54 protein-coding genes and 1 pseudogene (2 of these 55 cut by a window edge) are annotated in these 57,671 nt (G+C 56.6%); 43 read left to right on the top strand and 12 right to left on the bottom strand.

Features of this window, described 5'->3' with window-relative positions:
• The 10 genes from hutU to AB1644_13470 all read left to right on the top strand — a co-directional run.
• A protein-coding gene (gene hutU, locus AB1644_13515; protein MEW6052066.1) for a urocanate hydratase crosses the window boundary here: on the top strand, nucleotides 1–1,062 show its 3' portion. Its footprint begins 591 nt before the window's first position; only the last 1,062 of its 1,653 coding nucleotides appear in the window; its start codon lies off the left edge, out of view; the stop codon is at nucleotides 1,060–1,062.
• A 14-nt stretch (nucleotides 1,063–1,076) separates the two neighbouring features.
• Entirely contained in the window at nucleotides 1,077–2,345 is a 1,269-nt protein-coding gene (gene hutI / locus AB1644_13510; protein MEW6052065.1) for an imidazolonepropionase, read from the top strand.
• A 39-nt stretch (nucleotides 2,346–2,384) separates the two neighbouring features.
• On the top strand, nucleotides 2,385–2,870 hold the full coding sequence (locus tag AB1644_13505; GenBank protein MEW6052064.1) for an LptE family protein: 486 nt from the start codon (nucleotides 2,385–2,387) through the stop codon (nucleotides 2,868–2,870).
• Between the two features lie 69 nt (nucleotides 2,871–2,939).
• Nucleotides 2,940–3,896 carry a PorV/PorQ family protein gene (locus AB1644_13500; GenBank protein ID MEW6052063.1) on the top strand — a complete coding sequence of 319 codons (957 nt, stop codon included), beginning with the start codon at nucleotides 2,940–2,942 and terminating at the stop codon, nucleotides 3,894–3,896.
• A gap of 1 nt (nucleotide 3,897) precedes the next feature.
• Nucleotides 3,898–4,374: a hypothetical protein gene (locus AB1644_13495; GenBank protein MEW6052062.1), complete on the top strand. Its 477-nt coding sequence runs from the start codon at nucleotides 3,898–3,900 to the stop codon at nucleotides 4,372–4,374.
• Nucleotides 4,374–4,787, top strand: a complete 414-nt coding sequence (locus AB1644_13490) for a rhodanese-like domain-containing protein (protein MEW6052061.1) — start codon at nucleotides 4,374–4,376, stop codon at nucleotides 4,785–4,787. Before AB1644_13495 ends, AB1644_13490 begins: the two co-directional genes overlap by 1 nt.
• A gap of 62 nt (nucleotides 4,788–4,849) precedes the next feature.
• Entirely contained in the window at nucleotides 4,850–6,793 is a 1,944-nt protein-coding gene (locus AB1644_13485) for a hypothetical protein (GenBank protein MEW6052060.1), read from the top strand.
• A 3-nt stretch (nucleotides 6,794–6,796) separates the two neighbouring features.
• Nucleotides 6,797–7,735: a HEAT repeat domain-containing protein gene (locus AB1644_13480; GenBank protein MEW6052059.1), complete on the top strand. Its 939-nt coding sequence runs from the start codon at nucleotides 6,797–6,799 to the stop codon at nucleotides 7,733–7,735.
• Nucleotides 7,722–8,942 carry a ribonuclease H-like domain-containing protein gene (locus AB1644_13475; GenBank protein ID MEW6052058.1) on the top strand — a complete coding sequence of 407 codons (1,221 nt, stop codon included), beginning with the start codon at nucleotides 7,722–7,724 and terminating at the stop codon, nucleotides 8,940–8,942. Before AB1644_13480 ends, AB1644_13475 begins: the two co-directional genes overlap by 14 nt.
• Before the next feature lie 76 nt (nucleotides 8,943–9,018).
• The gene (locus AB1644_13470) at nucleotides 9,019–10,356 is read left to right on the top strand and encodes an HDOD domain-containing protein (GenBank protein ID MEW6052057.1); all 1,338 of its coding nucleotides are present in this window, start codon (nucleotides 9,019–9,021) and stop codon (nucleotides 10,354–10,356) included.
• 12 nt (nucleotides 10,357–10,368) lie between these two features.
• Here the strand turns inward: AB1644_13470 and AB1644_13465 are convergent, their stop codons facing one another.
• Nucleotides 10,369–12,288 carry a DUF4097 family beta strand repeat-containing protein gene (locus AB1644_13465; GenBank protein MEW6052056.1) on the bottom strand — a complete coding sequence of 640 codons (1,920 nt, stop codon included), beginning with the start codon at nucleotides 12,286–12,288 and terminating at the stop codon, nucleotides 10,369–10,371.
• Between the two features lie 357 nt (nucleotides 12,289–12,645).
• Complete coding sequence (locus AB1644_13460) at nucleotides 12,646–13,428, bottom strand: type II CAAX endopeptidase family protein (protein ID MEW6052055.1); 783 nt, start codon at nucleotides 13,426–13,428, stop codon at nucleotides 12,646–12,648.
• Between the two features lie 298 nt (nucleotides 13,429–13,726).
• On the opposite strand from AB1644_13460, the gene AB1644_13455 reads away from it, so the two are divergent.
• From AB1644_13455 to AB1644_13385, 15 genes are all read left to right on the top strand, one after another.
• The gene (locus AB1644_13455) at nucleotides 13,727–14,272 is read left to right on the top strand and encodes a sigma factor-like helix-turn-helix DNA-binding protein (GenBank protein MEW6052054.1); all 546 of its coding nucleotides are present in this window, start codon (nucleotides 13,727–13,729) and stop codon (nucleotides 14,270–14,272) included.
• Between the two features lie 300 nt (nucleotides 14,273–14,572).
• Nucleotides 14,573–14,830, top strand: coding sequence for a hypothetical protein (locus tag AB1644_13450; protein ID MEW6052053.1), 258 nt, complete (start codon nucleotides 14,573–14,575; stop codon nucleotides 14,828–14,830).
• Nucleotides 14,831–15,331: 501 nt separating this feature from the next.
• The gene (locus tag AB1644_13445) at nucleotides 15,332–16,723 is read left to right on the top strand and encodes a bifunctional UDP-3-O-[3-hydroxymyristoyl] N-acetylglucosamine deacetylase/3-hydroxyacyl-ACP dehydratase (protein MEW6052052.1); all 1,392 of its coding nucleotides are present in this window, start codon (nucleotides 15,332–15,334) and stop codon (nucleotides 16,721–16,723) included.
• Nucleotides 16,720–17,493, top strand: coding sequence for an acyl-ACP--UDP-N-acetylglucosamine O-acyltransferase (gene lpxA / locus AB1644_13440; GenBank protein MEW6052051.1), 774 nt, complete (start codon nucleotides 16,720–16,722; stop codon nucleotides 17,491–17,493). Before AB1644_13445 ends, lpxA begins: the two co-directional genes overlap by 4 nt.
• Before the next feature lie 35 nt (nucleotides 17,494–17,528).
• Nucleotides 17,529–18,029, top strand: coding sequence for a hypothetical protein (locus tag AB1644_13435; protein MEW6052050.1), 501 nt, complete (start codon nucleotides 17,529–17,531; stop codon nucleotides 18,027–18,029).
• 96 nt (nucleotides 18,030–18,125) lie between these two features.
• Complete coding sequence (locus tag AB1644_13430) at nucleotides 18,126–19,127, top strand: Gfo/Idh/MocA family oxidoreductase (GenBank protein ID MEW6052049.1); 1,002 nt, start codon at nucleotides 18,126–18,128, stop codon at nucleotides 19,125–19,127.
• Nucleotides 19,128–20,234: a lipid-A-disaccharide synthase gene (gene lpxB / locus AB1644_13425; GenBank protein MEW6052048.1), complete on the top strand. Its 1,107-nt coding sequence runs from the start codon at nucleotides 19,128–19,130 to the stop codon at nucleotides 20,232–20,234.
• Entirely contained in the window at nucleotides 20,231–21,493 is a 1,263-nt protein-coding gene (locus AB1644_13420) for a glycosyltransferase N-terminal domain-containing protein (GenBank protein MEW6052047.1), read from the top strand. Before lpxB ends, AB1644_13420 begins: the two co-directional genes overlap by 4 nt.
• Complete coding sequence (gene lpxK, locus AB1644_13415; protein MEW6052046.1) at nucleotides 21,486–22,571, top strand: tetraacyldisaccharide 4'-kinase; 1,086 nt, start codon at nucleotides 21,486–21,488, stop codon at nucleotides 22,569–22,571. The genes AB1644_13420 and lpxK overlap by 8 nt, the downstream gene beginning before the upstream one ends.
• Nucleotides 22,571–24,178 carry an L-aspartate oxidase gene (gene nadB / locus AB1644_13410; protein MEW6052045.1) on the top strand — a complete coding sequence of 536 codons (1,608 nt, stop codon included), beginning with the start codon at nucleotides 22,571–22,573 and terminating at the stop codon, nucleotides 24,176–24,178. Before lpxK ends, nadB begins: the two co-directional genes overlap by 1 nt.
• A complete protein-coding gene (guaA, locus tag AB1644_13405) occupies nucleotides 24,178–25,719 on the top strand; it encodes a glutamine-hydrolyzing GMP synthase (protein MEW6052044.1) in 1,542 nt (513 codons plus the stop codon). Before nadB ends, guaA begins: the two co-directional genes overlap by 1 nt.
• A gap of 514 nt (nucleotides 25,720–26,233) precedes the next feature.
• Nucleotides 26,234–26,848, top strand: coding sequence for a YdeI/OmpD-associated family protein (locus tag AB1644_13400; protein ID MEW6052043.1), 615 nt, complete (start codon nucleotides 26,234–26,236; stop codon nucleotides 26,846–26,848).
• A 119-nt stretch (nucleotides 26,849–26,967) separates the two neighbouring features.
• Nucleotides 26,968–27,960 (top strand): polyprenyl synthetase family protein, encoded by a 993-nt coding sequence (locus AB1644_13395; GenBank protein ID MEW6052042.1) that lies wholly within the window; start codon nucleotides 26,968–26,970, stop codon nucleotides 27,958–27,960.
• A gap of 88 nt (nucleotides 27,961–28,048) precedes the next feature.
• Nucleotides 28,049–30,220, top strand: coding sequence for a hypothetical protein (locus tag AB1644_13390; GenBank protein ID MEW6052041.1), 2,172 nt, complete (start codon nucleotides 28,049–28,051; stop codon nucleotides 30,218–30,220).
• Nucleotides 30,221–30,326: 106 nt separating this feature from the next.
• The gene (locus AB1644_13385) at nucleotides 30,327–31,466 is read left to right on the top strand and encodes a saccharopine dehydrogenase C-terminal domain-containing protein (GenBank protein MEW6052040.1); all 1,140 of its coding nucleotides are present in this window, start codon (nucleotides 30,327–30,329) and stop codon (nucleotides 31,464–31,466) included.
• 21 nt (nucleotides 31,467–31,487) lie between these two features.
• On the opposite strand, the gene AB1644_13380 is transcribed toward AB1644_13385, so the two are convergent.
• From AB1644_13380 to AB1644_13350, 7 genes are all read right to left on the bottom strand, one after another.
• On the bottom strand, nucleotides 31,488–32,231 hold the full coding sequence (locus AB1644_13380) for a prepilin-type N-terminal cleavage/methylation domain-containing protein (GenBank protein MEW6052039.1): 744 nt from the start codon (nucleotides 32,229–32,231) through the stop codon (nucleotides 31,488–31,490).
• A complete protein-coding gene (locus tag AB1644_13375) occupies nucleotides 32,222–33,373 on the bottom strand; it encodes a prepilin-type N-terminal cleavage/methylation domain-containing protein (protein MEW6052038.1) in 1,152 nt (383 codons plus the stop codon). The genes AB1644_13380 and AB1644_13375 overlap by 10 nt, the downstream gene beginning before the upstream one ends.
• An 11-nt stretch (nucleotides 33,374–33,384) precedes the next feature.
• Nucleotides 33,385–34,620 carry a prepilin-type N-terminal cleavage/methylation domain-containing protein gene (locus AB1644_13370; GenBank protein MEW6052037.1) on the bottom strand — a complete coding sequence of 412 codons (1,236 nt, stop codon included), beginning with the start codon at nucleotides 34,618–34,620 and terminating at the stop codon, nucleotides 33,385–33,387.
• Between the two features lie 2 nt (nucleotides 34,621–34,622).
• Nucleotides 34,623–35,390, bottom strand: coding sequence for a type II secretion system protein (locus AB1644_13365; GenBank protein ID MEW6052036.1), 768 nt, complete (start codon nucleotides 35,388–35,390; stop codon nucleotides 34,623–34,625).
• Nucleotides 35,391–35,514: 124 nt separating this feature from the next.
• Entirely contained in the window at nucleotides 35,515–35,835 is a 321-nt protein-coding gene (locus AB1644_13360; GenBank protein MEW6052035.1) for a 2Fe-2S iron-sulfur cluster-binding protein, read from the bottom strand.
• Between the two features lie 56 nt (nucleotides 35,836–35,891).
• A complete protein-coding gene (locus AB1644_13355; GenBank protein ID MEW6052034.1) occupies nucleotides 35,892–36,158 on the bottom strand; it encodes a DUF2480 family protein in 267 nt (88 codons plus the stop codon).
• A gap of 48 nt (nucleotides 36,159–36,206) precedes the next feature.
• Entirely contained in the window at nucleotides 36,207–36,566 is a 360-nt protein-coding gene (locus tag AB1644_13350) for an iron-sulfur cluster assembly accessory protein (GenBank protein ID MEW6052033.1), read from the bottom strand.
• Nucleotides 36,567–36,911: 345 nt separating this feature from the next.
• On the opposite strand from AB1644_13350, the gene AB1644_13345 reads away from it, so the two are divergent.
• The 15 genes from AB1644_13345 to AB1644_13275 all read left to right on the top strand — a co-directional run bounded on the left by AB1644_13345 (nucleotide 36,912) and on the right by AB1644_13275 (nucleotide 50,410).
• Entirely contained in the window at nucleotides 36,912–37,322 is a 411-nt protein-coding gene (locus tag AB1644_13345; GenBank protein ID MEW6052032.1) for an Rrf2 family transcriptional regulator, read from the top strand.
• 251 nt (nucleotides 37,323–37,573) lie between these two features.
• Nucleotides 37,574–38,458 carry a pyridoxal 5'-phosphate synthase lyase subunit PdxS gene (gene pdxS / locus AB1644_13340; GenBank protein ID MEW6052031.1) on the top strand — a complete coding sequence of 295 codons (885 nt, stop codon included), beginning with the start codon at nucleotides 37,574–37,576 and terminating at the stop codon, nucleotides 38,456–38,458.
• Between the two features lie 162 nt (nucleotides 38,459–38,620).
• Nucleotides 38,621–39,118 (top strand): Panacea domain-containing protein, encoded by a 498-nt coding sequence (locus AB1644_13335; GenBank protein ID MEW6052030.1) that lies wholly within the window; start codon nucleotides 38,621–38,623, stop codon nucleotides 39,116–39,118.
• A 9-nt stretch (nucleotides 39,119–39,127) separates the two neighbouring features.
• Nucleotides 39,128–39,589, top strand: coding sequence for a hypothetical protein (locus AB1644_13330; protein ID MEW6052029.1), 462 nt, complete (start codon nucleotides 39,128–39,130; stop codon nucleotides 39,587–39,589).
• A 9-nt stretch (nucleotides 39,590–39,598) separates the two neighbouring features.
• Complete coding sequence (locus AB1644_13325; GenBank protein ID MEW6052028.1) at nucleotides 39,599–40,336, top strand: phage Gp37/Gp68 family protein; 738 nt, start codon at nucleotides 39,599–39,601, stop codon at nucleotides 40,334–40,336.
• Nucleotides 40,337–40,762: 426 nt separating this feature from the next.
• Nucleotides 40,763–41,335: a pyridoxal 5'-phosphate synthase glutaminase subunit PdxT gene (gene pdxT, locus AB1644_13320; GenBank protein MEW6052027.1), complete on the top strand. Its 573-nt coding sequence runs from the start codon at nucleotides 40,763–40,765 to the stop codon at nucleotides 41,333–41,335.
• Nucleotides 41,336–41,365: 30 nt separating this feature from the next.
• The gene (lipA, locus tag AB1644_13315; GenBank protein ID MEW6052026.1) at nucleotides 41,366–42,328 is read left to right on the top strand and encodes a lipoyl synthase; all 963 of its coding nucleotides are present in this window, start codon (nucleotides 41,366–41,368) and stop codon (nucleotides 42,326–42,328) included.
• Nucleotides 42,322–43,248 (top strand): 4-hydroxy-3-methylbut-2-enyl diphosphate reductase, encoded by a 927-nt coding sequence (gene ispH, locus AB1644_13310; GenBank protein ID MEW6052025.1) that lies wholly within the window; start codon nucleotides 42,322–42,324, stop codon nucleotides 43,246–43,248. Before lipA ends, ispH begins: the two co-directional genes overlap by 7 nt.
• A gap of 39 nt (nucleotides 43,249–43,287) precedes the next feature.
• Nucleotides 43,288–45,543, top strand: a complete 2,256-nt coding sequence (ccsA, locus tag AB1644_13305) for a cytochrome c biogenesis protein CcsA (GenBank protein MEW6052024.1) — start codon at nucleotides 43,288–43,290, stop codon at nucleotides 45,541–45,543.
• Nucleotides 45,544–45,637: 94 nt separating this feature from the next.
• Nucleotides 45,638–45,943 carry a Rieske (2Fe-2S) protein gene (locus AB1644_13300; GenBank protein MEW6052023.1) on the top strand — a complete coding sequence of 102 codons (306 nt, stop codon included), beginning with the start codon at nucleotides 45,638–45,640 and terminating at the stop codon, nucleotides 45,941–45,943.
• A gap of 14 nt (nucleotides 45,944–45,957) precedes the next feature.
• The gene (locus AB1644_13295; GenBank protein ID MEW6052022.1) at nucleotides 45,958–46,575 is read left to right on the top strand and encodes an O-methyltransferase; all 618 of its coding nucleotides are present in this window, start codon (nucleotides 45,958–45,960) and stop codon (nucleotides 46,573–46,575) included.
• Nucleotides 46,576–47,017: 442 nt separating this feature from the next.
• Complete coding sequence (locus tag AB1644_13290) at nucleotides 47,018–47,452, top strand: ArsC/Spx/MgsR family protein (protein ID MEW6052021.1); 435 nt, start codon at nucleotides 47,018–47,020, stop codon at nucleotides 47,450–47,452.
• Between the two features lie 80 nt (nucleotides 47,453–47,532).
• Nucleotides 47,533–49,209 (top strand): electron transfer flavoprotein-ubiquinone oxidoreductase, encoded by a 1,677-nt coding sequence (locus AB1644_13285; GenBank protein ID MEW6052020.1) that lies wholly within the window; start codon nucleotides 47,533–47,535, stop codon nucleotides 49,207–49,209.
• 113 nt (nucleotides 49,210–49,322) lie between these two features.
• On the top strand, nucleotides 49,323–50,120 hold the full coding sequence (locus AB1644_13280; GenBank protein MEW6052019.1) for a carbon-nitrogen hydrolase family protein: 798 nt from the start codon (nucleotides 49,323–49,325) through the stop codon (nucleotides 50,118–50,120).
• Nucleotides 50,121–50,170: 50 nt separating this feature from the next.
• Complete coding sequence (locus AB1644_13275) at nucleotides 50,171–50,410, top strand: hypothetical protein (GenBank protein ID MEW6052018.1); 240 nt, start codon at nucleotides 50,171–50,173, stop codon at nucleotides 50,408–50,410.
• 40 nt (nucleotides 50,411–50,450) lie between these two features.
• Here the strand turns inward: AB1644_13275 and AB1644_13270 are convergent, their stop codons facing one another.
• Entirely contained in the window at nucleotides 50,451–52,298 is a 1,848-nt protein-coding gene (locus tag AB1644_13270; GenBank protein MEW6052017.1) for a peptidylprolyl isomerase, read from the bottom strand.
• Nucleotides 52,299–52,551: 253 nt separating this feature from the next.
• Here AB1644_13270 and AB1644_13265 point away from each other — a divergent pair, with 253 nt between their 5' ends.
• From AB1644_13265 to AB1644_13255, 3 genes are read left to right on the top strand one after another with little or no spacing between them, the layout of a single operon-like run.
• Nucleotides 52,552–54,813 (top strand): hypothetical protein, encoded by a 2,262-nt coding sequence (locus tag AB1644_13265; protein MEW6052016.1) that lies wholly within the window; start codon nucleotides 52,552–52,554, stop codon nucleotides 54,811–54,813.
• A gap of 12 nt (nucleotides 54,814–54,825) precedes the next feature.
• A complete protein-coding gene (locus AB1644_13260; GenBank protein ID MEW6052015.1) occupies nucleotides 54,826–55,536 on the top strand; it encodes a rhomboid family intramembrane serine protease in 711 nt (236 codons plus the stop codon).
• A gap of 58 nt (nucleotides 55,537–55,594) precedes the next feature.
• Nucleotides 55,595–56,074, top strand: a complete 480-nt coding sequence (locus tag AB1644_13255; GenBank protein ID MEW6052014.1) for a hypothetical protein — start codon at nucleotides 55,595–55,597, stop codon at nucleotides 56,072–56,074.
• 223 nt (nucleotides 56,075–56,297) lie between these two features.
• Here AB1644_13255 and AB1644_13250 read toward each other — a convergent pair whose 3' ends face one another.
• Nucleotides 56,298–57,113 carry a sulfite exporter TauE/SafE family protein gene (locus tag AB1644_13250; GenBank protein ID MEW6052013.1) on the bottom strand — a complete coding sequence of 272 codons (816 nt, stop codon included), beginning with the start codon at nucleotides 57,111–57,113 and terminating at the stop codon, nucleotides 56,298–56,300.
• 66 nt (nucleotides 57,114–57,179) lie between these two features.
• Nucleotides 57,180–57,671, bottom strand: a pseudogene (locus tag AB1644_13245) (DUF3800 domain-containing protein) (it continues 264 nt past the right edge of the window).

Below are 57,671 nucleotides of genomic sequence, written 5' to 3'. Positions count from 1 at the left end.
AACCGCCGGCTTAAGATTGGTTACTGCGATGTTAAGGTGAAGCATCTGGACAAAGCGCTCAAGCTTATCAAAGAGCACACCAAGTCGGGCGAGCCGCTCTCGATAGGCCTGGTGGGGAATTGCGCGGAAGTGTTCCCGGAGATATTCCGGCGGGGGATCATTCCGGATATCGTGACTGACCAGACTTCAGCGCACGACGAACTCAATGGGTATATACCGGACGGTCTGACCGTGGCCGAGGCTGACCGGCTTCGCAAGGCTGATCCAAAGTCGTATATGAAGCGGGCGTATGAATCAATGGTGAAGCACTGCGATGCCATGATCAAGTTTCAGCAGGCCGGTTCGGTGGTATTCGACTACGGCAATAACATCAGGGGCCAGGCGGAGATCGGCGGTCTCAAGAATGCGTTTGCCTTCCCTGGGTTCGTGCCCGCCTATATCCGCCCTTTATTCTGTGAAGGGAAGGGGCCGTTCCGGTGGGTGGCGTTGTCCGGTGAGCCGGCTGACATCCATGTCACCGATGAGATCATCCTCACCAAGTTTGCCTATAACAAACCACTCGTGCGCTGGATACAGAAAGCGCATGAGAAAGTGCCGTTCCAGGGGCTGCCGGCCCGGGTCTGCTGGCTCGGCTACGGCGAACGGGCGGAGTTCGGCGCGATCATCAACGACTATGTCAAACGAGGGAAGATCAAGGCGCCGATCGTTATCGGACGTGACCATCTGGATTGCGGCTCGGTGGCGTCACCCAATCGTGAAACCGAAGGGATGCTCGACGGCTCCGATGCTATCGCCGACTGGCCACTGTTGAACGGGCTGCTCAACTGCGCTTCCGGAGCGAGCTGGGTCTCTATTCACCATGGTGGCGGAGTCGGCATCGGCAACTCGATACATGCCGGCATGGTCATTGTGGCAGATGGTTCCAAGGAGATGTCTGTCCGCCTGCAGCGCGTGCTTACCAATGACCCCGGGACCGGCATCATGCGTCATGTCGACGCTGGCTACAAGGACGCTACCGGTTTTGCCCGGAAGCACAAAGTTAAGATCCCCATGCTCAAGTAGGGCGTAGCCTGTATATGTCCGCCACGTCACCGGCTTCACTGCTGATCACTAACATCGGTCAGCTCATTACGATGCAGGGAGCATCCCCTCGCATTGGCCCGTCGATGAACGATCTGGCTATAGTCACAAACGCGGCTATCGCTGCACGTGATGGCATGATAGTCGGGGTGGGGTCGATGAACGCAGTGAAGTCGTCGATCACCTTGCAGGCTGATGCGGTCGTTATCGATGCCGGCGGTGCGGTGGTAACGCCGGGGCTGATAGACCCGCATACGCATCCGGTCTTCTCGACCACCCGCGAAGATGAATTCGAAATGCGCCTCCAGGGCAAATCGTACATGGAGATAGCCCGGGCCGGCGGCGGTATCAGACGCTCCGTACGGGATCTTCGCAAGACCTCTGCCGAAACGCTGCTTGAGAAAACCAGGTGTCGGCTGGATCGGTTTCTCGAACACGGAGTGACCACCATCGAGGCGAAATCAGGCTACGGCCTTTCCACCGAATCCGAACTCAGACAGCTCGAAGTGATCGCCGAACTGAACCACACGCACCCGATCGACATTGTGCCGACTTTTCTGGGAGCGCACGAATTCCCCGATGAATATCGTCAGAACCGCGAGGAGTATGTTCGGCTCCTTATCGAAGAGATGCTCCCGGCTGTGGCGAAACGGAAGCTGGCTCTGTTTTCGGACGTGTTCTGTGAGGAAGGGGTGTTTGATAATGAGCAGTCGCGGCGAATTCAGTCGGCAGCACGGTCGCTGGGGCTGGGGATCAAATTTCACGCCGATGAACTGGAAGGCACCGGCGGCGCCGAGTTGGCTGCCTCTCTGGGGGCCATCTCCGCGGACCATCTGATTCATGTTTCAGAAAACGGTATACATGCGCTGGCCGGTTCCGGCACCATGGCCGTGTTGCTTCCGGGGACCAGCTTTTCATTGGGGGCCCGGCACTTTGCCCCGGCACGCAAGATGATTGAATCGGGCGTGGCGGTGGCGTTGTCGACTGACTGCAATCCCGGCTCGAACTACTCCGAATCTCTTCCCATGATGATATCGTTCGCGGCTGTGCATTATCGCATGACGGCTGCAGAAGCGCTATCGGCGGTGACGGTCAATGCGGCCTGTGCGGTCGGTCGAGGCGGCAAGATCGGAATCCTGGCCGCAGGACTTCCGGCGGATATGGTCATCTGGGATATGGACGATTACCGGGAACTGCCGTATCATTATGGTGTGAATCTGGTGAAGAGTGTCATTAAGAATGGAAAAGTGGCGCATTCCCGATAGGCTGGGGGAACAGTCGGCATGGTTGCGGGTGTAACGACTATGAGGCGGATCTTCCGGGCCATGATGATCTTTCTTCCGTTGCTTCTTTCCTGTGGCGTGTACACGTTCAACCCCAAGGGAAAATCAGATATCAAGACGATCGCGGTGCAGCCGTTCGATAACAAGACGCCAGAGTTCGGACTCACCGACCGGTTGACCGAGATCGTTGTCGATGCCTTTATCGCCGACGGCACGCTCAAAGTGGTTTCGGCGGCCAACGCCGACGCGCTGCTGACCGGAACGCTTGTTCGCTATGAGCGGGTGGCCAGCGTGTACGATACGTCCGATATCGTTCAGCAATACAAAGTGATCATGAGCTTCGATGTAGCGTTGCAGAATCCCAAGGACCAGACGGATATGTGGAAAGAGCAGTTCACACAGGAGGGGCCGTATGAGGCTGCCACCCAAACCGAAGAGGATGGCCAGAAGCTGGCTGGAAAGCGGCTGGTCGAGGCCGTTCTGAACAAGACAACCAAGTCGTGGTAGGCCGCTGTGAAACTGATAAACGTTGACAGTCCAAACCGCTCCAGCTATACTCGAAAAAAAGGCGGATCTATGAATATCAGCAGTCGGCTTCCCGCGTGGTATAGTGTTGTTGTAGTTATCCTGATGGTCGCGGTGGCTTGCGGACCGGCAACGGGTGCCAACGCCAACGTGGGGACCAGTTCGTTCCCGTTCCTGAAAATAAACGTGGGCGCCCGTGCGATCGGCATGGGGGGTGCGTTTACCGGGCTGGCCGATGATGAGGCCTCGGTATATTACAATCCTGCCGGCATAACCTCGGTGTTGACCAATCGGTATATGCTCGAATACCACAACTACTTCGTCGATATGCAGTCGGGTGTTGTGGGCCTGGTTCATCCGATGAGCGGGTCGAAGTTTATGGCTCTGCATCTCAATTACCTCAATTACGGAGATTTTACTCAGACGAATCTGGCGGGTGATGTCACCGGAACATTCAGCGGTGGTGACTTGGTGCTGGCTGGGACGTTGGCCATGAAATATCGTGAAGCCTACGCGTTCGGCGCCACGGCCAAACTCATCTACGAAAAAGTCCAGAGCTTCTCGGCTACCGGTGTGGCAGTTGACCTGGGTGCCAAATGGACGGCCAATCGCGGGCGCTATAGCGCCGGAGTGATGATACAGAATCTGGGTGTTCAGTTGTCCGGACTGGGCGATGACAAAGACAAACTTCCGATGATGTTCCGGGCAGGCGGCGCGGCCAAACCGCGCGGTCTGAATACCATTTTCAGCGGTGATGTGCTGGTGCCGGTCGACAACGACCCGGCTGTCGCGATAGGGGCAGAGTATCTACGGCTGAAGCCGATCTACCTGAGGCTTGGTTACAACAGTTTCGGGACCAACTATCGGGCGCAGAATTCCGATGACAATTGGGCGGGGCTTTCGCTGGGTGTCGGGTTCGATGTCAAGAGGATGCAGATATCCTACGCTTACACACCGGCCGCCGATCTGGGAGAGAGCCATCGTATTACCTTGACAGGAGGGCTCTGACATGACGGCGATGCGAACCTCACGACACCTTGGCCTGTATCTCGTGATAGGTATCGGCCTGATCGCCGGCTGCACCGGCAGTGACCCCACCGAAGGTGACCCGCGCCAGGTGGTGATATCGTTCTTCGGCGCCATGGAGAAGAACGACCAGGCGACCTTGGCGCATCTTCTGGACTTAGCATCCCTCATGAAAAATATCGATCAGGACTATGCGTTCCAAACCGACAGCCCGCGGGTGTTCCGCAATCCAAAGGACGTGCTTGACGACCTGACCGACAACGGCCTGACCAAGCGGCGGTGGTTTTCATATCAGCGAATAGTGAATGAGGCGCAGGTTTCGCCCGATGCCGCGACGGTCGAGGTCACGTTTGTCGACAAGGAAGCGTCCAAGGGGTACCGCACGTTTTTCGGACTGCACAAGGTGAACGACAAGTGGAAGATCTACAGTTTCAAGACTGTCGAGGAGCCCAGGCAGTAGTGCGCGCGATCGCGCACGCGATCGGTGCCCTCTTTATAGTATCGCAATTCCTTTCCGGCTGCTCCATGTCAAGCGACAAATCCTCCGTGCCGCACGTAACAGTCGAGCAACTCCATCAGAAGGCGAACTCTGACCATGAAATCTATCTGCTTGATGTCCGGACTGAACCGGAGTTCCTGACCGAGAGATTGCAATTCGCCGACGAGCGGATTCCGTTCGATAGTCTTGGTGCTTCGCTGGATCTTCTGCCTGCCGACAAGAACGCGGAGATATATACATTCTGTCGCAGTGGCCGCCGAAGCGCTATTGCGGCCGGGTATCTGAGATCGGTCGGCTATACGCGGGTGTTTAATGTCGAGGGGGGAATCAACGCCTGGAAAGCGGCCGGCTACGAGACGGTCTCAGGCAGGTAGAATAGCCTCATTTTCATTGTTGTTGACCCCTTTTCCCGCCGATATCTATACTGAGTCGGCCCATGAAACAATTTCTGATCATAAATATCGCGTTACTGCTGTCGGCAGGGCCTGCTCTTGCCTTGGACTCGGCTTCAGTTAGTCCTGAGCGGTTTGGGATCGCTTGCCTGACGGACTACCTCAACCTGAGGCCTGATGACATCTCGTTCCGAAAGGACTATACCGAACCGGATTCGCTGCGGTTGCGGGTAGTTGCCGACCTGATGCAGCGTCCGCTCGACATGATCGATCATGCCGGAACGTTTCGCGGGGCGTACGCCAAGGGGCAGCCGGAGATCGCGGCAGGAATTCTGTTCCGCGACATGGCCGGGGAATACCAGAGTGGCCGTTCCAAACCGTATCGGGCGGATGGCTCGGAAGTCCAGCGAAAGTATACGCTCTACTATACCAACTTGTACCTCAACCAGCTTCTCACGCAAGCGGCGACATATCTCGATGTCATATTCCCGCGATCGACTGAGATGTCTTTGGCGCTGCTGACGGCCAGGCAGAAGAGTTTTCTGCGCAATGAATTCAAGAGCTTGGTCACCATGGATGAAAGGGAGGAGTTCATGTCGGCGGAGCAATTGGACTCAATCGAGAAGGCTCAGGAGCAATACACCGACAGCTTTGCGGTGTTCGGTCCCCGTATCGACAAGGATCCGATCGTGGCCGCCGGTATCGACTGCCTGCGTGAGCTTTTACTTCAGTTGACCGAGCTTCGTTCATATCTCGACAGCTCCAAAGGGGCGGCTGAGCGGATGGTGAAGCCGAGCGGCTTCATTCCAACTGAAGTCAAGACCGACCTGTATCTGGGCAAGCAAAAGGGTTGGGCCGTAGGAGGGGCGGGTGATGATATCTACAAAGGGGATTTTCAGTTCATTCTCGATCTTGGTGGTAACGACAGCTACGAACTCACCTACGATCCGGCCCATCCGCACGGTGTTATCATCGTGGATCTGAGCGGTAACGACCGCTATATCGCGAAGACCGATTACACGCTTGGCTCCGGTTGTTTCTCGGTCGGGCTGTTGCTTGATTTCGGCGGTGACGACCAGTACAGCGCCAGGTCGTTCGGTCTCGGGTCCGGCTATTATGGGTTTGGACTTCTGTATGATGCCGGCGGCAATGATCGGTACGACGGCGATACGCACGTGCAGGGGGCCGGGACATTCGGGTTGGGTCTGCTTATTGATGAGTCCGGCCGGGACATCTATAACGCCGCAGTGTATTCGCAGGGGTTCGGTTTCGTACAGGGGCTGGGTGCGATCTATGAGCTGGATGGGTCCGATTCTTACTACGCCGGCGGCAAATACAAAGATAATCTCAGATTCCGCGATCATTACCTGTCGCTGTCGCAGGGATTCGGCTACGGAATTCGCCCCACACTCTCCGGCGGGATCGGCGCGATTGTCGATTTGAAGGGGTCCGACACCTATTACTCGGATATCTTTGCCCAGGGAGCCAGCTACTGGTGGTCGCTGGGCATCCTGTACGACTCATCGGGCAATGACAGTTATCAATCGTTCCAATACGCACAGGGTGCGGCCACGCACATGACGCTTGGCGCGCTGATCGATGATTACGGGAACGACGTCTATTTCGGCAAACGGCTGATGCATGGCTGCGGGCACGATTATTCCTGCGGGCTGATTCTCGACCGTCACGGTAACGACACCTATACGGCGTACGACTTGTCGCAAGGAGCCGGTTCGGCCAATGGCGTGGGAATCCAGATAGACAATGAGGGGGAGGACCGGTATCTCGTCAAAGACACCGTCAATACCCAGGGATTTGGTGATAGCCGCCGCGACTTCGGCTCGATCGGCCTCCTCATTGATCTCGGCGGCGCCGACCAGTACAACGGACATGGTCGGAACAACGCCTTCTGGAAAACAGCATCGAAATGGGGGGGCGGCATGGATATCGAAGAGACGCCAAAGGATACATTGGCGACGAGGCCATAGGCGATGAAGAAAGTGATTGGTGCCGCCTCTCTTGTGGTGATATTTCATGTAGTGCTTTCGCTGCCCGCGGCGGCGCAACGGCCACCCCAGAACCGGGTGGACTCGCTGTTTTTGATCGCGTCATCGGGCGAGGTCAAATTCCGCGAAATGGTGCAGCCCGCAATCGACTCCCTGGCCGCCATGGGTGCTGAGGCAATGCCAGTGCTGGTGGCTAAGCTGAATACGAAATCGGCTCGTGATCGTGTGACGCTCATGCAGATAGTCAAGAAAATGGGGAAGCCCGCCACGCCTTTCCTGGTGACGGCGCTGAAACAGGCGGATGGTCTGGCGGTCGAACGGGCCTGTATGGGGCTGGGGGAGGTCCTCGACTCCGCCGCGGTGCCGGCTCTTAACGATATCACCGCCCATAAGCGGTGGCAGGTCCGCGAACAGGCTCTGGGTGCGCTTGGGAAAATAAAAGACAGTCGTGCAGAGGATGTGGTCGTGCAGAGGCTTTCGGACTCGATCGGGCTGGTCCGCAAGTCCGCTGCGGTTGCCTGTGGGCAATTGCGCATGAACGGTGCGATACATATGTTGGTTCATATGCTGGGTGATGATTTCTACGGAGCGCGCCTTTCGGCCGCTGCCGCCCTGTGCTCCCTCGATACCGCTACTGTAGTGCAGGCGGTCGTGGATTCGTTGGAATCCCCGAATCCACAGGCCGGTAATCTCGGCTGCGAACTGCTCGGTAAGCTCGGCACCGAACCTGCCCAGGAGGCGCTGTTGTACCAGACACAAGCAAAGGATCCCAGCCGACGCGCCCACGCCGCACTGGGATTACTCCAGGCGGACCCATCGGACCGCTGCGGTTATCAGGAAACGTACTTCATGCTCGAATCTGACCGGCTTGTCCGACTGAAAATCGAATCTGCCATCGCGAATCGTTCCCATGGCCGACCGTGAACTCGGCTCCCGACTGGATGCCCTCAAGCGTCACCTTGTGACCTCCCCGATACCAGCGCGGAAACCATCGGTGTCATCGCGCTATGAAAAGCTGGCCGAAAGTCTCGGTGCCGAGTTGGTATCAACCGGAGCCGGGACGTTCTGCTCCGTCAAAACAACCTATCCCGATCATTACTGTCATGGGCGAGTGACGCTCGGCGATCTTGCCGGTGCTCCCCTCATGGCGATGTCATCGTTCAGCGCCGATGAAACCGAGGGGATGGTCGACTCCGGCACCATGCTCTTTGTTGACACCGAGACGACCGGCTTGGGCGGAACCGGGGCAGTACCGTTTCTGGTCGGTTTCGGTTCATCGACGCCCGAGGGGTTTGAAATACGACAGTACCTGATCCCTGATTACCCCGATGAAGCCGGCATGCTCGAAGTTCTCATGAACGAGTTTGCTCCCGACAAGACCCTGGTCAGTTACAACGGGGCGGCGTTTGACCTGCCGCTATTGAACGACCGGGTTGTCATCAATAGAGTTGCGCGGACAGTTCCGCAGCTCCGCCATCTCGATCTCCTGCACGGCACGCGGCGATTGTTCAAACGTCGATTGCGGGATTGTTCGCTGGTGAATATCGAGCGGGAGATTTTCGATTTCTATCGCCCCGACGATATTCCCGGCTATCTGATCCCATCGGTTTATTTTTCATGGCTGGCCGAGGAGTCGTTGGCGTTACTGCCCAAAGTACTCGAGCACAATCGCCTTGATATCGTCAGTCTGTACTTCCTGGCTCACTTGCTCGATGATGTGTTTCAAAGCGAAGGGGAGCGTCTGGTTGAGGTCGACGATATGCACTCGCTTGCCCGTGTCTACGGTCGGCGTCGCCGGCTGGACAAGGTTATCGAGATCGGCATGAAGCTCGAAGTATCCTCCAATGACGGGTTACCGACCGATATTCAGTTGTATCATTCACATGCATTCAAGCGGAGTGGCTGTTGGCCGGAAGCGGTCGATATCTGGGAGCGACTTGCGGTTCGTGAGGGTCGCGAAGCATACTGGGCGAACCTTGAACTTGCCAAGTATTTCGAGCACGTTCGGCCCGACCTTACGCAGGCGCTCCACTACGCACGGGCCGCACAACGGGCGTGCCCATATGGGAAACATCACCTCGATCAGCTTGACCGTCGCGTCAATCGTCTCATGGCCCGGCTCGGCCAATAATACACCCTGACTCCCACCGTTTCGCCGCTCAAAGAAGTCGACATTCGTCCGATATATTGGATGACTGGGCTCGACTATGAAAAACGACGTTATCACCAAGATCCTCGCCGAGCACAAGGACCTGTTGTCGCTGCCACAGACGCTTTCGGAAGTGCTCCGGGTGGCCCGCGACGAGAAAGCCTCAGCCAAGGAGCTGGCCAATGTCCTGATGAAGGACCCGGCACTGACCGCCAAGGTGCTTCGAATCGTCAACTCTCCGTTCTACGGCGTTGGCCGGGTTGTGGGGACCATGACACAGGCAGTGGTGACACTCGGGACCCGCACCGTCACGGCGCTCGCCCTGTCGACCTCGGTATACAAGATCAGCGACCAATGGAAAACATCGATCGATCGGATCCGCTTCTGGCGCCACTCGCTCGAAGTGGCCATCGCGGCGCGGCTGATAGCCGAGACCTCGAAATACCCCCATCCTGAAGAAGCTTTCGTTGCCGGCCTGCTGCATGACCTCGGTATTTTGATCCTTGAAAGCGCATTTGCGGACAAATATCGAGAGGTCTGGAAGCGGGCGCAGAAAGAGGGTTCACTTTCCGAGTGGGAGGATGAGCAGTTCGGGACCAATCACGCGCGCGTGGCGCAATTTCTTCTGGAGCAGTGGCGAATACCACAGCCTGTCTGCGAAGCAGTAGGGCACCATCATGCGCTGTTTCCACCGCACGAACAGGGACAGGAACACGCCTTGGACCAGATCGTGTCGCTGGGGAACCAGATCTCGCGGTTCGCCATCGTGGAGAGAATCTGCAAAGATCCCGTAGAGACCATCACGTCGCGGCAAACGCTGCGAGACAACCTCTGTCTTACTCAGGAACAACTCACCCAGATCGAGCAGCAGTTGTTCTCGCGGACGGTCGAGGAAGCACGGTATTTGGAAATGGAAGTCGGGACAGTCGATGACCTGCTCGCTGAGGCAAATCGACTGTTGTTCCAGCAGTACATGACGGTCGAGAATCTGCTGTGCGAAAACCGACGCATGCAGCAGCAGATCGCCAAGGACCAGATGAAGAAACTGGCGCTGGAATCGGTCAAGACCATCACGGCGACGATCAACCATTATATGAACAACGCGACGGCCACCATTCTCGGTCGCGCCCAGCTCGTCGAGTATGCTATCAAAAGCGGGCAGGTGCGGGATGTCGACGGCTCACTGGCGATGGCGATGCACGTGATAACCGGCGGCGTGAATACGATCAGCGCGGTGATGGAAGAGCTTCAGAATCTGGCCAGTTTTGAAACCACCGTCTATCATGCCGAGACGCACATTATCGATCTGGAAAACCGCCTGAAGAAACAACTGACCAAGCTGCAGGAAACTGTTTCATCGCCTTCTGGACGACAGCCCGAGACGGTTGGGACATAGAAGAGCGAACGCTCAGCGCTTTTCGTCGATGACGATCGAGCTGTTGGAGCCCACCAGCAGTAGAGAATCCCCCCCCTTGCCAATTGTCAGAACCGCCGCCTTGGATGTTCCCTGGCCAATCACCTTGAGCGGCATAAAACTCCGGATATCACCAAACACCGTGCGGGCGTCGACGAACAGGTCGGCCGTCGACGGTACGCTGACGTTGATGTTGCCGAAAGTCGTGCGTATCGACGAAGTGCCGCCGAGAGCCCGGTCAAGCGCCACGATAACATTGCCGTTCTGATTGACCAGATTGACCGGACCTCGCAGGTCTTCGGCCATGATCTGGCCAAACTTGTTGCTGGCCGAAAGCATGCCGCCGATCTCCGATAGTTGAATGGCCGAGTTGCTGTTCTCCACCGTTACGGACCCATCGACATTATGAATGCTCACCGGCTGGAAGGCGTTCGAGGCGCGCACGTTGCCGGAGATGTCGGCGATCTCGACCGGGCCGAGCGTGTTGGTGATTTTTACATCCCCGACGTGATCAGAAATGCTGACCTGGCCCGAATTGGTGATGGTGGCCTTGCCGCGACAATCGGAAACCACCACTGTTCCATAGGCGTTCTCGATCGTGACGTCTCCGCGTATGGTGGCCACGGTCACTGGAGCGTAGGCGGTCTTTATTGAAATCGGCCCGGAGGCCTCGTATATCGACGCGGCCCCCATGGTGGTCGCGGCCGTCACGCCCCCCTTGATCTCCGAAATGTCGAGGGACGAATAGCTGCCCTTGACACGCACACCGTTCTGGAGCTCGGTAATGGTAACGTTGCCGTAGCTGTTTTCACAGACGACATAGTTGCGCGCGGGTACGGAGACGACGAGGCGTGAGTTGAGAACGCGCAGAGAGCGGGATCTGTCGCTCGGGATAGTCGCCCGAATGTCGTACCCTTTGTCGCTGGAAGTGACTTCAAGCCGGGTGCCCGCCAGGAACTTCTTTTCCACCGTCCTGGATTCGCCGGAGACCTCGATCGACAGCTCGGCGGCGATCTGCTGACCTTCGGAGCCCTGGACCTCGACATCTCCCATCCGGCTGAAGATAGCGATGGGGAGTCGATCCGAATCGACCGTCACATTGGCCGTCAGCAGTTTCGACTGTCCAACCTCGCCGGGTGCGAGCGGCGTGCCGACCGGCGCGTAATCTACATCCGGGGGTGTGGGAGGCTCTGGGACGGCAAAGCCGACTTCTGGATGCTCCGGCGCTTTGGTGCTGTCCTCGGTCAGGACAACTTTGGCGTACACACGGGGCCTCGGCGCGGAAGGGTCCGATTGCACGTAGTAAATAGTGCTGCCATCGGGTGCGGTCTCCCACCTGACTTGTATCCCTTCCAGCACACTTCTGACATACTCTTCTATCGCCGCAAGCTGGACGTTATGCGAAACCAGCTTCTGTTCCATTTCATCCAGCAACAGCCGGCGTGTGGAACTCATCTCACGGCGAAGACCCCGCACCAGGTAAAACAGCTTCACCGGATACACTGTCTTCGATTCCTGAATCTCAGTCTCGAGCTTTTGAAGTTCGGTCTCGCTCTTCAAAAGGTCGGCGGATAGCTGTTCGGGCTCGGACGCATAGGTGCCGTTGTCGATTCGGCCGGCGAGAGCACTGAGCTGATCCTGGTACTGCCTGAGGATCTTGTCGTTGTACTCTTCCAGATATTCCTGGTAGTCGGCGGTCAGGTCCCGGAGTTCCTCCAGCAGGTCGGCGTATTCCTCGGCCAACTCTCTCGATTCGCGGCTTAGTACGATGGCCTTCTTATTTTGCGGCTTGGAGTTTTCGATATTCGGGGGGAGGGCGGTCTGAGCAGCAGCGAGGTTGGCCAGAAGAACTGTGACAACAAGTGCGATGAACCCTGCACGTTCGGATTCAGTTCTGGTTCTACTACTTCTCACTGTACGCAACCCTTTGACCAATGCTATTGCTGCCAGTCCCATGGATGTTCACAACACGCAGAATCCATTCTCAAATCTAATATACCTTTCGTCAAGCGTTCTTCCCGTGGAGTTCATCTGGTACCATTGATACAATCCCACAGGGCAGTCTTCATCAATCTCGTTTACGAATCTCCGACGTGGGTTGTTTCGTATATTCCCTGCACAACGTCAAGCAAAACAAAAGGTTATGCGACCGGCCTGCGGCCTGTTCGGGGGGAAGATTTGGGCATTTTGGAGATGTCGCACCGACTTTTCTGATGGCGGCTGATGCTGCTCCGTAAGTTCTTGCTGTGCATTACATTGCAGAAGACGGTATCAGTGCGGGAAGAAAAGGGCGCCAAAATCCTGGAGGAAATGTGCGATAATACAAGGCCACAGCCGCCCGGTATGAATGAACAGTAGTGAGAACATGACACCATAGACCGTGATGACAATGAAGCCGGGAATTCCCTGGTATGCGTGGCAAGCGCCAAAGGCAACCGCCGACAGGATGGTCGGGACGAGCCAGTTCTTGAAACGCCCCAGCAGGCGAAGCCGTGTCATCAGGTACCCACGAAAGGCCACTTCTTCACAGAACCCAGCCGTGAGGGCTACCACCACCCAGACAACTTTCCCTGCAGCGTCCTTTGGGATCAGCATGCCCACCTCGCCGGGCATCGGCAGACCGACCTGACCCAGCCCCCAGGCAAGGCCGGATAGAATGAGGTTGGCAGCCAATAAAAATGCCACCGCCCACAGCAGGTCAACTAGTCGAAGCCTGCCGAGGCCAATTCCGGTAAGGCCGGTCCCCTCGCGAAATATCGAAACATAGTTGAGCAGGAAGATGACCCATTGGAATACCACAGTCGTGACCAGAAGAACCATCAGCACGCCAGGAGTCAGGTTACGAAGTAACTCCCTGGGATCCCCACCCGCGCCGAGGAACGAGACGCCCGGATAGAGCAGCAGCAAGAACACCAGCGAGGCGTAAGTCAACCGCGAGACGCGGAACTGCTCGTTGCCGGATTCGAACTTGAACAACTCGTATGGCGTCGTCGGGTAGCTTGCCGTCCCCGGCAACGGGTAGACGGTCTCACGCTCGTAACGGGACTGCTCCATGGCTATCGGTCCAAACCTGCTATGAACGTCTGCATCTTACTATCATCGGCCATTTTTCTCTCTCATCAAGCGTCCGCCGAATATACGCCAATTCATACACTGGCGATGGGCAAAAGTCGTACCCTTTTGCACCCCACAAATTTGAAGTGATTCACGTGAGACGCCCAGATCATATCCCTGCCAGAATCACATGACCCCCATGTGGTAGCGCGACAAGGTCTTCACTCGATAGCTTGCCTAAGAAAGAAACTCGACCCGGTTTCCCGGACTCCTTAATACCTGCGAAGGGGATGGATTGGTGGTTACGAAAAGGCGAATCGTCTATCAGAATTGGCGGGTGGAGACGGCGTCCCACGCCCCGCAAGCGCCAGAGGTTCTCTCCCTTGAGATACTGTCCGAAAGGCTGGCGTTCACCGGCACGGCAGACAGTGAAAGTGCCAGGACGGCGAGAATCACCCTGGCGGTGCGGCAGGCGCTGACCACTCTTACTGAGGATGAGTCAGAATTCATCTACAAGTTCCATTTTGAGGGGATCACGTACCGTGAGATGTCTGAATTAACCGGACGGCCGGTCCACAAACTCGAAGCGCTGCACCATCGCGCGATCCGAAAGCTCAGAACAAAACTGGCAAGATTCGTTGAAGACGAGTTCGGGCTGCGGCGGGTTGAAACCGGTCGAAGCTGCTTGATCTGTTCATCCGGTCGTCGGAAGGAAATCGACGAGTTGATAGAGTCGCGCGGCCCGTGCGACACCTGGAAGCCGGTGATTCGCGCCATTCGCGATCGCTTCGGACTGCGGATTAAGACGCCGCAGCAATTGATCGGGCACGAGAAGTATCACTGAGCGACCCCTCACCCCAACCCTCTCCCCTGAGCGGGGAGAGGGGGAAACGGTACAAATCGGTAACATGGCTTACAGAATAGACCGGGAAAATGGTTTACACGCTGGGTGGCCCACCCGCTCGCGGGTGGGTTTGTGTAGGGAGATGACTCCCGCACCACTCGGAACCCCTCACCCCGACCCTCTCCCCTCTGAGGGGAGAGGGAGAACAACCTCGTGGTTTGAGGTTAGTCCGGTTGCGCCCTGGTGAGCGCAGTCGAACCACGAACAGAGCAATATGACCACAAGACAAGGAGAAAGAGCATGAATGATCAGCAAGAGCAAAATGCCAAGATTCGCGGCGAGCATTGCCTCAATATCGCCGTCTCATACGAACTCAAGGCGCGGCTGAAAGCGTTGGCGAAGAAGTATGATCGAACGACCGCGGATATGGTGCGGGCGGTGATCCGGATCGGGATTCCAATGATGGAGGGGCTGTCCGAGGCGGAAGAGGTGATGGTGAAGGAGTACATCCAGTTGTTCCGCAGGCTGCGACAAGTGAAAGCGCTGAAGGAGGTGTAGGCGGCAGCAAGGCAGTCCTGTCGATGGGTGACGCACAGCCGTCGGCCTGAGCGAAGTCGAAGGCTTGCTGTGCGATTCGGTATTTCATTATCCGAAGAACACATTTCAAACGTCACAATCCCACAGCAAGCTGTGGGGCACCCAGGCAAACGGTGTGGTACCCCTAAGACAAGTCATTGCGAGGCGTTTCGCCGAAGCAATCTCGTTTTGCGGCGAAGAGGGGAATTCGAGATTGCTTCGCCGCCGCGCAACGCGCCGTCTCGCAATGACTCGTCACCCAAGCATCAGCATCTTGCAAGAGTCACCATGACGTCGGGTTTCTCCATTCGTCACGTCAAGCGCGTGACTCGCTTCGGAACCCGACCTACCGGCAACCCAAAAAACCGCTTGAGTCACCCCGGCGTTCTTCGTATACTCCCGCCATCTTGTTTGGAAACAATTGCTTAGATGATTGCAGGAGTTGGACTTCCGGGTGTCCGACTGTAGCCTTATAGCAGAAGTATGTACGAGAAGCAACGAACTATCCAGCGCGAAATCTCACTGACCGGCATCGGTCTTCACACCGGCACCAACTGCACCATGATATTCAAGCCGGCCCCCCCGGATCACGGAATCTTATTTGTCCGCGCGGACCTTCCCGGCAAGCCCTCGGTCATCGCTGATATCGATCACGTGGTCGACATCTCCCGCGGCACCACATTGCAGCAGGGGGAAGCGAAGGTCTACACGGTCGAGCATGTGCTGGCGGCATTTGCCGGCCTGCAACTCGACAATATGATTGTCGAACTCGACGGTAACGAGCCGCCGGTTGGGGATGGCTCCGCCAAGCCGTATGTTGACAAGCTTCTGGAAGCCGGTATAGCCGACCAGGACGCCGACAAACAGTATCTCGAGATCGATACTCCCATGTCGTACAGCGAACCGGACCGACGGGTCGATCTGGTGGTGACGCCATCAAACGACCTGCGCATCACGTTTATGATCGATTACCAGAATCCGGCGCTGGGGACACAGTACACGACACTCGTAGACCTCGAGAAAGAATTTGTCGATGAGTTCGCTCCGGCTCGGACGTTCTGCTTCTTGTCCGAGGTAGAGATGCTCAAGTCGCATGGACTCATAAAAGGTGGCGGGCTGGACAACGCCGTGGTCATCTACGATTCTGACCTTGGGCAGATTGAGGTAGACCGCATTCGCCGCGCATTGAATCTCAAAGAACATGCCTTTGTCGGCAAGACCGGTATCATCAACGATATTCCGCTGCGGTTCTATAATGAGCCGGTGCGGCACAAGACGCTCGACCTGCTGGGGGATTTGTTTCTCATAGGTGTGCCGTTTAAGGGGCACGTGCTGGCGGGGCGTTCCGGTCACAAGGCGAACGTGGCGCTCGCGAGAAAAATGCGCGAGTTGTACAAGAAGAAGAAGATCGCCGGGCGGTACCGCGCCAATGGAACCGGGACGTTTCTCGATATCAACGCCATCATGAAAATCATGCCGCACCGGTATCCGTTTTTGCTGGTGGATCGGATCATCGACCTGGTGCCGGACAAGAACCTGACGGCTATCAAAAACGTGACTATCAACGAGCCGTTTTTCCAGGGGCATTTTCCCGGGCATCCGATCATGCCGGGGGTGTTGATACTGGAGGCAATGGCCCAGGCCGGCGGGGTGCTCTTGTTAAACGCGATCGAGCAGCCGGAAACGAAGCTGGTTTATTTTCTTTCGATTGACAACGCCAAATTCCGCAAGCCGGTTCTTCCGGGGGACCAGTTGCGTTTCGAACTGGAAATGCAGGCGTTCCGCCGAAACACGTGCAAGATGAGCGGACAGGCGTTCGTGGATGACAACCTTGTGGCAAGCGCCGATTTCATGGCCATGGTGATCGACCGATGAGTAATATCCATTCAACTGCGATAGTCTCTCCCAAAGCGCAGGTAGCCGATAATGTCACGATCGGGCCGTATACGATCGTGGAAGACAACGTGGTGATCGGTTCAGGATGCGCGGTGGCATCGAATGTGCTCCTGGCCGACGGCGCGGTTCTCGGCAATAACGTGCGGGTGTCGCACGGTGCGGTGATCGGCACACAGCCGCAGGATCTCAAGTTCGGCGGCGAGAAAACGAGCGCCGTGATCGGTGACGATACAGTGGTGCGGGAATATGTGACGATCAATCGCGGCACCAAGGCGCGCGGCGAGACGACACTCGGGACTAATTGTTTCATTATGGCGTACGCGCACGTGGCGCACGACTGCATTATCGGCAACAATGTCATCATGGCCAATTCGGTGAATCTGGCGGGACATGTGGAAGTCGATGAATACGCCATTCTGGGGGGCGTGCTGCCGGTGCACCAGTTTGTCAAGATCGGCGCGCACTGCATGGTCGGTGGTGGGTTTCGCGTGCAGCAGGATATCTGCCCGTACGCACTGGTGGCGGGGTATCCGCTGAAGGTGATCGGGATAAACTCGATCGGGCTTCGTCGACGGGGTTTTGCTGCAGCCACGATTGAGCAGCTGGAGCAGGCGTTCAAGATCCTGTTTTTCTCCGGTCTGAACACCTCGCAGGCGGTGGCGCGAATCCGCGGGGAGATCCAGATTGGTCCGGAGATCGAGCAAGTGCTCGGTTTTCTGGGCCGCTCCAATCGCGGCATCGTGAAATAGGCCTATCGGCCGTTCGGTCGCGGCCACGCGACGATATGAAAAAGACACTGCTGATACTCTGGTTGTTCACGCTGGCCATCCTTTTGTGGCAGGGAATCGAGGCATATCCAAAACTCCCGGACCCGATGCCCTGTTCATTCGAATCTTCCGGCGAGCCGCGGGACTTTACGCCGAAGAGGAACTTCTTTGTGCTCTGGAGCATGGTGATTATCACGATGAATGTCATCGTGATGATTGTGCCGTGGCTGGGGCGGATCAAGCCAACACTTGTGAATGTCCCCAATAAAGAGTACTGGCTGTCGACGCCGGAGCGGAAGAGCCGATTCGTGGATCGTCTGACTGTCTTTGCACTCACCCTCGGTATCTTGCTCAACGGACTGTTTATTCTCATATTCGAGACTATTGCAAGCGCCGGTACCGCGGGCAGAAGCAGCGTTCCGGCGGCACTGTTCTGGATCATGGTGGGGCTTTTGTGTGTAGTTCCTCTGGTCGCGATGCTGACGATATTCCGGGTTCCGGTGGGGAATGATGCATAGGGCCGACTGGTATCGGCGCACAGCGCCGCAACGGCTCGTGTTTCGCACCGAGAGCAGGTTTCTACATAGGAGAAAACGAATCGAGAGGCATAAACTGTGACAGAAACGAGAAAACTGAAAACCGCCGTTGTGGGTGTCGGCGGCTTGGGGAGACACCATCTGCGCTGGCTGGCGCAGTTGCCGCTCTCACAGGTGATCGGTGTGTACGATATAGACGGCGAGAAGGCGGCCAAACATACTGCGGAATTTCACGTAAAGCCGTTTTCATCGCTGGATGAACTGGCTGGCGCGGTCGATGCCGCTACTATCGTAGTTCCCACAACAGCCCACTTTGAAGTGGCATCGTTTTTGATTGAGAGGGGGATTCACTGCCTTATCGAGAAACCGATTGCAGCACAGCTGACTGAGGCGGTCAAGCTGCGCGAACGGGCGAAAGCGAAAGGCGTAGTGGTAACGGTCGGCCAGATCGAGCGGTTTAACCCAGCGGTGCGGGCGCTCGATGCATACGATATCCGGCCATCGTTCATTGAAGCGCATCGGTTGGCAGCGTTCGATCCACGCGGCACCGATGTGGCGGTCGTGCTCGACCTGATGATTCACGATATCGATCTGGTGCTGAAATTCATCAAGTCGCCGATGGTCGATATTCAGGCATCGGCGGTGGCAGTCGTGTCCGACCAGGCCGACATTGCCAACGCCAGACTCACCTTTGCCAATGGGGCCGCCGCAAATCTGACGGCATCACGAATTTCACTTCGAGCCATGCGCAAGCTGCGGATTTTCCAGAAGTCCGGCTACTACTCGCTTGACCTCGCTGAGAAGCAGGCTGATGTCTATCGCATGGCTGCGCCAGGCGATAACAGCGCCGGCATGCGCGTGCCGCTGGGAAAATCCGGGCGTGATATTGTGTATCTCAAGAAAGCTGATGACGGCCAGGATATGCTGGGTGCGGAACTGGCGTCGTTTCTGGAGGCAGTGATTCATCGGACACCGGTAGCCGTCACGCTCGAAGAGGCAACGGAAGCGCTGCGCGTGGCGCTGGAGGTCGAGCGGATCGGTCTGGCCTCGATTGCCCGCATGACGACAGAAACGGCGTAGATGGCGAGGCCGCTTCTCTTTGTATCTGCCGGTGACCCATCCGGCGACAACGCCACCGGCCGCTTGGTGCGAGCCCTTCGGGAAATTCACCCCGCGCTGGAACTGTTCGGGCTGGGCGGGCCAGCGCTTATGCAAGCCGGTCAGCAGCAACTTGCTAATAGTGCGGACCTGGCCGTTCTCGGTTTCTGGGAGGTGGCGAAACGATTCTGGTTCTTCCGCGATCTCATGAATCGATGTGTCGAGGAGATTACGCGCAGGAAACCATCGTGCATTCTCGTGGCCGACTACCCGGGATTCAATCTGCGGCTGGCTCGGCGAATCAAACATTTGGGGATACCAATCGTGTACTATATTTCGCCGCAGCTCTGGGCCTGGGGAAAAGGGAGGATAGCCGAGATACGGGAACTGATCGATCTGATGATCGTGATTCTTCCGTTCGAAAAGCAGTTCTATGGGGGAAGCGGCGTGCGGGCCGAGTTTGTCGGTCATTATCTGCTCGAAGATATCCCCAGCGAGTACATCGGTTCAGCGCCGCCCAAGAGCGGTCAGATCGCGCTTCTGCCGGGCTCAAGACCGCAGGAGATCGCCCGGATGCTTCCCTCGATGCTCGCCGCCGCGCAGATGTTCAACCGGAAGTATGGCTCGACGGCGGTGGTCGCGGCGCTTCGCAACGGATATGATTACGAGGGTCACTGGCGGCCGTTTGGGGATGCGGGGATCGCCGTACGCTACGACGACACCAGGAGCGTTCTGTATGAAAGCGATCTTGCGCTGACGGCCTCGGGAACGGCCACACTCGAGACCGCAATAATCGGTCGGCCGATGGTGGTGGTGTACAAGACCGGGTTTCTGACATATCAGATCGCGCGTCGTCTGGTCACTATCGACAAGATCGGGTTGGTCAACTTGGTGTTGGGCGAGAAGGTGGTGCCGGAACTGATTCAGAATGACGCCAACGAGCGATCGATGTTCGCCGAGCTGGAACGATTCCACCGTGATGCGGCATTGACGGAGCGGGTCTGCCGCCGTCTGAACCAGATTCCGGGCCTGCTTGGCGGCGTTGGCGCCTCGGAGCGAGCGGCCCGCCTGGTGAACGGGTTTCTATGATTCTTTTGTATCGCTTGATCACCTATCTTATCTATCTCGTAATCTACCCCTATGCGGCCGTCAAATCGGCCGGCGGCTCCAACATGTGGCGGGGACGTCTGGCGCAGGCTAATCTCAGACAACCGGCCACACTTTGGCTACATGCGGCGTCTGCCGGCGAAGTGCGCGTGATCAGTTATTTGCTCGACTATTTGAAACGTCGGGACCCGTCTCTATCGGCACACGTGACAGTAATGACGCCTGCGGGCTACCAGATTGCCTCGCAGGTGGTCGATCCGGGCATTGGCGTGTCGTTTTTCCCACTCGATGTTCCCCGGGTGGTAGGCCGGACGCTGGACGCGCTTCACCCAAAACTGATTGTCATCGCCGAGACTGAAATATGGCCGAACCTGGCGGTTGAGGCAGCCAGGCGCGGTGTGCCGATCGTTCAAGTGAATGGGCGGATGACCGTAAAGTCGTTCGGTAAGTACCGACTGATTCGCGGCTCGATGCGCAGGATTCTTTCCGGTTACGAGCGATTCTTTCTGAAGACGAAAGATGATCTCTCGCGTTTCTCTCATTTTGGAGTGGGGCAGGATCGAGTTGTCGTTGCCGGTGACATGAAATTCGACGCGCCGGTCTCGGAGCGATCTGAAGCACGGCGACAGCAGATCCGCAGTGATCTGGGCATAACATCTGAGATGTTCCTGTTGGCAGCGGGCTCCACGCGTCCGGGTGAGGAGGAGATTTTGCTCGACTGCTTCGTGCGACTCATTCCGGCTTTCCCCCAACTGCGACTCTGTCTGGCGCCGCGTCATGTGAATCGTGTTTCCGAGGTCTGCGCACTGGTCCAGTCAACAGGACTGCGGCCAATTCTCCATAGTGAGCACTGCGAGCAACCGGGCAATACTTTGCTGACCAATACGGCAGTGATTATTATTGACAGGATGGGGCTTCTGGCAGAAATCTACTCGGCCGCCGATCTTGCATTCGTCGGTGGCACACTCCAGCCGCTGGGGGGACACAATTTGCTCGAACCGGTGTGGTCTGGCACCCCGGTGCTGTTTGGACCATCAACCGGCAATGTTCGAGAATCGGCTGATTATATTTGCAGGGGGGAATATGGCGCCGAGGTGCGGGATGGCGACATGCTTTGTGCCTTCGTGCGCGAGATAATCGAGGGGAAGCGGAGATTCCGCCGGAAGCAGGATTCCGATGCGGAGCGGTCGGCCACTGCCATCGCCGGAGACTACATTCTGAAACGGCTCGGCCATGCTTGAACGGATATGGAAGAAGGTCCTGCGATGTGAGGGATTCACGCCGTGGACCCTACTGCGACCACTCCTCTGGGCGGTGTCACTTGCCTATTACTTGCTCCACCTCGCAAGGCGGTCATTGAGCCACGTGACTGTCAAGGTGTCAGTTCCTGTCCTTTCGGTTGGCAATATCTCTGTTGGCGGGACTGGCAAGACACCGCTGGTCGCGTTCATTGCTCGGCAATTGTCGGAAAGAGGCTGGCGCGTCGGGATCGCAGCGTCGGGCTATGGCCGAAGGGGGAAGCAAACGGTATGCGGCTACGGGAAACAACTGGTGGGGCTGTCCGCTGATGAGATCGGCGACGAGGTGAAACTGCTCGCGCAGATGCTCCCTGAAGTTGTTATCGCCGTTGATCGGTCGAAAGCGGAGGCGTCAAAACATCTCGCCGCAAGTGGGAAGGTTGATCTGATCATTGTCGATGACGGATTCCAGCATGCGCGATTAGCACGCGACCTGGATGTTGTGGTGATTGATGCCTCAGTACCGCTACGTCTGTACCACCTGTTTCCGCTGGGCATCCAGCGAGAACCACTGTCCGGGTTGAAACGCGCCGACGTGATTGTGCTTTCGCGAGCGAGTCTTGGCGCCGACTTGCCGGAACTGACGGCGCGATTGAAGCGAGTAAACTCGACCGCCCCGCGTTACCGCGCCGAGTTTGGTCTGTCGGAACTGGTGGGCAACTGGCGGCGTTTTCCAGTATCCTATATGCGTGACAAATCGGTCATGCTGTTTGCCGGGGTGGGGAATTTCCCGGCGCTGCGAAAGGAGGTCGAGAAACATTCTGCGCGAGTGGTTCACGGCCTGGAACTGGGGGACCATCAGCGTTACGACCAGACGCTCCTGCAGAAGATCCGTCGACTGGCCGAACAACAGCGTCCGGACTTCCTGCTCACGACGGCCAAGGATTGGACGAAAGTGAGCAGCTTTGATTTCGGGCGGGAAATCTATTATGTTGCACAGACTGTGAAACTTGAGCCGGAGGCCGAACAATTCATCGCGTTCATTGCAACACAACTCGGTCGTATGTCGACAGGTGACTGATGGACCGTCGTTATGATTTCCTCGTTATCGGCAGCGGCATAGCGGGGTTGTTCTATGCCCTGCAGGCGAATGCGCGTGCACCCAAAGCGCGCATCGCCGTGGTGACCAAGAAGGCGGAAACCGCCAGCAACACGAACCGTGCGCAGGGCGGGATCGCCGCCGTGTTGTCCAACACCGACTCGTTCGATGCGCATATCGCCGATACATTGCAGGTCGGATGCGGCCTGTGCAAACGGGAGGTGGTGGAGGCGATCGTCGAGGCGGGACCATCGGCCATTGAGGAACTGATGCATTACGGCGTGCAGTTCACGATGACGGACGCCGGGTTTGACCTCGGCAGAGAAGGGGGACATTCCGCCCCCCGCGTGGCACACGCCTCGGACCTCACCGGACGTGAGATCGAGCGGGCGCTGCTGACGGCTTGCCGCTCCAAACCGGACCAGATCGCGATATTCCGCGATCATATCGTGCTGGATCTCATCACGTATCGCTCGGGCGGCGTCGACTGCTGCGGCGGGGCGTATGTGTTTTCCGAAGCAGAACGCAGTTTTGAGGGATTCTATGCCCCGGTCACCATGCTGGCCACCGGCGGGCTGGGACAGGTGTATTTCCATACCTCCAATCCAAAGATCGCTACCGGTGATGGTGTGGCGATCGCCTATCGAGCCGGAGTGGCCGTCGCCAATCTGGAGTTCATACAGTTTCATCCTACCACTCTCTATAGTCCGGGCCGGGAGCCATTCCTGATCTCGGAAGTGGTGCGCGGGGAAGGGGGCAGGCTTCGGGCGCACGACGGGCGGTTTCTTATGGATGGTGCGCACGAGTTGAAAGACCTCGCGCCGCGCGATGTGGTTGCACGTGTCATTGACAAAGAACTGAAGCGAAGCGGCGACGAGTACGTGCTGCTCGATCTCACGCATCTGGACCATGCCCATATCCGCAAACGGTTCCCGAACATATATCAAGAGTGCTTGCGGTACGGCGTCGATATCACCGAGCGGCCGATACCGGTCGTACCGGCGGCTCACTATGCCTGCGGCGGGGTGGTGTCGACCCTTCAGGGCGAGACGTCGCTTCGCGGCTTGTATACTGCCGGCGAGGTGGCCATGACCGGTATGCATGGCGCCAATCGCCTGGCCTCGAACTCGCTTTTGGAAGCGGTCGTGATGGCGCGCTTCGCCGCGGATAAATCGTGCGAATATTTCCGGCAGGCCGACTTCACCGAGTCAGTCCCAATAGAACGGGCGTTTCACTCGTCGCTCAGTTTCCCGCGTGAGAAGATTCTCATCGCGCATGACCGACGCGAACTCAACCGCGTGATGTCCGACTTCGTGGGGATAGTCCGCACCCTTGACCGCCTGCAACTGGCTCTCGAACGGGTGCAGAGGATCAAGAACGGAATTGAGCAATATTATCTGGCGACACCGGCAACGTACAACGTGGTCGAGCTGCGCAATCTGGCCACTGTCGCGGAGTTGATCATCCGCTCGGCGATCACGCGCAAAGAATCGCGTGGTCTGCAATATCTCGAGGAGATGCCGGAGTCAAAAGAGGCTTTCCTGCATGATACGATCATACCCGGGCTCAAACTACAGAAGGGATCGTGATGGCCCGTGCCCATGAAATGGTGCTGATCCTCGATTTCGGATCGCAATACACCCAGCTGATCGCCCGCCGCGTGCGCGAAGCGCATGTCTATTGCGAGATCGTGCCGTTCGACACGAACTTGTCTCTGTTCGCGAACCGAAATGTGCGAGGGTACATACTATCGGGTGGGCCGTCGTCATTGAAAGACCCTGATGCCCCCCGTGTGAGCCGTCCGTTCTTCGACGCAGGCGTCCCTATACTCGGCATTTGCTATGGCCTGCAACTCCTTGCGGACCAGTTTGGTGGTGAACTTGTACGCAGCGATAAGCGGGAATATGGCCGGGCGGCGTTCAGCGTGGTTGAGCCCACACCACTTTTGCGAAATGTTACGCCAACGAGCCAGGTCTGGATGTCACACGGCGACTCGATTGTAAACATGCCCAAGGGGTTCCGGTTGGTCGGCTCAACCGAATCGCTGCATGTGGCGGCTGTGGCCGACGAACAGAGAAAAATATATGGTCTCCAGTTCCATCCGGAGGTGCATCACACGATTGAAGGAAAGAAGATCATCCAAAACTTCCTTTTCGATATCTGCGGCCTCCGCGGTGACTGGACGGCGGAGTCGTTTATCGACGAGACAGTAGCCAGAATACAGGCACAGGTTGGGGATGGTAAAGTAGTGCTGGGAATATCCGGCGGTGTGGACTCCACTGTTGCCTCGGTGCTGCTTTCGAAAGCGATCGGCAAACGGCTGCAGGGGGTGTTTGTTGATACCGGTTTACTTCGCAAGAATGAATTCACAGACGTCGTCGCCATGCTGACAACGCTCGGCATTAACCTGCACCCGGTGGATGCCTCGGCCCTCTTTCTCGAACGGCTGGCAGGGGTCGAAGATCCCGAGAAGAAACGCAAGATCATCGGGGCGAGCTTCATCGATGTTTTCGAATCCGAAGCCGAGCGTCTGGGAGAGATCGATTTCCTGGCGCAGGGGACATTGTATCCGGATGTGATCGAGTCGGTGTCGTTCAAGGGGCCGTCGGTCACGATCAAGTCGCACCATAATGTGGGTGGGCTCAAGGAGCGCATGAAGCTCAAGCTGATCGAGCCGCTAAGGGAGCTTTTCAAAGATGAAGTACGCGCGATCGGACGGGCGCTCGGTCTGCCGGAGCAGTTTATCCGGAGGCACCCGTTCCCAGGACCAGGGCTGGCGGTGCGCATTTTGGGAGATGTCACCAAAGAGCGATGCGACCTGCTTCGTGAGGTTGACGCCGTGTTCATCGAGGAGCTGCACAACCGGATGATCTACGATGATATCTGGCAGGCGTTCGCGGTGCTGCTGCCGGTGCGTGCTGTTGGCGTGATGGGGGACGAACGGACGTACGAGAACGTGGTGGCGCTTCGCGCGGTGACTTCGGTTGACGGTATGACCGCCGACTGGGCGCGGATTGACTACGATATACTTGCGCACATTTCGAATCGGATCATCCGCACGGTGAAGGGGGTAAACCGCGTGACGTACGACATTTCCTCCAAGCCCCCGGCGACGATTGAGTGGGAATAGGGCTGGCTCTTGCATTCCACCGTGCCGTCAGGCGTCCCGGCCTGACGGCTCTGTCGAGTCGAAGCGGTTGTCGGGCGGGGACCCCGACACCACTGCAACTCTGGCATAGAGAAAATGGCCTTGTTTTTAAACCGGTAACACACCTATACAGGTGTGATCTTATGCTTGTGCAGCGGCTCATGTTTCAACTCTGCTCAGCGCGTCACGCCAGGAATTGGCGGGGAGAGATTATCACACCTCCCAGCACCATCGTTAATACAAGTAGAGGATGTCAGTGAGTAACAAGAAGGAAGAGACATTTGGAGCGGTATGCATAGATTCGGGGGAGTCAGCCATTACGGAATTCATCACCCTTCGGGTGCGCTACGAATCCGGGTGTCGGGTGCCGCACAGCTTGCTGTGCGAACGTAACGGTGTTGAACGACTCCACAATTGATTGTGATTCCGCATCTGTTGACAACACTCGTTGTAGCACGTAGTATAGTCTCGAAATTCTCAGCCGGCGAGGTTCAACATGGGCAAAAAGGACCCACGAGTAGATTCGTATATCGCCAAAGCCAGGCCATTTGCCAAACCGGTCCTCAATCACCTGAGGCAGCTGGTGCACCAGGCCTGCCCGGACGTAGAAGAGACGATCAAATGGGGGATGCCGTATTTCGATCATCGGGGCATGCTCTGCGGCATGGCGGCGTTTAAGGAACATTGTGCGTTCGTCTTCTGGAAAGCATCCCTCATGTCCGATCCGGACAAGGCGCTCACGCGTACGAACAGAACGGCGATGGGGCATCTTGACCGGATCACTAACATCAAAGACCTGCCCACAAAGCCGATAATGGTCAAACTCATCAAGGAAGCTGTCAAATTGAACGAAGATGGCATCAGAATCAACAGGGCCGTCAAACCGAGGGCAAAGGTGGAAGTGCCTGACTACTTTATGGCGGCAATCCGGAAGAACAAGCGTGCCCTGGCGGCTTTCGAGGCATTCCCACCAAGCCACAAGCGAGAGTACGTGGAGTGGGTCACCGAAGCCAAACGTGATGAAACACGCGCTGAACGCCTCAAGACGACAGTAGTCTGGCTGGCCGAAGGGAAGTCGAGAAGCTGGAAGTACGCCAAGAATAGGAAATAGACCGACCTGCTCTTCTGGTGTGTTGTATTCCAAGCAGTTACGACGTTCTCCAAAGCGGTTGACAGACCATCCAACGACACGTATCTTCGCGTTCCGTTGTGGCAACGCTGGAAAAAAACGTGAACGTCGTTCTGGACGCCAATAATCTGGCCGAATACACCAAGCCGGTGCAGACCGACCTGGAAACATTCGACAAGAAACTCAATGATTATCTCCGTGGGGATTCGCCGCTTATCACGTCGATAGCGCGGCACCTTCTCAAATCCAAAGGGAAACGGATCCGTCCGGCATTCCTGTTTTTATCCTCCCGAGCCGCCGACAATTTCGCCGAACATTCGGTTGATGCCTCGCTGGCGATAGAGCTTATCCATACCGCCACGTTACTGCATGATGATGTGGTGGACGAAGCCGAGCTGCGCCGGGGACAAGAGACGGTCAACGCCAAATGGACCAATCTCATTTCGGTTCTCATGGGCGACTATCTGTTTGCCAAGGCGTTTCGCATCATGGTGGACACGCGCTCGATTGAGCTGATCGACGCCATCTCGGCGGCCACTGAGCGGGTCTCGGTGGGAGAACTTCGCCAGATTGAGGAGACCGGTAACTATGCACTGTCCGAGGAAGAGTATCTGTCAATAATCGCCGACAAGACAGCGTCTCTGTTTGCGGTTTCCTGTGAGACGGGTCCGATACTGAAGAAGCGGACACACCGGGACAGGCAGCGGTTCGCGGCTTTCGGCGAGAAGATCGGGACGGCGTTTCAGATCGCCGACGACCTGTTGGACTTCGTCGGGGATCCGGACATCACCGGGAAAGAGCCGGGGAACGACGTTTTGAACGGAAAAGTCACGCTGCCGCTCATTTATTCGCTTAAGCAGGTAGGCGCCGCGTCCAGCCGCGAAATGACTAAGCTGCTTCGCGAACAGGCCACGCCGGATTCGTTCAAGAAAGTGTACTCGTTCGTGGCCGACAACGGCGGACTCGACTACACGCACAAACGGGCCGATGAGCTCTGCCGGCAGGGCCTGGACTCGATTCAACCGATAAGGGATTCGGTTTACTACCAGGCGCTGGTGGAAATGGTGGAGTTTACTTCCGCGCGAATGTCGTGAGCCTCCTGCGTTTTTCAGTGGGCCGGCTCCTTTCGTCGTCGTATTTTCTCAATCATCACCTATCGTACGCTATGGTATAAGGGACAGCATGTTTGGCCTGCGGGATGTTTCCATCGATTTTCTCACCGGAGCGCCGGTGCTGGTCACACTTGGACTGGCGGGTCTTCTCGCCCTGGCTTGGTTTCTGTATTATCGGACCAACCCGCCGTTGCCGCGCTATCTCAGGGTCATGCTGGCTGTCATTCGTGTCGTTGCGATCCTCGCGCTCATGACCGCTCTCTTAGAGCCGGTCATCAAATATGGTCGGGAATTCGAGCGCAAGCGCCGAGTGGATCTGCTCATCGACAACTCCGCCAGCATGGACCGGGTGGAGACGGGTCTCTCACGCCGTGCCCGACTCGATTCGCTTCTTTCTACGGCCAGTTTTGCGCACTTGAAAGGTGCCGTCGACCTGTCGACTTGGTTTTTCGGACAAAACCTTACCCCCAATCAGAGCGATGTGGAGCGTGACAAAACGGCTCTTGGAGACGTATTGGTGACTCTGGGTACGGCGCAACTGGCGGAGCCGGCGGACCAACTGTTGCTGTTTTCGGACGGCAGGTCCAATTCGGGGCGGGAGCCTTCGGAGGCGACCGCCGGACTGCGGGCACCCGTAATATCGATCAATATGGCCGGCGACGGCGGCAATTATGATATTGCTCTTGCGGATGTCGAATTCAATCCGGTCCTGTTCGTAGGGCAGCCAACGGAGATCAAGACTCGATTCACCTGGCAGAACGCCGCCGGACGCATGCTCAAGATCCAGTTACTCAAAGGGGAGCGGGTTCTCAGCGAAGGGAGTTTCAACACGGCCGAAGAGGGGGGAACTGGGGAAGCCACACTGAAATGGGTGCCCGACGCGCCTGGACAGGAGCTTCTGAAAGTATCGATCCCGCCACTTCAGGGCGAAGAGATCGAGGCCAACAACACGCGGACTATCGCGGTCAAGGTGCTGAAGAGCAAGCTGCTTGTGCTGCTGGTCGCCGATCATCCCGATCACGAAGTGGGGTTCTTGAAGCGATTTCTCGAACAGTCGGATCGATTCGATGTAGATCTGAAAGTAACCGGTCCGCGGGCCGGAAATCTATCCGGACGATTTCCGTCGCAACAGACGGAATTGAATCGCTATGATCTGGTCCTGCTGTACGACCCGGACCCGGTGGAATTCGAAGCGCGCCAGATGCTGTTGAAAGCGTACCTCTCGGAGCGCGGCGGCGCCGTTTGGGTGCTCCTTGGCGAACAGTTCGCCAACCGAGGGCCGGTGCCGTGGTTCAATCAATTGCTGCCGTTCTTCCAGTCGGCTCGGCGCCAGGTCGAACGGTTTCAGTTTCACGGTGAACCCTCGGAAGGAAACTTGTTCCACCCGTCCGTGCGACTTGCCGATGACCGTGCAGCCATACGGGAAGTCTGGTCCACCGTTCCGCCGTTTCAATCGCTGGTCCGATGCGACACGGTGGATCCTCACGCCGTAATCCTCGCGTATGCGGCCGAACCGGTTCGCGCCACGTTCAAATCCCCCATTCTTGGCTTCAAGCGGTTTGGCCCCGGTAAACTGCTGGCCAGCGCCGCTCTGCCGTTTTGGACCTGGGGATTTGCCGATGTCGGAGCCGGCGGAAGCGGTCTGCCGTACGGATCATTCCTCGATGGCACCGCACGCTGGCTGACGGTCCGCGATGATTTCGACCCGATCCGCATTCTGCCCGAAAAAGAGGTGTTCACACGGGGCGAGCCAGTCCGATTCAACGGATTTGCCTATGACCAGGGGTTTCGCCCTATCACCGGCGTGATCGGAAGCCTGCGGCTGCAGTCATCCGTTTCGAACCAGTCTTTCGATGCCGACCTTTTGGAGTTGGGAGAAGGTCGGTATGAAGCAAGCTTTGGCACGGTGCCACCCGGCCAGTACAAATATCTGGCTGCGATGAGCAAGGACGGCCAGGAATTGAGACGGGCCGAGGGGCAGATTCAGGTGGAATCGTTCTCCCTTGAGGAGTTCGATCAAAGCGGCTTTCCGGCGACACTTCAGGCGTTGTCCAAACTCACCGGAGGTGCGTATTTCCCAGTCAGGGAATTCGACGAAGCAATCGCCCACATCGACACCCGGCCGGTAATGGAAACTGTCCGGCGGGAGATCGTCTTATGGAATAAGTTCTGGTTGCTTGCTCTTTTTGTGACGTGCCTGGCCGTCGAATGGGTTCTACGCAAGACCAATCAACTCATTTGATACATCGGCCGCTCACTGTCATTGACAGGACCTTCAACAAACATTACTCTTGGACCCGTGGACGATAGGAGTAAACATCGGGCAAACAGATAACGGAGCAGCACGTATGAAAGTCGCGGTGATCGGCGCCGGCCTTATGGGCCGAGCCGCTCTCTATGACCTGTCCCATGTCGAGGGGATGCAGCAGGTCGGCATTTTCGATATCGATTTCAATCTGGCAAAAGAGATCTCCAACAAGTATGGCAACGGCATAGGCGCCCCCGGTCAGCTTGACGCGGGGGATGAGGCACAATGTATCGCGGCGCTGAAGGGATATGACGCCGCCGTCTCGTGTGTTACCTACAAGTACAATCTGGGGCTTACGCGCGCGGCTATGGCGTCGGGTTGCCATCTGGTGGACCTTGGCGGCAACAACGATGTCGTTCGCGGACAGATGGAGATGAACGCCGAGGCCGAGAAAGCAGGTGTGGTCATTGTCCCCGACTGTGGCCTGGCGCCCGGCATGGTATCGGTGCTGGTAGCCGATGGGATGATGAAATTCGACCACGTGTCGTCTGTCAGGATTCGGGTCGGCGGCTTGCCGCAGTCCCCACGTCCCCCGCTTAATTACCAGATGGTGTTTTCAGCGGAAGGGCTTATCAACGAGTACTGGGAGCCGTGCATCATTCTCGAAAACGGCAAGAAGAAGACCGTACACCCTATGACCGGGCTGGAGCTGCTCGGTTTCGACGGGATCGGTAAGCTGGAAGCGTTTTTTACCTCCGGCGGGACCTCCACGCTCCCTGATACCTATGAGGACAAGGTAGATTCTCTCGACTACAAGACGATTCGGTACCCCGGCCATTGTCAGTTGTTCAAGGCGATGTTGGATATCGGACTTGGGTCGCGCCAGCCGCTCAAAGTGAACGGCCAGGAAGTCGAGCCCCGGGCGCTGTTCAAGGCTGTTTTGGATAAGAATCTGTCGTTCGGTCAGCCCGACATGGTCCTGGTTCGAGTGGAACTGGAAGGAGAATCGGGCGGCAAACTCAAGACGCTTGTATACGAAATTGTCGACCGTCAGGACTCAAAGACCGGCCTCACCGCCATGATGCGCACAACCGCATTTCCGGCGGCGATCATTGCCTGGATGGCGGCATCGGGCCAGATCACGGTCAGGGGTGTCAAACCGCAGGAGATCGCCGTAAATCCCGCGCTGTTTCTACCGCAACTCAAACGCCGCGGCATTCATCTGGCGATCAAAGAATAACCGACCAAATGCACCGGACCGTCACCACAGATCGGTCGGGAAGATGATATCCAGCCGGACGGTGCGAGCGGGATAGATAGTGACCGGGTACATAACCGTGTCCGTTGTGGGGAGATAGATCACCCGAAGCGTGCGGTTGCCTATCGGCAGGTTGTTGATAGCGAAACTGCCGTTAGCCGATGGTGTGATCGATGCCGTCGCAAGGCCGCCGGCACCGTCGGGATAACTGAGTCGAACCGAAATTGAATCCCGGTATGTTGGTCCCGGGGGAGTCCGGTCCGCGTCGACTATCACTCCCTCGATGCTGTTGTTCAACAGGACGGCGGCGCTGGCCGCCAGTTCCTTGTCGATGTTCGCCCCGGAGCCGGTCGAACGCAACAGCATGCCGACTATTGAATACGCTGATCCCCAGGCGTCCTTCTTGAAATCATCGACGGCAAACCCGGACGCTACATATGGTCCTTGCCACGTGCTGAAGCCACCCGGATTCTGCGCCAGAGCGTCGAGGTTGGGTGGCATCGCTCCTACATCGCCAACGTAGCCAAAATCGGCGCGGCTGCCGTCGTTGTAGGTCGCCGGGTTCCCCATCACGGCCATAGCAAGCTGATCCATCTCCGCTTTGGTCTGTTCGTACTGCGCCGTCTGGACACTCACACTCATCTTCTGCATGGCGACGGCCGAGAGTATGCCGACGATAACGATCACTATCGCCAACTCGATAAGCGTAAACCCGCCGGCGAGATTGTGACGATGTGTTACGGGCATGACGGGAAGACCTCGCTAAAGGAGGAACCATCAGAAAACTCTATCGACAACGTGACATTTGACATGGAGACACGCGGGCCGCCGCCGGGCGTGTTGTTCGCTCGGAAATCGGTAATCCGGATTCGGACGCTCTGACCGGGATTGATTGTCTGTGCCGAAGACAGAGTGTACGTGGTTCCGCTGACCCCTCGCGGAGACCCACCTTGGTTGAAAACGGTAGTGCCACCGAATCGAATCCTGCCGTAATAGGCAGTGGGAGACGGCCAGGTGACCTTTATCGTGGTGACTGTGCGCGGTGATGTCGATGTGTTGGTGACCCAGAACCGGACATTCTGACATTGAGAACCGTAGACCGAGTCGGATGACGGCACCAGTACAAGCCCGCCGCTGGTCAGGAAAAGCGACTGTCTGAACACGCACTCGGTATATACAGATGACGACGGGGTCACCGAAACAAACTGCGCCAGGGTGTCGGCAGTCGGCATGTAGATCACTTTGAGCTCCTGTGCGCCGATCGGCACTGAATCGATAGAAAAATAGCCCGATGCATCAGGGGTTGCTGTCTTAACGGTGCTACCGCCCAGGCCATCGGGGATGGTCAGCCGAACGCTGATAGAATCCCTGTACACGGTACCCGGGGCCAGTCGCTTTCGATCCAGTACGAGTCCGCTTACCGGATTGTACAGGAGGTCGGAACTGGATGGCGCAACCTTCTTGACAATGTTCGCGCCTGAGCCTGTTGACGTTATGCTGACGCCGTTTAACGAGTAGGTTGCCCCCCAGGCGTCCGTCTTGTAATCATCGGTGATCTGAAAAAAACGGCGCGAGATGTACGGTCCCTTCCATGTGGTATAGCCCCCGGGGTTGGTCATCAGGGCATCCAGGTTCGGTGGTAGGGCGCCTACATCCCCCACGTAGCCAAAATCCGCTCGGCCGGCACTGTTGCGTAGTTCCGGATTCCCGGCCACTGCGAACGCCAGCGCCTCCATTTCGGCTTTCGTTTCCTCAGACCTGGCAGTGTCGGCAATTGGCTTGCCGGACCTCATGGCCACGGCGACGAGGATGGCAACGATGATAATGGCCACCACTACTTCGACCAGGGTGAAACCACCCGAGTGTCTGTGAATTCTTCCCGGTTTCATGCTCAGGCTCATCAGTGATAGTAGACCGTCGCGAAAACCTGCGTGCATCGACTCGCCTTCTTTATGCCTACCCCGACTTCCATGGCGTCGATCTGACTCCATGTCCAGGCAGAGCCGGTATTGGGGTTGGTCGCGTATGTCCGAGTGAAGTCGGTATAGTTCGTGACTCCGTCCATGTCGATGTTCGGGCCATAATAGAATTGCGAGTTGGTCCGAAGCACGGTGCGAACTTGGCGGTTGTTGCCCCATCCGTAGCGGCGGACCCGTATCGTGATTACCATGCTGTCGATTGTACCGGTGACGGCGCCGTGATTCTGCATCTGATAGCTGTCGTCTTTATAGGAGCCGTCAGCTTTATTGACGTAGGTACCGTCTTCGTCCGGTGAGGATTCGTTGACGCAGTCCCAATTCTGCGAGCAGGAAGACCTGTCCAGCTCGGTCTCGGAGCCTGTGCCGGTAGGTCGCAATACCAGCGACGAGGGCGAAGATCCCCCGCCAAAATAGGCGGCGGCGAATTTGACATCGAGAGTTCGCGATACCTGCTGTCGGGGAAGAACCGTGAAATAGCGTCGAACTGTGTCGTTGGCAGGCCGGTAGATGAACCGAAACAGCCTGCTTCCGGCCGGGATCGAATCGCTCGTGAAGTCACCGGCGGCGTCCGGATGATAGGTCTTGGTGATCGTGCCGGAACCGCCCAGCGGCATCTCGACTTTTATATCAACTGAGTCCTTGTATATCGCGCCCGGCAAGGAATCATTCTTGTCCTTGACAGTACCGTGGACCTGGTTCAGAAGATAGTCCGATGATGCGTCGGCCAGCTTCTTGGTGATCGTGCCGGAGCCGCCGGTCGATGTGATGACCGTTCCCCCACCGTACGTGTATGGCTGTCCCCAGGCATCGAGGCGGTAGGAGACGGTGTCCTGCGCGAATTCGGTTTTTATATAGGGTCCGTTCCACGTTGGTGTTCCGCCCGGGTTGGTGTAAAGAGCGCTTAGATTCGGTGGGAAAGCGCCGACATCCCCTACGTAGCCAAAATCAGAGCGCATGCCGTCCTGAAGAATACCCGGGTCACCCACGATAGCGGACGCCAACAGCTCGAGTTCTCGCTCGGTCTCGGCCGTGCGAACGTCGTAGTTGACAACAGTCGCCGACTGCATCGCCAGACCAACCATGAAGCCGATAACGACCAGGACAACCATCAACTCAACTAATCCGAACCCCTCCCGGTTGTTTATGAGTGTTCGCATGCTCACCATACCTTTCGATACAGCTTGACCGTGGCGTAGCTGGTTTGACCGGGGTTGACCGGTACTTGGCGACGCAGTGTGTCGCTGTTCGGCAGATAGACCACGCGTAACAAGTGGACGCCGATGGGAATGGAGTCGAATTGGGTCAGTCCGTCACCGGCGAACAACTTCGTTTTCGTGGTCGTCCCTCCAGTGCCGTTCGGGACGATTAGAAGAGCCCGGAGCGAGTCTTTGAAAACAGCGCCCGGCGGCGTCTCCGCCATGTCCATGACCGTCACGACAACAGCATTGCGCAGGAGATCGTCCAGACTCGGCGCAACCGCACTTGTAATGGTAGTACCACCGCCATTTGCGATTACCGAAGGACCGCTCAGACTGAGCGCCTGCCCCCACGCATCGTATTTGAAGCTGACATCAGCACCGCCGGATGAGAATTCATCGCTGATATACGGACCGTTCCAGGTGGCATAGCCGCCTGGGTTCAACACGAGCGCATCGAGATTCGGCGGCATAGCGCCTATGTCCCCAACATAGCCGTAGTCGGCTCGCCCGCCGCCTGAAGTCAGCGAAGGATTGCCGGCAATGGCGTAATTGACTTGTTGCAGGAGCTGCTTCGTTTTTTCCGTACGGGCAACGTCAGTGCCGGCCCGCATCGAAGACATAGCGACAGCGGTGATGATGCTGAGAATAATCAGCACCACCAGAAGCTCGACCAGCGTGTGGCCGTTTCGGCCTCTCCGTTTCTGTTCCCTGTTTAGAATGGAAGGCATAGCACCTCCCTATCAATATCGGCAGGTGGGGGGAATCCGTTGACAGGCTAATGCGTTGTCGGACAATGAAAATGGCCCCGGCATGAGGCCGGAGCCGCGTGGCTGGAATAGTTGATGACGCTGATCAAAAAGTATCGTCTTCCCAGGACGACTCTTTTGGCGGGATGCGGACAATCATATTCTTGTCCTGGACAATGCACTGGCAGGCCAGACGGGAAGTCTCGGTCAACCCCTCGGCTTCATCCAGCATATCGATCTCATCCTCGGAGGGTTCATCGAGTGTCTCGAACCCCTCTTCCACGACAATATGGCAGGTGGAGCAGGCACAGTTGCCGCCGCAGTTGTGGTCGATCTGGATATTGTTGTTAAGGGCGGCGTCCAGTATCGCTGTCCCGCTTTCCACCTCGACCTCGATGTCCATCGGCAAGAACCTGACTTTGGGCATTACCGTCGTTTCCCGCGTTTCTTCAGTCTCAGGACTTTCAAGCATGTCTCTTGTGCTCACGTTCGTTTCTCCGTTTCGGCCCGCAGAACAACGATATTGTCATGCTCGTTCCCGAACCGGACCGATTTCGCCAGCGGCGCCAACTTGCCGGCGATGATCATAAAAACCCACGGGGGGATAATAGCGGAACTACAGCCGCGGACAAGTACTTTCTTTCCGGCGAACCGTCCCCAATCGTACTCGGCTGCACGAGCCAGGAAATCGTCCTGCCGGAGGATCCCGTCTACCAGGAACTCCTGGGGGTCGATGATCTCGTATGTCATCAGTGGTGCCGGATGCTTCGCGTCAACGACAAGCGGATAACGCCGCGGTCAGCAGGTGAACGAAGAGCCGCAACCGCAGGAGCGTTTGGCTTTGGGATTGTGGAACTGGAATCCGCCCCCAACGAGTCCCCCCTTGAAGTCGAGCGTGGTGCCGGCAAGATACATGAGCGCTTTGAGGTCGACCCGCACTTTGAGGCCCTCGAAATCGAACTCGCGGTCAAAGTCGCCGGGCTGATTGTCGAACGCCATGGAGTACGACATACCGGAACAACCGCCGGACGTCACGCCCAGGCGCAGGAACAGGTTGGTTTCTTTCTCCTCTGCGATCAGCCGTTTGACCTCGGTGACCGCGGCCGGGGTCAGCGTGATGACGGCCTCGGCAGCCGATGGTTTGGTCTCGTTAATCATAGGCTATATGACTCCTTAAAATCTACGTTCTTATATTTCGTGTCTGTCGCCTCACTACAACATCGGGAGCGGTGAAAAGGTTCACAGGTGATTTTCGGTCGGGCTTGCGAGGGCATTATGGGTCGTTAATACCGTTATCGTGTCGGCGCCTAACCCATTGCTGACCAGTATATTACGACGACACGGACAAGCCCCTCCGTCCCAATTTCTTCCAAATGGTCAACTTTTTTGTGGACTTCGCGAATCTTTTTACGTATGATAGGAACGAAAAGTGGAAGCATAGAGTTATAATACCGTGATCGCGTCACATTGACCATTAACCGCGTTTCATAGAGGAACCAACACATGCAGTTGTCACGCAAGGCCGACTACGCGCTCCGCGCTGTCCGGCATATTTCCACGTTGCCCAAAGGGAGATTGGGTTCGATCAATTCGATAGCCGAGGCCGAGTCGATACCGCGCGAATTTCTGGCCAAGATTCTCAAAGATCTCACCCGCAGCGGCGTCCTGATGTCGTTTCAGGGTGTCACAGGCGGCTATAAGCTTTCCAAAACGCCCAAAGAGGTGAGCTTTCTGGACGTGATCGAGGCGATCGACGGCCCGATTCACCTCAATCTCTGCACCGAGCAGGGGAACTGCAGTTGTGATGCGTACAACAAGTGCCAGATGAAGGATTTCTGGGCCGAACAGGAGAAGGGGTTCAAGAGGGCTCTTGCCCGCCACCATTTCGGCCGCTACGTCAAAGGGAAGAAGTAGAACTCGCTGAATTTTCGGGCCGGTACGGCGGATACTCCGCGCGACCGGACTTTGCAAGCAGGGCCGGGCAGATGCCCGGCTTTCTCTTTTTGGGGTTTTCATGCGGGGTCCAGATTGCGGTTGTCCGCGTCTGTGTTCATGTTATATTGCGGCCGCGAACAGGTCCGTCGACGCTGCAATTCGCCCCGAGCGAACTTCGCTCGACGCGGTTCGTTATAACAAGTGTGGGAGATGAATTAAGGAGTTACGATATGTTTCGCTTTGACGATCCTCAATACAAGGTGAAGGTGGGCCTGGCCGAGATGCTCAAAGGGGGTGTCATCATGGATGTCACTTCTGCCGAGCAGGCCAGAATTGCCGAGCAAGCGGGCGCTGCGGCGGTGATGGCGCTCGAACGAGTGCCGGCTGATATCCGAGCCGAGGGTGGAGTGGCGCGCATGGCGGATCCGGAGATCATTGAGCGGATCAAACGGGCTGTCACTATACCGGTCATGGCCAAGTGCCGGATCGGGCATATTGTGGAAGCACGCGTGCTTGAGGCGATGGAGATCGATTTCATCGATGAGTCCGAGGTGCTTACTCCGGCAGACAACAAATACCACGTGAACAAATGGGAATTCAAGGTGCCGTTCGTTTGCGGTTGCCGAAATATCGGCGAGGCGCTGCGACGTATCGCCGAGGGGGCGGCCATGATCCGCACCAAGGGAGAGGCCGGAACCGGCGATGTCTCGCAGGCCGTGAAACATCTTCGCGAGATTAACTCCGCACTGAAGGCAACCACGGTCATGTCCGAGGAAGAGCTGTTCGGATTCGCCAAGGAGAACCAGGTCTCGATTGAAATCGTGAAGATGGTGGGCAAGATTGGCAAACTCCCGGTGCCGAATTTCGCCGCCGGTGGTATCGCCACTCCTGCTGATGCGGCCTTGTGCATGCACCTTGGGGCCGAGGCAGTGTTTGTGGGGTCCGGCATTTTCAAATCGAGTGATCCGGACAAGCGGGCTAAAGCGATTGTAAGCGCCACCACGCACTGGCAGGATTATGCCATCATTGCCGAGCAGTCGCGCGGGCTGGGGGAGCCGATGAAAGGGATCGCCGCCGAGAGCATTCCGCTGGAGAGCCAGTTGCAGGGGCGGTAAAGGCGATGCCACAATTTTGAGTATAAAGTGATGGTGAAACCAGACCGACGTGAATATATAGTAGGTAATTCCAACTGGTGAACGACCGATTGACCGACTGGGACCAAGATGGTTATTAGTTTCTCTTTTAGCGAACCGAAATTTCGCGCCCTGATGCAAATCATGGCAGAAAGGATTGACGACCTTGATCGCCTCAAAGCGGCCAAGTTGCTCTACTTCGTTGATAAGCAAGCGATTAAGGAAACCGGTCGTCCTATATTGGGTGACACGTATGTTAAAATGGAACTTGGGCCTGTTCCGTCAAGAGCTTATGACCTGATTAAAGAGATTGGCGGGGCCGGGATGGATAGGTTTGGTATCACTGAGGTTTCGGATCCCACGAAGTCGAAATATCCGGTGTTTCGCTCATGTTCGCACCCAAACAGAGATGTGTTTTCAGAGGCTGAGCTACGGTGCATTGAAAGCGTTGTGGTCGATTACGGAAAACTCAGCGGGACGCGACTCTCTGATATTGCTCATTCCCAGCGGGCTTGGTTAGAGACCCAAGGACGAGACATCGACTACATGCTTTTTCTTGACGATCCTCTGGGAACGGACAAAGAGATAGCTGAACTAATGTTGATCGAGCAGGAGAACCGCGATTTTAGTTCATACCTTTGAGATTTTCCCTTGATTGACTTTTCTTCCAAGGAACTGGCAAAGTTATTTGACAGAGTAGCGGTTCCAGGCGCAATATTCTTCTGCGAGAACTTCATCTTCGAGGACGGTACAACCAAGAACAAGTACCTTATACTGCTTTCCATTGACTCCACGACAGATATCGCAGATTACCTCCTCGCTACTTCACAGGTGACCAAGGTGAGATCGATCTCCATTCTCACTGGCGAATGCGTCTTTATCCCTCCCGGAAGTACCCGCTGCTTCACCTTAGAGACTGCCCTGGTGGTAAAAGATCTCCACACGAGGTCGGTAAGCCATCTTCGCAATCGCTTTTCGCATCCTTCGACGTATGGACGGTTGGAGTACGTAGAGATGTCGCCGCCGGATGTTTTGTCACGGCTCTTCGACGCCGTACGGAATTCACGGTTCATAGCAGGCGAAGCAAAGGCTCGGATTCTCCGTTCAGGCTAATTCTCAGATATGGCAAGGAATTGTGCCATAGAATGGACCTTCCGCACCTGGAACCCGGTCACGGGCTGCAATCCGGTATCGCCGGGGTGCGAGCATTGTTACGCCGAGCGGATGGCGAAGCGGCTTCAAGCGATGGGCGTCCACAAATATCGCAACGGATTTAAGGTAACGCTGCATCCATCGGAGTTGGAAGCGCCGCTCCGTTGGAAAAAGCCGCAGGTTATTTTCGTCAACTCCATGAGCGACTTGTTTCATGAGAAAGTGCCATTTGAATATGTTCTCGAGATATTCGACGTTATGAATCGCGCTCCCTGGCACGTGTTCCAGATTCTCACCAAGCGCTCCAAGCAACTTTCCCGCGTGCAGAGCAAGCTCCCGTGGGCGCCGAACATATGGATGGGGGTGACGGTCGAGAGCGCGGTCTATCAATATCGAATCAAGGACCTTCGCAAGACTGGCGCGGCGATCAAGTTTCTTTCGCTGGAGCCGCTCTTAGGACCCCTGCCGGAGCTTGATATGTCCGGGATCGACTGGGCGATTGTCGGAGGCGAGTCGGGGCCGGGTGCCCGCCCGATGAAGAAGGAGTGGGTGCTTCAGATCCAGGAGCAGTGCCGTGAGCAGGGAGTGCATTTCTTTTTCAAGCAATGGGGTGGAGTCAATAAAAAGGCGGCTGGACGACTGCTGAATGGGCGCGAGTACAGCGAGATGCCGGCGTTGCCTGATGTCAACCTGCGCTTGTCGGTGTGATGAAGCGGCAGGTCACACCATCCGCCTGATGGCGGATGGCAGGACCCGCCGCAACGAGAGAACGGACACGTTACCCTTCGACTCCGCTCAGGGCGTCACGCAATAACACTGTAGTATGGGGAAACCCACCGCGAGCGGTGGGGTACCCAACCATTTCAAGTGTCGGGACACACCGTCTGACTCTTGGCGGATGGCAGGACCCGCCGCAACGAGAGACAAACAATTTCGAGATTGCTACGCTTCGATGTCGCGCCAGTCGGCGGGCCATCTCCGCTCGCAATGACTTGGGACGAGGTTCTTTCGACAGAATGTGAATCGTTGAGCAGTCGACCGGTTGGCGTCACTTGCCCCATGGATCTCAATTCGTATATTTCGGCACCAACCGGCAAAACGGGTGTTTAAGGCGACATGGGTGACGATTCAAAACTGGCCATTGGGGTGCTGGCGTTGCAAGGAGATTACGAACAGCACGAGCGCCAGGCACGAACTCTTGGCGCTAAGACTAGCCTTGTCAAACTTCCCGAGCACTTGAACGGACTCGATGGTTTGATCATGCCGGGTGGGGAATCCACCACCATGAACATCCTGCTCGATCGGTTCTCATTGCGCCGGCCACTGAAGGAGTTTGGACGGAGTCACCCAATCTACGGCACGTGCGCCGGTATGATACTTCTGGCTAAGGGGATAGTCGATAACCAGTCCGGGGTTGAGCCGTTAGCGCTGCTTGACATCGATGTGATTCGAAACGGCTACGGGCGTCAGTTGTACTCATTCGAGGAGACGGTCGAGGCGAAGTTCGATAGTCGAAGTTCCTTTCGGGCGGCGTTTATTCGGGCGCCGAAGGTGGACCGTCTGGGCAAGGGAGTCGATACGCTCGCGATCTACCGAAATGACCCGGTATTGGTGAGGCAGGGAAACATACTGGCGGCATCGTTTCACAATGAACTGGGGGATGACACCTCGGTTCTCGGCTATTTTTTGGGTAATTTTTTTGTGTGACGATGCCGACCCTTATCGTATATTAGATGGATGAATAAAGTCTTTTTTACGCAGTCGGTTGGAGAGACCTCGGCCCACGGGCTCGCCCCGAAAGCGCCGACGGTGGCGGAGCGACTGGCCACCCCCCATGTCCGGCTGCCGCGATGGATCAAGATTACGCCCAAGTCCGGCGAGAATTACCAGCGCGTAAAGGAGATTCTTCGAGTCAACGGACTGCATTCGGTGTGCCAGGAGGCGGCCTGTCCTAATATCCGGGAGTGCTACGATGAGGGGACGGCCACGTTCATGATTCTGGGACATCGCTGTACCCGTGGCTGCAATTTTTGCGATGTGATCAAAGCGCAGCCGCTGGGACTCGATACCGAGGAACCCGCGCGCCTGGCCCGCGTGGTGGCAGAATTGAAACTGAAGCAAGTTGTGATAACGTCGGTGACACGAGATGACCTGCCTGATGGGGGAGCGTCTATATTTGCCCGGACTATAGAGCTCCTCCGATGGCAGGATAATGAAGTGAAGGTGGAATTTCTGATCCCGGACCTCGCCGGCAAAATGGATTCCGTGAGAATTGCGTTGAACTCGGGTGTCGACGTTTTAGCGCACAATGTCGAAACCGTCCAGCGTCTGCACAAGCGTGTTCGTGGGGCCGCCAAGCTGGATCGGTCGCTGGCGGTTTTGCGTTTTGCCTCAGACTATCACCCCAGGCCGGTGATCAAAACCGGATTTATGGTCGGTTTGGGGGAAACAACTGATGAACTGGTGGAGTTAATGCATCAGATATATGCAGCCGGCGTGGATATCGTGACGATTGGGCAGTACTTGCGGCCATCGCTGGCGCATTTGCCGGTCGAGCGGTTCTACCGACCTGATGAATTTGTCGAGTTGGCGCGAATCGGTAAGGAGATCGGATTTGCGCATGTCGAATCCGGGCCGCTGGTGAGAAGCTCGTACAAGGCGTTTCACCAGTCCAAAAGGATTCTGGAGAAGTCATGCTGAAGAAGATCATCATCGCACGTCATCACGGCTTCTGCATGGGGGTGAAACGGGCTATCAATATAGCCGAAGAGACCGCTCAGAAGAAGACGGGGCCGGTGGCGATCCTGAATGAAATAGTTCACAACGAAGCGGTTGTGGAGCGGTTTCGCGGTCAGGGAGTGGGGCAGGCGTTTTCGGTCGAGGAAGTTTCCGACGGTACTTTGATCATCTCCGCCCATGGCGTGGCTCCCGCTGTGATTGAGAAAGCTCAGTCCAGAGGCCTTAACGTGGTCGATGCCACCTGTCCGCTGGTGACGCGCATATACGATATAGTCACCAAGATCATCGCCAACGGTTATTACGTGATTCATTTCGGCGATCGCAAGCATGACGAAACCGAGGGGGTTGTAGGGCATGCGCCTGACCGCATCACGGTGGTGTCGAGCAAGGATGAGCTTTCCGTGTTGCCGGAATGGACGGACCGAAAGCTTGGTCTAACATCACAGACCACCGCCAGTCAGGAAGCGTTTGCCGAATTCCAGAGACTGGCCAAGCAGAAATGGCCGCACCTCGAGGTTTTTGATACGATCTGTAATGCCACCAGTCAGCGGCAATCGGCCATGATGGATTTGGCGCCGCAAGTGGATATGGTGATTGTGGTCGGTTCACGGACATCGGCCAACTCCCTTCGCTTAGTCGATATCGCCCGGGCTATCTGTGGCAAAGCGTATCTGGTTGGCTCAGAACGCGACATTAAGGATGAGTGGCTTGCTACCGACCAGAGGGTAGAGAGTGTCGGCGTCTCCGCAGGCGCCTCGACGCCTGAATTCCTGGTGGAAGCGGTTATCAACTGTCTACGCGAGCTTTCGGGCGGTTCGGCCGAGGTCATCGTACCGGAACGCCGTGACCGCATTCGCAACTCGTCTCGTAAGGCAGTCTGAGACAGGCAGCTCACGAGGCGCAAAGCCCTGGAGACTACTATGGCCAACCTTGGTGATTTTTTCATTTATACGGCGACGGTTTCGGCGCTGGCTTCGGCCGTACTGTATTACCTCGCCTGGCGGGGAAGAGACCAGTTGGTGTCTCTGGCCCGCAATTTTTTCCGCCTTGGGACCCTCAGTGTGGTGGGGGCGCTGGCAACATTACTATATTTGATTCTGACCCACGATTTCACGGTGGCGTATGTGTACGCCTATTCCTCGCTTGATCTGCCCACGCATTACCTGATCGCCAGCCTCTGGGGCGGGCAGGAGGGAACGTTTCTCCTGTGGCTGTTCTATACCATGATCCTGGGTGTTGTCATGATGCACACGGCTAAGCAATTCGAACGCGGCAACATGTTTTTCCTGAGTTTGTTCGTGCTTTCGTTGCTCATGATCATGATAAAGAAGTCCCCGTTCGAATTGATGCCGGTCTATCGTGAAGACGGCGCCGGGCTCAATCCGCTTCTACAAAATTTCTGGATGACCATTCATCCGCCTATCATGTTCGCCGGATTCTCCGGAGTCGTGTTTCCGTTTACCTTCGCGTTGACTGCTTTAGTAGAACGCAAATACCACATCTGGGCCGAAGCGGCTCGCCGATGGACCATGTTCGCCTGGGTGGCGCTCGGTGTCTCGCTCGTCATGGGTGGTTATTGGGCGTACGAGACACTCGGCTGGGGCGGATTCTGGGCCTGGGACCCAGTGGAGAATTCGTCACTGATCCCCTGGTTGTTTTTGACGACGCAGGTGCATTCGCTGTTCATCAAGAGGCAGCGGCGAGGCATGATGCGGTTTTCGCTGGTGGCGGTTTGCCTGACTTTCTGGTCGGTGTTGTATGGCACATTTCTCACCCGATCGGGCGTGCTGGCCGATTTCTCGGTACACTCGTTTGTCGACCTTGGCATCAACCAGTTTCTGGTGGGCGGCTTGGCATTTTTCATCCTGCTCGGGGCATTCTGGCTGGTGCATCGCTGGAAAGACATCAAGCCGGAGCCATCATACTCCAAGCTCAATTCGCGGTCGTATCTGGTGACACTCGGTATAGTCATTCTGTTTGTGGGTGGGACATTGGTACTGATCGGTACCTCCGCGCCCCTGTTGACCCGATTTGCCGAGAAGCCGTCTAACGTCGGCCTGCCGTATTACTTCGCCACCATGACACCCATTGGAGTCGCTATCCTGCTGCTTATCGCATTGTTTCCGACGTTTCGCTGGAACCAGGGACTGGCCAAACCGCGCCTGTTGGTAATCGGTGCGAGCGTTGCAGTCATCACTATCCTGACACTGCTTATCACTGGTTTCACCCATCAGTTCATCTACCTGGCGCTGTTTGGCGCGGCGGCATGGGCGCTGGTAGTGAATGGTTCCGTGTTCTTCCTCTCGTGGCGAAACAAACATCTTCAGCCGGGATATCTGTCCCATGTAGGTCTCGCGTTGGGGATCGCCAGCGCGGCGCTGGCCAATGGATTTGAAACCAAACAAACCATCGTGCTGCCGCAGGGGCAGCCGGTCTCGGTGATGGGCAGCACGCTAACGTTCGCATCCATGCAGGACACCCCTAAAGGCTTTGATTGTCATGTCGATGTCGCCAACGGCGGCGACAAGTTCGTCGCGATTCTGCACCATGAATTCCCCAAGAACGCCGAAGGGGTGATGAAGAAGCCGCACGTGGAAAATTACCTCGCGTACGACCTGTATCTGGCACCCGTCTCGGTCGAGCAGCCGGAAGTTCAGAACGCCGGTGAGTTCTATCTCAAGAAGGGGGAATCGACCCGGATCGACAAATACGAGTTCACGTTTAATCGCTTTGATATCGGCGGGCAGCACGGCGAAAGCACGATGACCGCAGCGGCGCTGGTGACGGTCACCTATGACGGTACGACCGAACAGGTCGCGCCGACACTTCAGGTGGCTAAGCGAGAGGTGACACCGGTCGAAGCTTCGTTCGATCACGGCAAGGCGGGACTGTTCATCACGGGTGTCAAACCGGAAGACGGGGGCGTGGTTCTTCGGTTAAGCGGCGTGGCGTCGGCCATGGCATCACCCGCAGCGCAGCAGGCCACGCTTGTAGTGGAATTGTCCAAGAAGCCGTTCATTCTCTTTTTCTGGCTGGGTGCGCTGATCGCGTTTTCGGGCGGTCTTTTGTCCATGTATGACCGGCACCGCCGCCGCCAAGCAGTGGAGGTTGAACTTTCTGCCGCCGATGATCAGCCGCGCGAAACCCGCCAGCCGGTCGCCAGCGACGTGGTTTGATCCAACAAAGCCGTTGCGTCCGGTCGAATCAGCACAGAGTCGTTGCCATTTGGATGTCGGCACGGTATCCTTGCTCACCGTACGGGAGTAAGGAATGCAGCGCATCAGAATGGGAAGCCTCAGCGAGCTTCTGCCCGGGAAAGTTATTGAGAAACGGATCCTGGCTAAGCGCGTGGCCGTGTTTAATGAGAACGGAACGCTCTATGGCTTGGAATCGGAATGCAAGCACATGAAAGCGTCGCTGGCCAAAGGGGGAGTCGATCAGGGGATTCTGACCTGCAACTGGCACGGTTGGAAATACGATCTGAGGACCGGCGAGTGCCTGACCCAACCCGGCATGAGACTGAAACGCTATGATATCGAGGTCGAGGGAGACCAGGTCTTCCTCATTCTGAAATGAGCGCGACTCCAACTATGTATCAGCGGGTTCAGGAGTACCTCATCAAGGCGATCCCGCCGCGCCCACCGGTCCTTCGAGCCATGGAACGATATGCCAAAGAAAACGATTTCCCGATCATTGGCCCGGTCGTCGGGCGCGTCCTCTACCAACTGGCCGTGGCCGTCAAGGCCAGACGTGTGTTGGAACTGGGTTCGGGATATGGCTACTCGGCGTACTGGTTTTCGATGGCGATCGGGCCCCGGGGCCGTATTGTCATGACCGACACTGACCCGCAGAATATGCGGCGCGCACTTTCGTACTTCGAACGCGCCCACCTTGAATCTCGATTCGACTATCGGGTAGGTGATGCCCTGGCGACAGTCCGGCGTCTGACCGGACCGTTTGATATTGTTCTCAACGATATCGATAAGCAGGATTACCCTGCCACCATATCCGTCGCCGCCCGCCTGTTGCGCCCCGGCGGCTTGTTCATTACCGACAACATCATTTGGGACGGCCGCGTGCTGTCCGGCCCCTACGATAAGACAACTGCCGCCATTGTTCACTTTACCCGAAAACTGTACCGCAGCAACAAGTTTTTCACGACCATTCTGCCGATCCGTGACGGGGTAGCCGTATCCATCCGGCTGTAACCCGGTTCTGCAGCTGGTTCGACTTGCCTTCCGGGACCCATCGCGGCAAATGAAGGGAACCCGAAGCCGGGTTCGCCGTTATAAATGGTTGGAGCGCCGTTAAGTCGTTTTTGGGTCTTTCCGATAACTGTAATGGGGCGTGTCGCCCCCGAGTAACAGCGACAAAAACATAGATGTTGCGGATGCTGAGCCGGCTGTCTGGACAGGAATCCTGACGAAAAAGGCGACACGACACGAAATTTTTATTGACAAGTGGATGGGTGAAGCATTTTAATAGCGGCTCAGAATCTCAGGCTGTTCCAGTCGCGACCAGCGGAGGTTCGGAGTCTATCAGATGGTGATCCTGTAGCGGGAACAATCACAGTTTCACCCACGAACGAGTAATTGTTGCGGTAATCGACCGCAGCGTTGATGAGCGTGCTCATCGGTTTCTGGAGGATATATGGCTCCCAAGCGGGCGACATTTATGAGCTACGGCGAAGATACCCAGTGCGCCGACATTCGAAAGTTTCTTTTGGATATGGGAGTGTTGTTGGATATCCGCGATCTGGAGAAGAAGCCCCTGACGGAGGACGAGTTGAACAGGATGATCGGCTATATCCACGTAGAACACTTTTTGAATCCTCTTTCCAAGAGCTATCAGAAACACAACCTTGGTGAAAACAATGTCGGCCGCGATGAGATTATCGCGCTGATGGCGAAAGATCACACGCTCATACGCCGGCCAATCATCCGTACCAACCGCCTTCTGACGGTTGGCTGCGACCGCCGGAAGATCTGCGAGATGCTGCAGTTGCCGCTCAACGGCAAGCCGCCGGATGATGAAAAAGAGAACGGTGGAATTCGTCCGGAGGCCATTTCCTCCGGGACCAAGTAGCGGCGCAGTAGCTTTAGTTCTTTGCTTTCACTTCCCTCACAAGTATATTCCGGGCGTTCGACGCATTGGCGCGGTGCACCATGGATATACAACGCGATGTTCTCGAAACCGATATACTCATAGTCGGCGCCGGTCCGGCCGGTCTCGCCGTTGCATATAAGCTGGGACAATTGCTCGCCGCACATCCGGAGACTCCCAAACCGGAAATCCTGTTTATGGAGAAGGGCTCCTATGTTGGCGCTCATGCCCTGTCCGGCGCCGTGCTGGACCCGCGCGGTATTGCCGAACTGATTCCGGACTTTGCCGCACAAGGGGCGCCGCTGGAAGCAGCGGTGACAGCCGATTCCCTGTACTATCTCTCGGAATCAGGAGCGCTCAAGTTCCCGTTTACACCTCCGTCGCTGTCGAATCACGGCAATTACATTATCTCGCTCAACAAATTCACCGGCTGGCTGGCCAAACAGGTCGAGTCGGTTGGCGTCGACATCTACACCGGCATGGCCGGATACGATCTGCTGGTCGAGGATGGTCGTGTGGCGGGCGTGCAAACCGTCGATATGGGACTGGACAAAGACGGTACGCCGAAATCGAATTTCGAGCCGGGTTCGATCATCAAAGCCAAGGTGACGGTGTTGTGCGAAGGGGTCCATGGCTCACTCACCCGGCACGCGTTCGAAAAGGTTCCGGAACTTCTGAAAGACCGTGAGCCCCAGTCGTACCTCACCGGTGTCAAAGAAATCTGGGAAGTGCCGTCCGGGCGAATAAAGACAGGGACTGTGATCCACACCATGGGTTGGCCACAGCCATCGCATGAATACGGCGGCGGCTGGGTGTACGGTATGACTGACACGCTGGTATCAGTGGGATATTGCGTCGGTTTGAACTCCCCCGATCCTACCAACGACCCTCACATGAAATTTCAGCGTTACAAAACGCACAAGCTGTTACGGAGAATCCTCGACGGCGGCACGATGTTGCACTACGGAGCCAAGACGATCCCCGATGCCGGTTACTATTCGATGCCGAAACTGTATCACGATGGTCTGCTCCTGTGCGGTGACTCGGCCGGCTTTCTCAATCCCGCCCGATTGAAAGGGGTGCACCTGGCGATCAAGTCCGGCATCATGGCTGCGGAGACACTCTTAGATGCGGTCAAGGCACAGGATTTCTCGGCCACCGTGCTTAAAGGATACGCTGATCGGTTCGGGCAAAGTTGGGCTAGGTCCGAATTGTGGGGGACCCGTAATTTCCACGCCGGATTTTCCGGCGGGCTTATTGGCGGGATGTTCCACGGAGCCATGCAGATTGTCACCGGAGGGCGCGGGCTGTTCGATCATCGAAAACATGATCGCGACCATACCTACATGTTGAAAACGACAGACTACCGAAAGCGATTCGGACGCGAGCCGGTGAAAGAGAGTGTCAAGTTCGACGGCAGTCTGACTTTCGACAAGGTCACCGATGTGTACAAATCGGGCACGATGCACGAAGAACATCAACCGTCGCATCTGGTGATTGCCGACTACGACATATGCAACAATCGTTGCACAGAAGAATACGGCAACCCGTGTCAGCATTTTTGTCCGGCCAGCGTGTACAATATGGAAGATGACCCGACGCGACCCGGGAGGAAGAAGCTGCAGCTGACGCCGTCGAACTGCGTGCACTGCAAGACCTGTGACATTGCCGACCCGTACCAAGTGATCCGCTGGGTAACGCCTCAGGGGGGCGAGGGGCCGAACTACGCGAATCTCTGATCCGCGCCCCGCTCAGCCGGTATCGTAATCCATTCGCAACAGAATCTCACCTCGCTTCTTGCGAACCTTTCGAGTGGTGAAACGTACTTGATAGGTACGAGGAGAGTTGATTCATGCTGACGAAAATCGTGGCGGTGCAGGCCCGCATGGGTCGACGTCTGACTCTTGAAGAAAAAATGCACATCTTCAAGCAGCGCCCGGATTTTGTCTGCCTGCCGGAATACTGGCTTATCGATGAGACGGTCGAGGACTTTCATCGAGCGGCGTTGCATGCCTCGGAATACCGCGACTATCTTTGCCGCTTGTCCGACGAACTTACCGCGTGTCTCGTTGGCGGCACAATCGTCGAGGCCGAGGGGGACTGCCTCTACAACACCGGCTATGTGATCGACCGGGGCACGATTCTCGGCAAGTATCGAAAGCGCTTTCCGGTGCCGGGGGAACAGGCGAAAGGGATTCAATCTGGCACAGAGAATCTGGTCCTTAATATCGATGGCATCAACATCGCAATGCTAATCTGCGGTGACGTGTTTCATCCGCAGGTGTGGAGTGAATTACGGGCGCTCAGTGCAGACCTTGTGATGGTGCCGACCACTTCGCCATTCCGGCCCGATGACTCCCTGTCGCAAAAGAAGCACCGCGATCAGCTCTATTTCGTATCCGGGGCAGAGCAGGCGGGAGCGTATATTATCAAAAGTTGCGCAGTCGGAACCATTTTTGGTCATCTGTTACAAGGACGCTCGCTGGTAGCAGCGCCGTGGGGAATCCTGTCGCGGGTAGATTTCGGCGATGAAGGTTCGCGCCGCATGTTGACTCTTACGCTGGATATCGCCGAGCTTCGCGAGTTTCGCCGGAAGTACCGGCGTGTCGAACAGACTGAAACGGCCCAAACCGGGTCCACGGATGCATAGCTTGGACGAACCTGTGCCATGGAGACAAATAGTGTGAAGGGCAACGCCGTATGATGACAGTTCTGGGCTCGCTTGGCGTGTTCCTGCTGCTTCTGGCTTTCGTGCTGAACTTGATACGCAAGCTGTCCGAGTCCGATCCGCGTTACCTGATGATGAACGCCTGCGGTGCGGCTGCAGCCGCCTGGTACGCGGCGGCGAGCGGCAGTTGGCCGTTCGTGGTTCTTGAAAGCGTGTGGGCCGCGGCGGCCATTGTGCGCCTCGGTGGGGTAATCAAAAAGGGCTCCCGCTGAGCGCGGAAGCCCCGAAAGCCAAGTTTTTCCCCGGCGGTGATTACATCGGCTCGCCGCTGCGTCGCAGTCTCTCCAGATTGTTGTCGATCTTGGAGCTCTTCATCAGTCCTTCGAACCACGAATTATACATGGTCTGCTGTTTGCTCATCTTGACGGCGGAGAGTACGGAATCCCGTTTCTCTGCAAACTTGTTCAAGTCGGCCGTTTGCCGTTCGAGAAGTTTGAATACGACAGCACCGTTGTCGTAACCGATCGGCTCGGACATCTGTCCAGCTGTTTGCAGCGCGAACGCAGAGCCAATCGCCGTGGCATCGCGACCGACCTCTCCTACATAACTGGCCCGCGTGATCCAATCGGATTCGACATATTCCGCCCCATGCACCTTCGCGACAGTCCCCCAGGGAGTACCGCCGCGCAACCCGGCGTATATAACTTTCAGCGTGTCGAGACACTGTGTGGCGACCCATTGGCGGAACGCATCCAGTTTGATGCGGCTCTTGACTTCGTCGTAGGTCGCCGGTCCGGCCGGAAGGCGCTCATCCACCTGGAGCACGAATACCGACGAATTGTTTTCCATCACTTCGGAAACGGTCTTTGGCTCGTGCGAAAAGACGAAATCACTCGCCGGTTGATCAAAGCCCAGGTCTGGTATGGAGCCACCCTTCGGGAACGGCACCGTTTTCTTGACCTTCAACCCTTCCTGCTCGACTGCCTTGTCGAAGCCTATCTCTTTGGTTGCGGTCACAATCGCCTGCATCTTCTGGTATGCCGCATCAAGCGTCCCCTGTGAGACCTCGATCTTGATAAGTATGTGCGATGCTTTCGCTTTTCTGACTTTCTCCGGCTTGGCCTTGCCGGGCGGTGTCTCTTCTTCTTCCGTGTAACCATGATGCTTGACAATATGCCAGCCGAACTGCGTACGGAACGGCTGCGACAGGTCTCCGTCTTTCATAGTGAACACGACGCGATCGAACTCGGGGATCATTTGCCCTGGCGCAAACGAACCAAGGTCCCCACCTGCTGCCGCTGAACCATCCTGCGAGTAGGTACGGGCCAGCTCGGCGAAATCGGCACCGGCCGCTGCCGAATCGTAAAGCGCCTTGATTGTGTTGTAGGCCTCGGCTGAGTCGGCGGCACTGGGCTGTTTCTCCACCAGCGCGAAGGACACCACGGCCCGGTCGTCAAGCTTGTACTGATCCTTGTGCGCATCGTAAAACGCTTTCAGTTCGTCTTCGCTCGCGTTGTGACTGGCAGTCGTGAACCGATTGTACGGCACGTTGATGTAGCCGACCTTGATCTTCTCGTTCGCGGCCACGTATGCATCCTTCAGTTCATCCTCGCTGACCTCCACCGCCTGAATGACCATCTCCTGCATCTTCATCTTCTGCATGTCCGCATGCACCATCGGCTCGATCTGCGACCAGAACGAAGAGGCCTGCGGGTCTGCCATGGCGTTCACGTACTTTTGGTAGTCAAACTGGCCGTTGGTCTGAAACGCCGGCATGGACTGCAGATATTGAGGGGGAGACATGCGTAGGAACGAATACAGTTCCTGGTCGGTCACCACGATGTTGTACTTCGCCGCTTCCTGAGCGAGCAGGCGATCGTAAACCAACTGCTGCCACGCGGACTGCTCAAGTTCGCGCAGACGCGAATCCGTGACCTCGCCGCCCGAACGCTGCGTCTCCTGCTGTACCAGATTGTTGTAGACACGATTGTACGTCTCCAGCAGAATCTCTTCGCCGTTTATCGTGCCGGCGATGTTCTTGACGGCAAACTGCTGTCGTCCGGTAAATTCGAGACCCCATTGGAGGATGATCATGGCCACGAAAAACACCAGGACAATAATGATGATCGGGAAGATCATCTTGCGTAAGGTTTCAAACATGCGGCGGGACTCCTATCTGCACGAATACTCTTTCACTGCTGCATTGTACCCACAGCGGCCAGTCGGGTCGCCAAGCCGCTAAATATAACCAAGTCACCGGCTTCCGCAAGGCCCTGCCAGTCGTCGACTTCGAAAAAATGCTGTCTTTTCGCTTCGCCTGACAGTACTTTCGGTACAACTACCGATGGACCTGCAACGACGAACAACCATGAACCAATTATCGACCGTTATCAACCGCTGCTTAGTACTCCTAATGCTATCTTCGGCAATCAGTTATGCTGTGCCACCGCGCTGGCCCCTGAAAGGACAGATCGATCTCTCTTCCGGCTTCGGAGATTTCCGGCGGAGCCGCTTTCATGCCGGACTCGACCTCCGAACCGGGGGTGTCTCGGGGAAACCGGTATTCGCGCCGGTAAGCGGGTGGATCCTGCGCATAAAAATGTCCTATACCGGCTACGGCAAGGGGCTGTACCTCCAGGGGGACGATGGCTCCCTCTATGTCTTTGGCCACCTGTCACGGTTCGTCGATCTCCTCGACTCCCGCGTCAAAGCCATGCAACTGGCGCAGCGACGCTACTACGTCGATTGGAATCTCCCGGCTGATTCCGTCCGGGTTAAGGCCGGAGAACTGCTGGCCTATTCAGGCCAGACAGGCGCCGGTGCACCACACCTGCATTTCGAAAAACGTTCGGGCGGTAACGTCCCGGTCAACCCGCTTACACATGGGTTCGAGCTCAAGGACAAAGTGAGGCCGGTCTTCAGCCGGGTGGGGGTACAACTAATGGATGACCGCTCGTTGTTCGACGACGGCAGCCGGCGTGTGTTCCTCGACCTAGTCCCCTCCAAGTCAAATACCTATGTCCTCAAGACGCCGCTCCTTCTCAACGCACCATTTGGGATTCTTATCGATGGATTCGACCTGATGCGACGTGACGGCTTGAAACAGGCGATCTATCGCCTGGCGCTGTATGTCGATGGCGCCAAGTACTACGAGGTTGTGCTGGACACGCTGGATTTTTCCGACGGCAAGGCGGCTGACTTTGTCTACGACTATGTGTCGGCGGTCGATGGAGAACCGCGCGTACGAAGTCTCTTCTGGCGGGCCGGTGATTCCTTCAAAGGCGTGACTGCTGATTCGGTCACGAAGGGTATTTTTGGACGGGATGGTCACGCGACTGTCGGAAAACACCAGGTGCGCATTGTCGGGACCGATGTTTCCGACAACAGCACCGAAGTCCGCTTTGAATTCCTCTGGGGTCCCCCCGATTTTGTGTATCGGACTGACTCCAGTGTCGTCATCAACGATACCACCATGCATTTCTTTCTGTCACCGGCCGTCGATCCGACCCCGCTACAGTTCGATTCAGTGGTCGTGTTTGTCGGCAAGCAGGGCAGGTGGGGTCGTCCGCCAACCGCCTGGGTACACCGTTCTGAAGGCGACCGTTTGAAAGTCGTGGTCAACGGCCGTTACATCGATCGCGTAGTCCTCCGGCTTGAGCTGTATCCGCGCCTCGGCGGGCATTTTGGCGATATTGTCTTTTGCGGTTTGCGTGAGACCGGGGTGACCAAGTACAGCGTTCATCACCAGGTGCTCGATGACGGCCTGCTTGTCTGGACGGAACATCTTCGCCCCAACCCGGGACCTTCTCAGGTTGAGTTATATTACCAGGGGAAGCTGCTCGGGATTCAGCGGGCGAAGCGATTCACGAACCAGATGCGACACCTGTTTTTTGTCGCGCCAAAACCGGAATACCGACGGATCGACAGCCTGGTCGTACGGATGGGACAAGACACCATGCAGAGTTACGGGATGGCGCAGAGAGTAGATGTCCGACTTGTCGGTCTGGATGACCGGCAGGAGATCACCGTTGACAGCCTGTTTGTTTTGCATTGTGGCCGGGACGCATTCTATGAACCGCAGTTCATCGAACTCAAGAAAAGCCCGATTGTCACCAAAGGCACCATGAACCTGAACTCCGATGCCTATATTATTTCACCGCCCGATTTCCCGCTCAGGCAAAACCTCTCGTTGAGTTACCGCATGCTGATCCCCAACGAGTCCAACTCGAAATCGGGGTTGTGTCGACTCGATGATTCCGGCAACACCTGGCTCTGGCAAGGGGGCATGGAAAAAGACTCGCTCTTGCACGCCTCAGCGGATCGCTGCGGCACCTACGCTGCGGTGTTCGACTTTGATGCGCCCACGATGAAGAATCTGAATGTCACCGACGGCCAATTGCTTCGGGACCGCATGCCGTTGGTCCGTTTCACCCTGTGGGACAGCCTGTCCGGTATCGAGGATGACCGCAGCATCGTGCTCAAGATCGACGGCAAGTGGGTCATCCCGGAATATGATCCCGAGGCCGAGATCTGCCAGACCCAACCTGTGGAACCGCTCGCCGATGGCGAACATCATCTGAGCATCGAAGTGAAAGACCGGGTCGGCAACGAAGCGCACCGGTATCTCAAATTCCGGGTTGCCGCGCCGGCGCCGTCAGCCCAAGGGAAAAAGTGAGGGGCAGGGACAATGTTTTTCCCCATTCGCGACGACAACCCCACGGTCCGCAAACCGATTCTGACCGTGGCCATCATGGCTGCAAACGTTGCGGTGTTTCTGTATTCCATATCACTGGGCGCGCGTGGTTTTCAGCAGCTCACGCTCGCTTACGGCTACACACCGGATTACTTTCTGAATCTTCAGGGCGAGTATATCGTGCCGACCTCGGTGTATCTCACGCCGCTGACATCGATGTTCATGCATGGTGGCTGGATGCATCTGATCGGCAACATGTTGTTTCTGTGGATATTCGGCAACAACATCGAGGATTACTTCGGCCCGATCAAATTCCTGTTTTTCTATATTCTGTCCGGACTCGCGGCCATCGCTCTCTATAGCGCTTTTGATCCAACTTCGCAGGTGCCGCTGGTGGGGGCGTCAGGGGCGATAGCCGGGGTGATGGGGGCGTACATCGTACTTCACCCGCGAGCGGAGATAACCTGCCTGATTGTCTTTTTCTTCATCCAATTCGTGACGCTGCCCGCCAAAGTGGTGCTGGGAATCTGGTTTGCGATCCAGGTGGTGATGGCCATGATCGGTAGTTCTTCCGGAGGCGGCGTAGCCTGGCTGGCTCATGTGGGAGGGTTCATATTCGGTTGGCTTGTGCTGAAAGCGTTTGTCAAGATTCGCGGCGGCGGCAATATCGGCGGCCGCCAGCGGATTTACAGGATGCAGTGGTGACAATTACGAATGTCAAATGTGATTGACATCTTGCCATACTTACCCTGACCTTTGTCCCATGACTGATCTGCAACTGCTCAGACACACGGTAGCCACGCTGGCCTACCGGGCCGCCAAGACAATGCGTGGCGCGTCGGATTCATTTGCTTCGTTCAAACCCGGGCTGACATCCAATACACCTCTCCAGATCGTGGCGCATTTGGGAGACCTGTTCGATTGGGCGCTCACACTGCTTGAAGGGGAGTCGAAATGGAATACCGCCGCGCCTCAGAACTGGCAATCCGAATGCGAACGGTTCTTTGCGGCGCTGAAACGATTCGATGATGCTCTAGCGTCGGGAAAACCGATTCGGGGAGAATTGACGAAGGTTTTTCAGGGGCCTATTGCCGATGCTCTCACCCACACTGGGCAGCTTGCCATGCTTCGTCGACTCCACGGTTCCCCCATGAAAGGGGAGAGCTACTCCCGCGCAGACATCGTGATAGGCCGCGTCGGATCCGACCAGACTCCGGCGAATCCGAAATACGAGTTCGATTGACCGCCGCGGGTGGGAGGACGGTCCCCCCGTATTCGGCGGGTCGAGCGCAGACGAGACGAGTACACCGGGTCAGCCGGTTCTCGTCTTTGCTCGAACCGACGGTGGTATAGCTCCATTGTTTTCGTCGCGTCGAGCGCAGACGAGACGCGCCGTGGTCCGGTTCTCGTCTTCGCTCGAACCGATTCTTATTTCGCAGCGATTACATGGCGCTTGAGTGCGCCGGTCATGAGAAGGCAAGAATCAGCACGCGGATCCCCACCAGCCCCAGCGCAATCGCCAGACCCCGAAGTATCCAGACCCCCCGTACCCTGTTCGACAGTCGCGCGCCAAGCTGCGCGCCAATAACTACGCCTACCGCCAACGCTGCCGTCGGCTTGATGACCGAAAGCAGATCCCCGTTCGCCAGATGGACCGCCGAGCCGGCCAACGCCATGATTGCCAGGATGAAATGCGAAGTCGCAGTGGCGATATGCACCGGAAAATCCAGCAGTTGCACAAGGGCCGGTACGTGGATGATCCCCCCGCCGATCCCAAGCAGGCTGGAAAGAAATCCCACGAACAGACTCAGCACAACACCAGTGATTGGATTGAAACTGTATGCGTGAGTCGTGCCATCGGCCTCGACCAGATTCCCTATCGTCCTACCGGGTTTGTGTTCGCGATGCTTGCCGCCGTTGCCAAAGGGGCGGACATATAAGTAGAACGCAATGACCACCAGAACAACTCCCAGGACACCATCGAAGAGACGCCGAGGAAACAACTCCGTTGAGAATGCTCCCAGCACGGCGCCGGGAATAGTGGCGGCGGCGAAAAGCAGACCGGAGCGATAATCGATCCTCTTCATCCGAGCATAGGCCGCACTGCCGGAGAAGGCGTTGAAGAAGACGACAGCCAAAGAAATCGCGGTTATGGTCTCCGGACTCTGGTGTGGATATAGCAGGAGAAGCAACGGCACCAGCACAAACCCGCCGCCGGCGCCGATCAGCGTGCCATAAGCGCCCACCACGAATCCTAGAGGAATCAGCCAGAGAATCTGCATGTCAATTGCAGGATCGCACTGGGAGAGCAACTGAAATGCGATTCAGTTCAAGATGCTCGCACTGGTCTACTGCCTGGACAGACATGCTGGGCAAGTACATGTTTTGTACCGTGCAACATGATGCATCAGTCCGTGAATGACTTTACCCTTTCGTTGAAAGCGAGGGATTAACTGATCAAGCAAGGCAGCGTCCGCGCGCTCGTAACGTCTGAAGATCGCGTAGGATACCAAGTCAGCCACTTGTATCAACCTCGTTGTCTTGGAGTTCGCGAAAGTCGGGGCATCAGCGAAGTTCTTAACCCTTCCGAACTTGGTTTTGCCGGCCTGTCTATATTCAAGCAAAAGCGTATCTAAGTGGCCTTAATACTTTGCTGAATCCAAGATCATTAGACCTCGATTCTTATGGTCTCTCTCCGAATTAAGATTTGACTGATCAATAAATTCGTCAAAATGCCCACAGATTTCGTGAAAGGCTTTCTCGACAGGGTTTTCAGCCTGAAACGACTGTTTGTGCACTGCCACTCCAAACAAACTCAGCCCTCTGGGGCCTACTGAGTT

Source organism: Candidatus Zixiibacteriota bacterium (assembly GCA_040753875.1).
Lineage (GTDB): Bacteria > Zixibacteria > MSB-5A5 > GN15 > FEB-12 > DATKJY01.
This window is presented reverse-complemented; position numbering and strand designations above follow the sequence as displayed.

Excerpts from the sequence above, each read along its gene's own strand:
- hutI (MEW6052065.1), top strand. The coding sequence starts at position 1,077 with ATGTCCGCCACGTCACCGGCTTCACTGCTGATCACTAACATCGGTCAG.
- AB1644_13505 (MEW6052064.1), top strand. The coding sequence starts at position 2,385 with ATGAGGCGGATCTTCCGGGCCATGATGATCTTTCTTCCGTTGCTTCTT.
- AB1644_13500 (MEW6052063.1), top strand. The coding sequence starts at position 2,940 with ATGAATATCAGCAGTCGGCTTCCCGCGTGGTATAGTGTTGTTGTAGTT.
- AB1644_13495 (MEW6052062.1), top strand. The coding sequence starts at position 3,898 with ATGACGGCGATGCGAACCTCACGACACCTTGGCCTGTATCTCGTGATA.
- AB1644_13485 (MEW6052060.1), top strand. The coding sequence starts at position 4,850 with ATGAAACAATTTCTGATCATAAATATCGCGTTACTGCTGTCGGCAGGG.
- AB1644_13480 (MEW6052059.1), top strand. The coding sequence starts at position 6,797 with ATGAAGAAAGTGATTGGTGCCGCCTCTCTTGTGGTGATATTTCATGTA.
- AB1644_13475 (MEW6052058.1), top strand. The coding sequence starts at position 7,722 with ATGGCCGACCGTGAACTCGGCTCCCGACTGGATGCCCTCAAGCGTCAC.
- AB1644_13470 (MEW6052057.1), top strand. The coding sequence starts at position 9,019 with ATGAAAAACGACGTTATCACCAAGATCCTCGCCGAGCACAAGGACCTG.
- AB1644_13460 (MEW6052055.1), bottom strand. The coding sequence starts at position 13,428 with ATGGAGCAGTCCCGTTACGAGCGTGAGACCGTCTACCCGTTGCCGGGG.
- AB1644_13450 (MEW6052053.1), top strand. The coding sequence starts at position 14,573 with ATGAATGATCAGCAAGAGCAAAATGCCAAGATTCGCGGCGAGCATTGC.
- AB1644_13445 (MEW6052052.1), top strand. The coding sequence starts at position 15,332 with ATGTACGAGAAGCAACGAACTATCCAGCGCGAAATCTCACTGACCGGC.
- lpxA (MEW6052051.1), top strand. The coding sequence starts at position 16,720 with ATGAGTAATATCCATTCAACTGCGATAGTCTCTCCCAAAGCGCAGGTA.
- AB1644_13435 (MEW6052050.1), top strand. The coding sequence starts at position 17,529 with ATGAAAAAGACACTGCTGATACTCTGGTTGTTCACGCTGGCCATCCTT.
- lpxB (MEW6052048.1), top strand. The coding sequence starts at position 19,128 with ATGGCGAGGCCGCTTCTCTTTGTATCTGCCGGTGACCCATCCGGCGAC.
- AB1644_13420 (MEW6052047.1), top strand. The coding sequence starts at position 20,231 with ATGATTCTTTTGTATCGCTTGATCACCTATCTTATCTATCTCGTAATC.
- lpxK (MEW6052046.1), top strand. The coding sequence starts at position 21,486 with ATGCTTGAACGGATATGGAAGAAGGTCCTGCGATGTGAGGGATTCACG.
- nadB (MEW6052045.1), top strand. The coding sequence starts at position 22,571 with ATGGACCGTCGTTATGATTTCCTCGTTATCGGCAGCGGCATAGCGGGG.
- guaA (MEW6052044.1), top strand. The coding sequence starts at position 24,178 with ATGGCCCGTGCCCATGAAATGGTGCTGATCCTCGATTTCGGATCGCAA.
- AB1644_13400 (MEW6052043.1), top strand. The coding sequence starts at position 26,234 with ATGGGCAAAAAGGACCCACGAGTAGATTCGTATATCGCCAAAGCCAGG.
- AB1644_13390 (MEW6052041.1), top strand. The coding sequence starts at position 28,049 with ATGTTTGGCCTGCGGGATGTTTCCATCGATTTTCTCACCGGAGCGCCG.
- AB1644_13385 (MEW6052040.1), top strand. The coding sequence starts at position 30,327 with ATGAAAGTCGCGGTGATCGGCGCCGGCCTTATGGGCCGAGCCGCTCTC.
- AB1644_13380 (MEW6052039.1), bottom strand. The coding sequence starts at position 32,231 with ATGCCCGTAACACATCGTCACAATCTCGCCGGCGGGTTTACGCTTATC.
- AB1644_13375 (MEW6052038.1), bottom strand. The coding sequence starts at position 33,373 with ATGAAACCGGGAAGAATTCACAGACACTCGGGTGGTTTCACCCTGGTC.
- AB1644_13370 (MEW6052037.1), bottom strand. The coding sequence starts at position 34,620 with ATGCGAACACTCATAAACAACCGGGAGGGGTTCGGATTAGTTGAGTTG.
- AB1644_13365 (MEW6052036.1), bottom strand. The coding sequence starts at position 35,390 with ATGCCTTCCATTCTAAACAGGGAACAGAAACGGAGAGGCCGAAACGGC.
- AB1644_13360 (MEW6052035.1), bottom strand. The coding sequence starts at position 35,835 with ATGCCCAAAGTCAGGTTCTTGCCGATGGACATCGAGGTCGAGGTGGAA.
- AB1644_13355 (MEW6052034.1), bottom strand. The coding sequence starts at position 36,158 with ATGACATACGAGATCATCGACCCCCAGGAGTTCCTGGTAGACGGGATC.
- AB1644_13350 (MEW6052033.1), bottom strand. The coding sequence starts at position 36,566 with ATGATTAACGAGACCAAACCATCGGCTGCCGAGGCCGTCATCACGCTG.
- AB1644_13345 (MEW6052032.1), top strand. The coding sequence starts at position 36,912 with ATGCAGTTGTCACGCAAGGCCGACTACGCGCTCCGCGCTGTCCGGCAT.
- pdxS (MEW6052031.1), top strand. The coding sequence starts at position 37,574 with ATGTTTCGCTTTGACGATCCTCAATACAAGGTGAAGGTGGGCCTGGCC.
- AB1644_13335 (MEW6052030.1), top strand. The coding sequence starts at position 38,621 with ATGGCAGAAAGGATTGACGACCTTGATCGCCTCAAAGCGGCCAAGTTG.
- AB1644_13325 (MEW6052028.1), top strand. The coding sequence starts at position 39,599 with ATGGCAAGGAATTGTGCCATAGAATGGACCTTCCGCACCTGGAACCCG.
- lipA (MEW6052026.1), top strand. The coding sequence starts at position 41,366 with ATGAATAAAGTCTTTTTTACGCAGTCGGTTGGAGAGACCTCGGCCCAC.
- ispH (MEW6052025.1), top strand. The coding sequence starts at position 42,322 with ATGCTGAAGAAGATCATCATCGCACGTCATCACGGCTTCTGCATGGGG.
- ccsA (MEW6052024.1), top strand. The coding sequence starts at position 43,288 with ATGGCCAACCTTGGTGATTTTTTCATTTATACGGCGACGGTTTCGGCG.
- AB1644_13300 (MEW6052023.1), top strand. The coding sequence starts at position 45,638 with ATGCAGCGCATCAGAATGGGAAGCCTCAGCGAGCTTCTGCCCGGGAAA.
- AB1644_13295 (MEW6052022.1), top strand. The coding sequence starts at position 45,958 with ATGTATCAGCGGGTTCAGGAGTACCTCATCAAGGCGATCCCGCCGCGC.
- AB1644_13290 (MEW6052021.1), top strand. The coding sequence starts at position 47,018 with ATGGCTCCCAAGCGGGCGACATTTATGAGCTACGGCGAAGATACCCAG.
- AB1644_13285 (MEW6052020.1), top strand. The coding sequence starts at position 47,533 with ATGGATATACAACGCGATGTTCTCGAAACCGATATACTCATAGTCGGC.
- AB1644_13280 (MEW6052019.1), top strand. The coding sequence starts at position 49,323 with ATGCTGACGAAAATCGTGGCGGTGCAGGCCCGCATGGGTCGACGTCTG.
- AB1644_13275 (MEW6052018.1), top strand. The coding sequence starts at position 50,171 with ATGATGACAGTTCTGGGCTCGCTTGGCGTGTTCCTGCTGCTTCTGGCT.
- AB1644_13270 (MEW6052017.1), bottom strand. The coding sequence starts at position 52,298 with ATGTTTGAAACCTTACGCAAGATGATCTTCCCGATCATCATTATTGTC.
- AB1644_13265 (MEW6052016.1), top strand. The coding sequence starts at position 52,552 with ATGCTATCTTCGGCAATCAGTTATGCTGTGCCACCGCGCTGGCCCCTG.
- AB1644_13260 (MEW6052015.1), top strand. The coding sequence starts at position 54,826 with ATGTTTTTCCCCATTCGCGACGACAACCCCACGGTCCGCAAACCGATT.
- AB1644_13255 (MEW6052014.1), top strand. The coding sequence starts at position 55,595 with ATGACTGATCTGCAACTGCTCAGACACACGGTAGCCACGCTGGCCTAC.
- AB1644_13250 (MEW6052013.1), bottom strand. The coding sequence starts at position 57,113 with ATGCAGATTCTCTGGCTGATTCCTCTAGGATTCGTGGTGGGCGCTTAT.